Origin of the sequence: Nocardioides cremeus, assembly GCF_030518195.1 — a bacterium.
In the GTDB taxonomy this organism is placed as follows: domain Bacteria; phylum Actinomycetota; class Actinomycetes; order Propionibacteriales; family Nocardioidaceae; genus Nocardioides; species Nocardioides cremeus.
Genome location: NZ_JAULSC010000002.1, coordinates 223,535 through 278,414, shown reverse-complemented (window position 1 = coordinate 278,414; position 54,880 = coordinate 223,535). Strand labels below are relative to the sequence as shown.

At 70.9% G+C, this 54,880-nt stretch carries 57 protein-coding genes, 2 tRNA genes and 1 pseudogene (1 of these 60 only partly in view); 21 read left to right on the top strand and 39 right to left on the bottom strand.

Annotated features, from left to right (window positions below; genetic code table 11):
- On the bottom strand, positions 1-210 hold the beginning of the coding sequence (leuD, locus tag QWJ41_RS04275) for a 3-isopropylmalate dehydratase small subunit (RefSeq protein WP_302705920.1). It extends 396 nt beyond the left edge of the window; only the first 210 of its 606 coding nucleotides appear in the window; its start codon is at positions 208-210; the stop codon falls past the left edge of the window.
- Between the two features lie 11 nt (positions 211-221).
- Positions 222-1,622 carry a 3-isopropylmalate dehydratase large subunit gene (gene leuC, locus QWJ41_RS04270; RefSeq protein WP_302705919.1) on the bottom strand — a complete coding sequence of 467 codons (1,401 nt, stop codon included), beginning with the start codon at positions 1,620-1,622 and terminating at the stop codon, positions 222-224.
- A 188-nt stretch (positions 1,623-1,810) separates the two neighbouring features.
- Here leuC and QWJ41_RS04265 point away from each other — a divergent pair, with 188 nt between their 5' ends.
- Positions 1,811-2,536, top strand: a complete 726-nt coding sequence (locus tag QWJ41_RS04265; protein WP_193667925.1) for an IclR family transcriptional regulator — start codon at positions 1,811-1,813, stop codon at positions 2,534-2,536.
- A 37-nt stretch (positions 2,537-2,573) separates the two neighbouring features.
- On the opposite strand, the gene QWJ41_RS04260 is transcribed toward QWJ41_RS04265, so the two are convergent.
- Both QWJ41_RS04260 and QWJ41_RS04255 read right to left on the bottom strand, forming a co-directional pair.
- A complete protein-coding gene (locus QWJ41_RS04260) occupies positions 2,574-3,053 on the bottom strand; it encodes a methylated-DNA--[protein]-cysteine S-methyltransferase (protein ID WP_302705918.1) in 480 nt (159 codons plus the stop codon).
- Between the two features lies 1 nt (position 3,054).
- Positions 3,055-4,563, bottom strand: a complete 1,509-nt coding sequence (locus QWJ41_RS04255; protein ID WP_302705917.1) for an AlkA N-terminal domain-containing protein — start codon at positions 4,561-4,563, stop codon at positions 3,055-3,057.
- 114 nt (positions 4,564-4,677) lie between these two features.
- Here QWJ41_RS04255 and QWJ41_RS04250 point away from each other — a divergent pair, with 114 nt between their 5' ends.
- On the top strand, positions 4,678-5,928 hold the full coding sequence (locus tag QWJ41_RS04250; RefSeq protein WP_302705916.1) for an LCP family protein: 1,251 nt from the start codon (positions 4,678-4,680) through the stop codon (positions 5,926-5,928).
- A gap of 146 nt (positions 5,929-6,074) precedes the next feature.
- Here the strand turns inward: QWJ41_RS04250 and QWJ41_RS04245 are convergent.
- From QWJ41_RS04245 to QWJ41_RS04225, 5 genes are all read right to left on the bottom strand, one after another.
- Positions 6,075-6,150, bottom strand: a tRNA-Glu gene (locus tag QWJ41_RS04245).
- A gap of 126 nt (positions 6,151-6,276) precedes the next feature.
- Positions 6,277-6,348: transfer RNA gene (locus QWJ41_RS04240), tRNA-Gln, on the bottom strand.
- Positions 6,349-6,400: 52 nt separating this feature from the next.
- On the bottom strand, positions 6,401-7,360 hold the full coding sequence (locus tag QWJ41_RS04235; RefSeq protein WP_302705915.1) for a CPBP family intramembrane glutamic endopeptidase: 960 nt from the start codon (positions 7,358-7,360) through the stop codon (positions 6,401-6,403).
- A 5-nt stretch (positions 7,361-7,365) separates the two neighbouring features.
- On the bottom strand, positions 7,366-8,847 hold the full coding sequence (gltX, locus tag QWJ41_RS04230) for a glutamate--tRNA ligase (RefSeq protein WP_302705914.1): 1,482 nt from the start codon (positions 8,845-8,847) through the stop codon (positions 7,366-7,368).
- Entirely contained in the window at positions 8,844-9,653 is an 810-nt protein-coding gene (locus QWJ41_RS04225; protein ID WP_302705913.1) for a fumarylacetoacetate hydrolase family protein, read from the bottom strand. Before QWJ41_RS04225 ends, gltX begins: the two co-directional genes overlap by 4 nt.
- A gap of 32 nt (positions 9,654-9,685) precedes the next feature.
- Here QWJ41_RS04225 and QWJ41_RS04220 point away from each other — a divergent pair, with 32 nt between their 5' ends.
- From QWJ41_RS04220 to QWJ41_RS04210, 3 genes are all read left to right on the top strand, one after another.
- Positions 9,686-10,567, top strand: a complete 882-nt coding sequence (locus QWJ41_RS04220; RefSeq protein WP_302705912.1) for a 3-methyladenine DNA glycosylase — start codon at positions 9,686-9,688, stop codon at positions 10,565-10,567.
- 132 nt (positions 10,568-10,699) lie between these two features.
- Complete coding sequence (locus tag QWJ41_RS04215; RefSeq protein WP_302705911.1) at positions 10,700-12,760, top strand: site-specific DNA-methyltransferase; 2,061 nt, start codon at positions 10,700-10,702, stop codon at positions 12,758-12,760.
- On the top strand, positions 12,757-15,255 hold the full coding sequence (locus QWJ41_RS04210; RefSeq protein WP_302705910.1) for a DEAD/DEAH box helicase: 2,499 nt from the start codon (positions 12,757-12,759) through the stop codon (positions 15,253-15,255). The genes QWJ41_RS04215 and QWJ41_RS04210 overlap by 4 nt, the downstream gene beginning before the upstream one ends.
- 366 nt (positions 15,256-15,621) lie before the next feature.
- Here the strand turns inward: QWJ41_RS04210 and QWJ41_RS04205 are convergent, their stop codons facing one another.
- The 12 genes from QWJ41_RS04205 to QWJ41_RS04150 all read right to left on the bottom strand — a co-directional run bounded on the left by QWJ41_RS04205 (position 15,622) and on the right by QWJ41_RS04150 (position 23,711).
- The gene (locus tag QWJ41_RS04205; RefSeq protein WP_302705909.1) at positions 15,622-16,101 is read right to left on the bottom strand and encodes a phage terminase small subunit; all 480 of its coding nucleotides are present in this window, start codon (positions 16,099-16,101) and stop codon (positions 15,622-15,624) included.
- A complete protein-coding gene (locus tag QWJ41_RS04200) occupies positions 16,094-16,423 on the bottom strand; it encodes a hypothetical protein (protein ID WP_302705908.1) in 330 nt (109 codons plus the stop codon). Before QWJ41_RS04200 ends, QWJ41_RS04205 begins: the two co-directional genes overlap by 8 nt.
- Positions 16,424-16,552, bottom strand: coding sequence for a hypothetical protein (locus QWJ41_RS04195; RefSeq protein WP_302705907.1), 129 nt, complete (start codon positions 16,550-16,552; stop codon positions 16,424-16,426).
- A 44-nt stretch (positions 16,553-16,596) separates the two neighbouring features.
- Positions 16,597-17,136, bottom strand: a complete 540-nt coding sequence (locus QWJ41_RS04190) for a hypothetical protein (protein ID WP_302705906.1) — start codon at positions 17,134-17,136, stop codon at positions 16,597-16,599.
- A 304-nt stretch (positions 17,137-17,440) separates the two neighbouring features.
- Positions 17,441-17,653, bottom strand: a complete 213-nt coding sequence (locus QWJ41_RS04185) for a hypothetical protein (protein ID WP_302705905.1) — start codon at positions 17,651-17,653, stop codon at positions 17,441-17,443.
- Between the two features lie 3 nt (positions 17,654-17,656).
- Positions 17,657-18,814 carry a hypothetical protein gene (locus QWJ41_RS04180; protein WP_302705904.1) on the bottom strand — a complete coding sequence of 386 codons (1,158 nt, stop codon included), beginning with the start codon at positions 18,812-18,814 and terminating at the stop codon, positions 17,657-17,659.
- A 50-nt stretch (positions 18,815-18,864) separates the two neighbouring features.
- Entirely contained in the window at positions 18,865-19,095 is a 231-nt protein-coding gene (locus tag QWJ41_RS04175) for a hypothetical protein (protein WP_302705903.1), read from the bottom strand.
- A gap of 450 nt (positions 19,096-19,545) precedes the next feature.
- Positions 19,546-21,042 (bottom strand): ATP-dependent DNA helicase, encoded by a 1,497-nt coding sequence (locus tag QWJ41_RS04170; RefSeq protein WP_302705902.1) that lies wholly within the window; start codon positions 21,040-21,042, stop codon positions 19,546-19,548.
- Complete coding sequence (locus tag QWJ41_RS04165) at positions 21,039-21,224, bottom strand: hypothetical protein (protein ID WP_302705901.1); 186 nt, start codon at positions 21,222-21,224, stop codon at positions 21,039-21,041. Before QWJ41_RS04165 ends, QWJ41_RS04170 begins: the two co-directional genes overlap by 4 nt.
- On the bottom strand, positions 21,221-21,550 hold the full coding sequence (locus QWJ41_RS04160; protein WP_302705900.1) for a hypothetical protein: 330 nt from the start codon (positions 21,548-21,550) through the stop codon (positions 21,221-21,223). Before QWJ41_RS04160 ends, QWJ41_RS04165 begins: the two co-directional genes overlap by 4 nt.
- Positions 21,547-21,729: a hypothetical protein gene (locus QWJ41_RS04155; RefSeq protein WP_302705899.1), complete on the bottom strand. Its 183-nt coding sequence runs from the start codon at positions 21,727-21,729 to the stop codon at positions 21,547-21,549. Before QWJ41_RS04155 ends, QWJ41_RS04160 begins: the two co-directional genes overlap by 4 nt.
- Before the next feature lie 587 nt (positions 21,730-22,316).
- Positions 22,317-23,711: a recombinase family protein gene (locus QWJ41_RS04150; protein WP_302705898.1), complete on the bottom strand. Its 1,395-nt coding sequence runs from the start codon at positions 23,709-23,711 to the stop codon at positions 22,317-22,319.
- On the opposite strand from QWJ41_RS04150, the gene QWJ41_RS04145 reads away from it, so the two are divergent.
- The 6 genes and pseudogenes from QWJ41_RS04145 (at position 23,710) to QWJ41_RS04125 (ending at position 26,916) form a co-directional block, all read left to right on the top strand.
- On the top strand, positions 23,710-24,069 hold the full coding sequence (locus tag QWJ41_RS04145) for a hypothetical protein (RefSeq protein ID WP_302705897.1): 360 nt from the start codon (positions 23,710-23,712) through the stop codon (positions 24,067-24,069). The genes QWJ41_RS04150 and QWJ41_RS04145 overlap by 2 nt on opposite strands.
- Entirely contained in the window at positions 24,066-24,881 is an 816-nt protein-coding gene (locus tag QWJ41_RS04140) for an alpha/beta fold hydrolase (protein WP_302705896.1), read from the top strand. The genes QWJ41_RS04145 and QWJ41_RS04140 overlap by 4 nt, the downstream gene beginning before the upstream one ends.
- Before the next feature lie 4 nt (positions 24,882-24,885).
- Entirely contained in the window at positions 24,886-26,067 is a 1,182-nt protein-coding gene (locus QWJ41_RS04135) for a PP2C family protein-serine/threonine phosphatase (protein WP_302705895.1), read from the top strand.
- Positions 26,068-26,077: 10 nt separating this feature from the next.
- A complete protein-coding gene (locus QWJ41_RS04130) occupies positions 26,078-26,305 on the top strand; it encodes a hypothetical protein (RefSeq protein ID WP_302705894.1) in 228 nt (75 codons plus the stop codon).
- Positions 26,302-26,472, top strand: a pseudogene (locus QWJ41_RS22390) (pentapeptide repeat-containing protein); the annotation flags it as partial. The gene QWJ41_RS04130 and the pseudogene QWJ41_RS22390, both read left to right, overlap by 4 nt.
- 39 nt (positions 26,473-26,511) lie before the next feature.
- The gene (locus tag QWJ41_RS04125; protein WP_336623273.1) at positions 26,512-26,916 is read left to right on the top strand and encodes a pentapeptide repeat-containing protein; all 405 of its coding nucleotides are present in this window, start codon (positions 26,512-26,514) and stop codon (positions 26,914-26,916) included.
- On the opposite strand, the gene QWJ41_RS04120 is transcribed toward QWJ41_RS04125, so the two are convergent.
- Positions 26,890-27,474 (bottom strand): TetR/AcrR family transcriptional regulator C-terminal domain-containing protein, encoded by a 585-nt coding sequence (locus QWJ41_RS04120; RefSeq protein WP_302705893.1) that lies wholly within the window; start codon positions 27,472-27,474, stop codon positions 26,890-26,892. The two genes, QWJ41_RS04125 and QWJ41_RS04120, sit on opposite strands and share 27 nt — an antisense overlap.
- Positions 27,475-27,584: 110 nt before the next feature.
- Between QWJ41_RS04120 and QWJ41_RS04115 the strand changes: the two genes are divergently transcribed.
- From QWJ41_RS04115 to QWJ41_RS04105, 3 genes are read left to right on the top strand one after another with little or no spacing between them, the layout of a single operon-like run.
- A complete protein-coding gene (locus tag QWJ41_RS04115) occupies positions 27,585-28,205 on the top strand; it encodes a biotin transporter BioY (protein ID WP_302705892.1) in 621 nt (206 codons plus the stop codon).
- Between the two features lie 9 nt (positions 28,206-28,214).
- Positions 28,215-28,904, top strand: coding sequence for an energy-coupling factor ABC transporter ATP-binding protein (locus QWJ41_RS04110; protein WP_439117304.1), 690 nt, complete (start codon positions 28,215-28,217; stop codon positions 28,902-28,904).
- 18 nt (positions 28,905-28,922) lie between these two features.
- Positions 28,923-29,537 (top strand): energy-coupling factor transporter transmembrane component T family protein, encoded by a 615-nt coding sequence (locus QWJ41_RS04105; protein WP_302705890.1) that lies wholly within the window; start codon positions 28,923-28,925, stop codon positions 29,535-29,537.
- A gap of 11 nt (positions 29,538-29,548) precedes the next feature.
- On the opposite strand, the gene QWJ41_RS04100 is transcribed toward QWJ41_RS04105, so the two are convergent.
- Together QWJ41_RS04100 and QWJ41_RS04095 are read right to left on the bottom strand one after the other, a co-directional pair.
- Positions 29,549-30,073 (bottom strand): GNAT family N-acetyltransferase, encoded by a 525-nt coding sequence (locus QWJ41_RS04100; RefSeq protein WP_302705889.1) that lies wholly within the window; start codon positions 30,071-30,073, stop codon positions 29,549-29,551.
- A 3-nt stretch (positions 30,074-30,076) separates the two neighbouring features.
- Positions 30,077-31,480: an amidase gene (locus QWJ41_RS04095; protein ID WP_302705888.1), complete on the bottom strand. Its 1,404-nt coding sequence runs from the start codon at positions 31,478-31,480 to the stop codon at positions 30,077-30,079.
- Between the two features lie 182 nt (positions 31,481-31,662).
- Between QWJ41_RS04095 and QWJ41_RS04090 the strand changes: the two genes are divergently transcribed.
- Entirely contained in the window at positions 31,663-32,385 is a 723-nt protein-coding gene (locus QWJ41_RS04090; RefSeq protein WP_302705887.1) for a class I SAM-dependent methyltransferase, read from the top strand.
- Positions 32,386-32,401: 16 nt separating this feature from the next.
- Here the strand turns inward: QWJ41_RS04090 and QWJ41_RS04085 are convergent, their stop codons facing one another.
- From QWJ41_RS04085 to QWJ41_RS04040, 10 genes are all read right to left on the bottom strand, one after another.
- On the bottom strand, positions 32,402-32,947 hold the full coding sequence (locus QWJ41_RS04085; RefSeq protein ID WP_302705886.1) for an NADPH-dependent FMN reductase: 546 nt from the start codon (positions 32,945-32,947) through the stop codon (positions 32,402-32,404).
- Between the two features lie 257 nt (positions 32,948-33,204).
- Positions 33,205-34,803, bottom strand: a complete 1,599-nt coding sequence (gene cimA, locus QWJ41_RS04080) for a citramalate synthase (protein WP_302705885.1) — start codon at positions 34,801-34,803, stop codon at positions 33,205-33,207.
- 102 nt (positions 34,804-34,905) lie between these two features.
- Entirely contained in the window at positions 34,906-36,576 is a 1,671-nt protein-coding gene (locus QWJ41_RS04075; protein ID WP_302705884.1) for a serine/threonine-protein kinase, read from the bottom strand.
- Between the two features lie 26 nt (positions 36,577-36,602).
- The gene (locus QWJ41_RS04070) at positions 36,603-37,652 is read right to left on the bottom strand and encodes an iron-siderophore ABC transporter substrate-binding protein (RefSeq protein ID WP_302705883.1); all 1,050 of its coding nucleotides are present in this window, start codon (positions 37,650-37,652) and stop codon (positions 36,603-36,605) included.
- 42 nt (positions 37,653-37,694) lie between these two features.
- Complete coding sequence (locus QWJ41_RS04065) at positions 37,695-38,525, bottom strand: ABC transporter ATP-binding protein (RefSeq protein WP_302705882.1); 831 nt, start codon at positions 38,523-38,525, stop codon at positions 37,695-37,697.
- The gene (locus QWJ41_RS04060; protein ID WP_302705881.1) at positions 38,522-39,592 is read right to left on the bottom strand and encodes a FecCD family ABC transporter permease; all 1,071 of its coding nucleotides are present in this window, start codon (positions 39,590-39,592) and stop codon (positions 38,522-38,524) included. The genes QWJ41_RS04065 and QWJ41_RS04060 overlap by 4 nt, the downstream gene beginning before the upstream one ends.
- Positions 39,589-40,623, bottom strand: coding sequence for a FecCD family ABC transporter permease (locus tag QWJ41_RS04055; protein ID WP_302705880.1), 1,035 nt, complete (start codon positions 40,621-40,623; stop codon positions 39,589-39,591). The genes QWJ41_RS04060 and QWJ41_RS04055 overlap by 4 nt, the downstream gene beginning before the upstream one ends.
- A gap of 50 nt (positions 40,624-40,673) precedes the next feature.
- Positions 40,674-41,762: a branched-chain amino acid aminotransferase gene (locus tag QWJ41_RS04050; RefSeq protein WP_302705879.1), complete on the bottom strand. Its 1,089-nt coding sequence runs from the start codon at positions 41,760-41,762 to the stop codon at positions 40,674-40,676.
- 33 nt (positions 41,763-41,795) lie between these two features.
- Positions 41,796-42,878: a 3-isopropylmalate dehydrogenase gene (locus QWJ41_RS04045; protein WP_302705878.1), complete on the bottom strand. Its 1,083-nt coding sequence runs from the start codon at positions 42,876-42,878 to the stop codon at positions 41,796-41,798.
- A gap of 10 nt (positions 42,879-42,888) precedes the next feature.
- Entirely contained in the window at positions 42,889-43,014 is a 126-nt protein-coding gene (locus QWJ41_RS04040) for a hypothetical protein (RefSeq protein WP_302705877.1), read from the bottom strand.
- Between the two features lie 402 nt (positions 43,015-43,416).
- Here QWJ41_RS04040 and QWJ41_RS04035 point away from each other — a divergent pair, with 402 nt between their 5' ends.
- A complete protein-coding gene (locus QWJ41_RS04035; RefSeq protein ID WP_302705876.1) occupies positions 43,417-43,986 on the top strand; it encodes an O-methyltransferase in 570 nt (189 codons plus the stop codon).
- On the opposite strand, the gene yczE is transcribed toward QWJ41_RS04035, so the two are convergent.
- The gene (yczE, locus tag QWJ41_RS04030) at positions 43,967-44,683 is read right to left on the bottom strand and encodes a membrane protein YczE (protein ID WP_302705875.1); all 717 of its coding nucleotides are present in this window, start codon (positions 44,681-44,683) and stop codon (positions 43,967-43,969) included. The two genes, QWJ41_RS04035 and yczE, sit on opposite strands and share 20 nt — an antisense overlap.
- Positions 44,684-44,745: 62 nt before the next feature.
- Here yczE and yczR point away from each other — a divergent pair, with 62 nt between their 5' ends.
- The 3 genes from yczR to QWJ41_RS04015 all read left to right on the top strand — a co-directional run bounded on the left by yczR (position 44,746) and on the right by QWJ41_RS04015 (position 48,531).
- Positions 44,746-46,179: a MocR-like transcription factor YczR gene (yczR, locus tag QWJ41_RS04025; protein WP_302705874.1), complete on the top strand. Its 1,434-nt coding sequence runs from the start codon at positions 44,746-44,748 to the stop codon at positions 46,177-46,179.
- Positions 46,180-46,528: 349 nt separating this feature from the next.
- Positions 46,529-48,127 carry an ABC-F family ATP-binding cassette domain-containing protein gene (locus tag QWJ41_RS04020; protein ID WP_302705873.1) on the top strand — a complete coding sequence of 533 codons (1,599 nt, stop codon included), beginning with the start codon at positions 46,529-46,531 and terminating at the stop codon, positions 48,125-48,127.
- Complete coding sequence (locus tag QWJ41_RS04015) at positions 48,124-48,531, top strand: PPOX class F420-dependent oxidoreductase (RefSeq protein ID WP_302705872.1); 408 nt, start codon at positions 48,124-48,126, stop codon at positions 48,529-48,531. Before QWJ41_RS04020 ends, QWJ41_RS04015 begins: the two co-directional genes overlap by 4 nt.
- Before the next feature lie 6 nt (positions 48,532-48,537).
- On the opposite strand, the gene QWJ41_RS04010 is transcribed toward QWJ41_RS04015, so the two are convergent.
- Positions 48,538-49,245 carry a DsbA family oxidoreductase gene (locus QWJ41_RS04010; RefSeq protein ID WP_302705871.1) on the bottom strand — a complete coding sequence of 236 codons (708 nt, stop codon included), beginning with the start codon at positions 49,243-49,245 and terminating at the stop codon, positions 48,538-48,540.
- 130 nt (positions 49,246-49,375) lie between these two features.
- Here QWJ41_RS04010 and QWJ41_RS04005 point away from each other — a divergent pair, with 130 nt between their 5' ends.
- The gene (locus tag QWJ41_RS04005; protein WP_302705870.1) at positions 49,376-50,299 is read left to right on the top strand and encodes an ABC transporter ATP-binding protein; all 924 of its coding nucleotides are present in this window, start codon (positions 49,376-49,378) and stop codon (positions 50,297-50,299) included.
- Positions 50,296-51,117: an ABC-2 transporter permease gene (locus QWJ41_RS04000; RefSeq protein ID WP_302705869.1), complete on the top strand. Its 822-nt coding sequence runs from the start codon at positions 50,296-50,298 to the stop codon at positions 51,115-51,117. The genes QWJ41_RS04005 and QWJ41_RS04000 overlap by 4 nt, the downstream gene beginning before the upstream one ends.
- Before the next feature lie 86 nt (positions 51,118-51,203).
- Here the strand turns inward: QWJ41_RS04000 and ilvC are convergent, their stop codons facing one another.
- From ilvC to QWJ41_RS03985, 3 genes are read right to left on the bottom strand one after another with little or no spacing between them, the layout of a single operon-like run.
- Entirely contained in the window at positions 51,204-52,232 is a 1,029-nt protein-coding gene (gene ilvC / locus QWJ41_RS03995) for a ketol-acid reductoisomerase (RefSeq protein ID WP_302705868.1), read from the bottom strand.
- A gap of 51 nt (positions 52,233-52,283) precedes the next feature.
- Entirely contained in the window at positions 52,284-52,823 is a 540-nt protein-coding gene (gene ilvN / locus QWJ41_RS03990) for an acetolactate synthase small subunit (RefSeq protein WP_193667874.1), read from the bottom strand.
- A 13-nt stretch (positions 52,824-52,836) separates the two neighbouring features.
- Positions 52,837-54,621, bottom strand: coding sequence for an acetolactate synthase large subunit (locus tag QWJ41_RS03985; RefSeq protein ID WP_439117300.1), 1,785 nt, complete (start codon positions 54,619-54,621; stop codon positions 52,837-52,839).
- Positions 54,622-54,880: the final 259 nt, after the last annotated feature.

Here is a 54,880-nt window from a genome sequence, read left to right as displayed (position 1 = left end):
GTCGGGGCCGGCGACCAGCACCGAGCCCTGCGAGTAGACGGGGTGGTTGAGCACGAACTCGGGGTCGTTGCGCCAGGCGGCGAAGAGACCGTCCTCGAAGCCGGTGCGCGTGACGCGCTTGAGGTAGACGGCGGGGATGATCTGGTCGGTGTCGACGTTGCTGCGCCGCAGCGGGACGCCGATGCCGGTGTGGGTGGTGACCTTCTCCATGGTGGTGCCTCTCAGTCCAGGTCCGCGGGCGAGGACAGGGTGCCGCGCACCGCCGTGGCGGCGGCGACGGGGATCGAGACCAGGTGGGTGCGCCCGCCCTTGCCCTGGCGGCCCTCGAAGTTGCGGTTGGAGGTCGACGCGCTGCGCTCCCCCGGGGCGAGCGTGTCGGGGTTCATGCCCAGGCACATCGAGCAGCCCGCGCCACGCCACTCGGCGCCGGCCTCCTTGAAGACGACGTCGAGGCCCTCGTCCTCGGCCTGCAGGCGCACCCGCACCGAGCCGGGCACCACGAGCAGCCGGGTGTCGGGCGCGACGGTGCGGCCCTCGATGATCTCGGCGGCCAGGCGCAGGTCCTCGATGCGGCCGTTGGTGCAGGAGCCGATGAAGACCGTGTCGACGCTGACCTCGCGCATCGGGGTGCCGGCCACCAGGGCCATGTAGTCCAGCGCCTTCTGCGCCGCGACCCGGTCGGAGGCCTCCTCGAAGTCGTCGGGGTGCGGCACCGAGGCGCCCAGCGGGACGCCCTGGCCGGGGTTGGTGCCCCAGGTGACGAAGGGGGTCATCGTGGAGGCGTCCAGCACGATCTCGGCGTCGTACGTCGCGTCGTCGTCGGTGCGCAGGCTCGTCCAGTGCTCGACGGCGGCGTCCCAGTCGGCGCCGGTCGGCGCCTCGGGGCGGCCCTCGATGTAGTCGAAGGTGGTCTGGTCGGGCGCGATCAGCCCGGCCTTGGCGCCCCACTCGATGCTCATGTTGCACACCGTCATCCGCGACTCCATCGAGAGCTCCTCGATGGCCTGGCCGCGGTACTCCACGATGTAGCCCTGGCCGCCACCGGTGCCGGTGTGGGCGATCAGGTTCAGCACCATGTCCTTGGCGGTCACGCCGTCGGGCAGGCTGCCGTTGATGGTCACCGCCATCGTCTTGGGGCGGGCCTGCATCAGCGTCTGGGTGGCCAGCACGTGCTCGACCTCGGAGGTGCCGATGCCGAAGGCGATCGCACCGAAGGCGCCGTGGGTGCTGGTGTGGCTGTCGCCGCAGACGATGGTCATGCCGGGCTGGGTCAGGCCCAGCTGCGGGCCGACCACGTGCACGATGCCCTGGTCGAGGTCGCCGAGGGGGTGCAGCCGCACCCCGAACTCCTCGGCGTTGCGACGCAGCGTCTCGACCTGGGTCCGCGAGACCGGGTCGGCGATCGGCTTGTCCCAGTCGAGGGTCGGGACGTTGTGGTCCTCGGTGGCCAGGGTCAGGTCCGGACGGCGCACCCGGCGCCCGGCCAGGCGCAGGCCGTCGAAGGCCTGCGGCGAGGTCACCTCGTGCAGGAGGTGGAGGTCGATGTAGAGCAGGTCGGGCTCTCCCGCGGTCGAGCGGACGACGTGCTCGTCCCAGACCTTCTCCGACAGGGTCCTGCCCATGACGCGCTCCTTCTTACGGTTCGTGGACGACGTTGAACAGGGACCGAGCCTATGTCGCCGATCCCAGTTCGTGAGACACGGGTCCCGGAATGCGAGACCGAGGATCCTGAGCGCGCTCCATGCCGAGCGTGGATGAGAGCCCGGTCACAGGACTTGCATCCCATGATTTGAGACGCGAGTATTGGCATATGGACAGCAGTGGAGTGGGAGTGCTCGACAAGGCCGCGATCGTGCTGACCGCGCTCGAGGCCGGCCCGGCGACCCTGGCCGGGCTCGTGACCGCGACCGGGCTGGCGCGCCCCACGGCGCACCGCCTGGCGGTCGCGCTGGAGCACCACCGCCTGGTGGCCCGCGACATGCAGGGTCGCTTCGTGCTCGGCCCCCGGCTCTCCGAGCTCTCCGCGGCCGCCGGCGAGGACCGCCTGCTGGCCACCGCCGGCCCGGTGCTGGCGCGCCTGCGCGACATCACCGGCGAGTCCGCCCAGCTGTGGCGCCGCCAGGGCGAGCACCGGGTGTGCGTCGCCGCCGCCGAGCGTCCCTCGGGCCTGCGCGACACCATCCCCGTCGGCTCGCAGCTGACCATGCGTGCCGGCTCGGCCGCCCAGGTCCTGCTGGCCTGGGACGACCCCGAGCGGATGCACCGCGGCCTGCAAAACGCCGCCTTCTCGGCCGCCGCCCTCTCCGGCATCCGGCGCCGTGGCTGGGCCCAGTCGGTCGGCGAGCGCGAGCAGGGCGTGGCCTCGGTCTCGGCCCCCGTCCGCTCCCCCAGCGGCAAGATCATCGCCGCAGTCTCGGTCTCCGGTCCCCTCGAGCGGCTCTCGCGCCAGCCCGGGCGGATGCACGCCCCGGCGGTGCTGGCCGCCGCGGAGCGGCTCTCGGAGTCGCTGCGCCGCGCCGCCGCCGAGAGCGCCTAGACCCGAGCGCCGGGCCCAGGACAGGCCCAGGACCGACCTAGAACAACCCGTCCTGCTCGATGCCGAGCAGCACCTGCTTGCGCTCCAGCCCGCCGGCATACCCGGTGAGCGTGCCGTTGGCCCCGATCACCCGGTGGCACGGGATCACCACCGGGATCGGGTTGCGCCCGTTGGCCAGGCCGACCGCCCGCGAGGCGGCGTGGGTCATGCCCAGCGCCCGCGCCACCTCGCCGTACGACGCGGTCTCGCCGTAGCCGATGGTGCGCAGCTGGGCCCAGACCCGCTGCTGGAAGTCGCTGCCCACCGGCGCCAGCGGCAGGTCGAAGTCGCGCAGCTCGCCGTTGAAGTACGCCGCCAGCTGGCGCGCGGCCTCGACCAGCACCGGGTGGTCGTCGCCCCGCTCGCCCGGGTCGGGTGCACCGGCCTCGGGGTAGGGCGAGAACTCCACCGCCGACAGCGCGCCGTCGCGCTCGACGAGGCGCAGCGGCCCGATCGGGCTCTCGGTCTCGGTCCACATCTCAGTCGTCCTCCGGGTCTGCTCGGGGCGGGGCGGGCATCAGGGTCTGCCACAGGTGCATCAGTGCGTAGGAGCGCCACGGGCTCCACTCCGGCGCGCGGGCGATCTCGGTCACGGGGTCGTGGCCCAGCCGGGTCAGCGCGGTCCGCACCCCCAGGTCGGTGGGCAGGAACACGTCGGGGTGGCCCAGGGCGCGCATCGCGACGTAGTCGGCGGTCCACGGCCCGATGCCGGGCAGCGCCACCATCGCGGCCCGTACGTCGTCGCGCTCGGGGCCCCGGTCGAGCGCGAGGTCGCCGGCGGCGAGCGCGGCGCTCAGCGCGACCAGCGCGCGGCCGCGTGCCCGCGGCATCGGGAGCGTCTCGGGATCGACCTCGGCGAGCGTCGCGGCATCGGGGAAGAGGTGCGTCAGGCCCGGCTGCCCCGTCTCGACCCGGCGGCCGTGGGCCGCCACGATCCGTCCGCCCACGGTGCGGGCGCCGGTGACGGAGACCTGCTGCCCGATCACGGTGCGCACGGCCGTCTCGTCGCCGTCGACCTGGCCGGGCAGCCGCAGCCCCGGCACGCGGTGCACCAGTGCCCCGAGCACCGGGTCGGCGCCCAGGTGCTCGGCGACCGGCAACGGGTCGCAGTCGGCGTCGACCAGGCGGCGTACGCGCTCGACGGCCGCGGTGGTGTCGCGCAGGTCGGTGAGCTGGAAGTGCGCCGCCACCATCGCGACCCCGCCGGCCGGAACCTCGTCGAGCGCCGGGTCGAGGTCGACGCGCACGGTGCCCGGCCCGTGCGGCAGGTCGAGGGTGCGGGCGTACCAGCCCGGTCCGGCCGTCTCGACGCCCGGGACGAGGTGGTAGGCCAGGAAGCCGAGCAGCGCCTGGCCGGCGAACGGCGTGCGCACCGCGAGCCGCAGCGAGATGCCACCGGCGCTCGGCGCTCCCCCGCTGCCGCGCCCGCGCAGCTGTCCGGGGGTCTGGGCGTAGACCTCGCGGATCGTGTCGTTGAACTGCCGCACGCTGGCGAAGCCGGCTGCGAAGGCCACGTCGGCCAGCGGCAGGTCGGTGGTCTCGATCAGCACCCGGGCGGTCTGGGCGCGCCGCGCGCGGGCCAGGGCCAGCGGCCCCGCCCCCAGCTCGGCCGTCAGCAGCCGGGTCAGGTGCCGCGGGCTGTAGCCCAACCGGCGCGCCAGCCCGTCGACGCCCTCGCGGTCGACGACCCCGTCGGCGACCAGGCGCATGGCCCGGCCCGCGGCACCGGCCGCGACGTCCCAGTCGGGGCTGCCGGGGGTCGCGTCGGGCAGGCAGCGCTTGCAGGCCCGGAAGCCGGCCCCCTGGGCCGCGGCGGCGCTGGGGTGGAAGGTGACGTTGCGCGCCGCCGGCGTGCGCGCGGGGCAGGAGGGCCGGCAGTAGATGCCGGTCGTGCGGACCGCGGTCCAGAAGACCCCGTCGAAGCGGCGGTCGCGGGCCTTGACCGCGGCGTAGCACGAGTCCGCGTCGAGTCCCTCCAGGCCGGCCATGGGCCCATCCTCCCCCACGGCACCCACCACGCACTGGCGGGAATCGGACGGCACCTGGAACCGGTCACGGCCAGGGTGTCGCGCAGATCACCACGGGTCGGGGAGAATCACCGGGTGGACGACGACCAGGACCTCAGCACCGACCGGCCTGCGCCGCGTCCCGGGCGCCGCCGGCGGGAGAGCGCGGAGCGTCGCCACCGCCGCACCGTGTGGCGGGTGGTCCTGATCAGCCAGCTGTGCCTGGCGCTGCTCACCGCCGGCACCGTGGCCGTGGCCTACGACCGGCTCGACTCCGGCCTCGAGGTCCAGGACATCGAGGACCAGCTGATGAACCGTCCCGAGAAGAAGGAGGTCGAGGGGCCGGAGGAGCCGCTCAACATCCTGGTGCTCGGCACCGACGACCGGGGCTGCGAGGGCTGCGCCATCGACGGCGAGTCGGGCGGCGGCGGCTCCGACACGACGCTGCTCATCCACGTCTCGGCCGACCGCAAGGACGCGTACGGCGTCTCGCTGCCGCGCGACGCGCTGGTCGACCGTCCCGACTGCATGGCCGAGGACGGCACCGTGATCCCGGGCGAGGACCTGGCGATGTTCAACACCGCCTTCGCCGAGGGCGGCGCGGCCTGCACCGTGCAGACCCTGGAGCAGCTGACCGGGGTGCTGATCGACCACTACGTGACCGTCGACTTCAACGGCTTCGTCGACATGGTCGACGCCGTGGGCGGCGTGGAGGTCTGCCTGCCCAAGGAGGTCGCCGACCCCAAGACCAAGATCTACCTCGACGCGGGCACCCAGGTGCTCGACGGCGAGGACGCGCTGAAGTACGTGCGCGAGCGCTCGGTGCTCTCGGCGAACTCCGACATCGGCCGGATGAAGCGCCAGCAGGCGTTCATCGCCTCGATGGTCAACAAGGTCGTCTCGGCGGGCACCCTGACCCGTCCCGACCGCGTCTACGGCTTCCTCAAGGCCGCCACTGGGTCGCTGACCCTCGACGCCGACCTCGACAGCCTCAGCCGGCTGGCCGACCTCGCGCTGCAGTTCCGCGAGACGGGGCTCAGCGACATCAAGTTCATCAGCGTGCCGTTCGAGGCCTACGAGCCCGACCCCAACCGGCTGGTGTGGACCGACGAGGCCGACAAGCTCTGGACCCGCATCAAGCGCGACAAGCCGCTCAGCCCGACGCTGAGGGAGGGCGCGATCAACGCCGCCGACCCGGTGGGCGGCGACGACAAGGACCCCTCGGCCTCGCCCGGCGACGCCTCCGGCGGGCCCGACGACGAGCCCAGCGCGAGCGCGGAGCCCGACGACGACGCCCCGACCGAGGAGGAGCGGGCGGAGGCGCTCGCCAACGGCCTCTGCGCCTGACCCGGCCCAGATATCGCTCCGACCCGGCGCGAACTTCTCGAGTCCGAGAAGTTCGGGCCGGGTCGTTGCGATATTAGGGCCGGGTCGGCGAAACGCAGCAGGCCCCAGCCCGAGGGGCTGGGGCCTGCTGGGTGGTGCTTCCTGCGTGGTACCCCCGACCGGATTCGAACCGGCGCTACCGCCTTGAGAGGGCGGCGTGCTAGGCCGCTACACAACGGGGGCGTGGCAGTCGGATCGGCCTCGCGACCTCTCCGGAGCAACCTGCGGAACACTAGCCGGAGCTGGCTTTCCGCACAAAATCGCGGGGCTCCGAAGGTTCTCGGGGCTCCGCGACAGAGTCGCTGCTCGCTGGGATACTAGGACTCGAACCTAGAATAACTGGACCAGAACCAGTCGTGTTGCCAATTACACCATATCCCACTGGGGGGTTCTCAGGGCCGCCTCTCGGCGCCCCTCAGGACCGGTGGAAACCTTACACGCGGCTCTGCCGAGCAGCCAAAACGGCCACCTCACCGGCCCTCGCCGAGGTCGCGATCCCCCGCTTCCGCGCCCACCACATGACCACGCCGAGGTAGACCAGGCTCTGGGTCAGCGTGACCGGAAGGCTCCACCAAGTGCCGCCGGTGGGGTTCAGGGCCGTGGTCATGTCGCTGAAGGCCAGGGCGATGCTGAAGGCCAGGAAGTTGTTGAGCACGTGCATCGCGATGGCGGCCTCGAGGCCGCCCGTCAGCACCACCAGGATGCCGGCGACCAGGCCGAAGGCCAGGCGGTCCACGAAGATCGGCGGGTCCTGCGGGCCGTGCAGCAGCGCGAAGAGCACGGCGGGCACGACCACGGCGACCACGATCGCCACCCGGGCGTTCGCGAACAGCCCACCGAAGGCCTGGGTCAGGTAGCCGCGGAAGGCGTACTCCTCCCCCGCCGCCTGCAGGGGCGTGAGCAGCAGCACCACGAGCAGGAAGTCGCGGGTGGTGCTGGTGAACTCGTTGAGGCTGCCGTCGACCGCGACGCTGTCCTGGGCGGGCACCACCGCGGAGACGACCAGGGTCGCCACCAGGGCCAGGAACGACAGCCCGAAGCAGGTCAGCATCCAGCGCCAGCGCAGCCGCCGGGCCACCGACGACAGCCACCCCGGCCGTACGCCGTGGACCAGCCACACGATGCCCAGCGCGACCGGGATGGTCACCGCCCAGCCGAGGTTGACCAGCGCCAGGAACGACGGCGCCACCTCCCCCACGCCGCTGACCCGGTCGAAGGCGGCGCCGGGGGTGAGCCCGCCCAGCACCAGCGACAGGGTCAGGACCAGCGCGATCAGCGTCTGCAGGACGAGGAAGAGCACGCCCAGGGCGGCGACGCCCAGGGGGATCCACCACCCTCGGCGCGGCGCCGCCCGCAGCAGCCGGTGGTAGGCCAGCCGTTCCTCGACGTGCACGGCCCTCAGCCCAGCGCGCCGCGCAGCCGCGACAGCGACCGGTCGCGCCCGAGCAGCTCCATCGACTCGAAGAGCGGCGGGCTGACCCGGCGACCCGAGATCGCCACCCGCACCGGCCCGAAGGCGTTGCGCGGCTTGAGCCCCATCTCCTCGACCAGCTTCGCCTGCAGGGCGTCCTGGATGGCCGCGGTCGACCACTGCTCGAGCCCCTCGACGGCCTCGAGGGCCGCGCGCACGACGCCCAGCCCGTCCGCGGTCAGCAGCTTGGCGGCGTCGTCGGGGTCGATGGTGAAGTCGGCCTCGTCGACGAAGAGGAAGCCCAGCATCGCCGGGGCCTCGGTGAGCTTGTTGATGCGCTCGGCGACCAGCGGCATCGCCAGCTCCAGCAGCTGCGCGTCGGCGTCGCCGACCGGGTCGCCGACCACGCCTGCGTCCTTGAGGAACGGCAGCACCCGGTGGGTGATCTCCTCGACCGACAGCCGCCGCATCTGCGAGGTGTTGATGGCGTCGGCCTTCTTGAGGTCGAAGCGCGCGGGGTTGGGGTTGACGTCCTTGATGTCGAACGCCTCGACCATCTCCTCGAGGCTGAAGACGTCGCGGTCGGCGGCGATCGCCCAGCCCAGCAGGGCCAGGTAGTTCATCAGCCCCTCGGGGATGAATCCCTGGTCGCGATAGGCCAGCGCGTGCGCCTGCGGGTCGCGCTTGGAGAGCTTCTTGTTGCCCTCGCCCATCACGTAGGGCAGGTGCCCGTAGGCCGGGGTCTCCTCGGCGACACCGATCGCCTTGAGCGCCTCGAAGAGCGCGATCTGGCGCGGGGTGGAGGAGAGCAGGTCCTCGCCGCGCAGCACGTGGGTGATGTGCATCGTGGCGTCGTCGACCGGCGCGGTGAGCGTGTAGAGCGGGTCGCCGTTGGCGCGGCACAGCGCGAAGTCGGGCACGTGGGTGGTGTCGAACGTGACGTCGCCGCGCACCAGGTCGTCCCAGGTGATCGAGCCCTCGGGCATCCGGAAGCGCACCAGCGGGGCGCGGCCCTCGGCCTCGAAGGCGGCGCGCTGCTCGGCGGAGAGGTCGCGGCAGAAGCCGTCGTAGCCCATCACCTTCGAGCCCGAGGCCTTGCGGCGCGCGTCGACCTCCTCGTTGGTGCAGAAGCACTCGTAGGTGTGCGAGGAGGCGGCCAGCTTGGCGAGCACGTCGCGGTAGAGGTCGCCGCGCTCGGACTGGCGGTAGGGGCCGTAGGGCCCGCCCTTCTCGACGCCCTCGTCCCAGTCGAGCCCGATCCAGCGGAACAGGTCGAGGATGGCCTGGTAGGACTCCTCGGTCGAGCGCTCCTTGTCGGTGTCCTCGATGCGCAGCACGAAGGTGGCGTCCTGGCCCTGCAGCGCCGCGTGGCGGGCGAAGGCGAAGTTGAACAGCGCGGTGCGGACCAGCCCGACGTGCGGGGAGCCGGTCGGGGAGGGGGCCATGCGGACGCGGACGGGGGTGCTCATCGGGTTGCCACCTTGTTCGTGAGGGTGCCGAGGCCGTCGATCGAGACCTCGACCTCGTCACCGACCTCCATCGGACCGACACCCTCGGGGGTGCCGGTGAGGATGACGTCGCCCGGGAGCAGCGTCATGGTGCTGGAGACGTGCGCGACCAGCGCGGGGATGTCGAAGACCATGTCGGCGGTCGAGCCGTCCTGGACGACCTCGCCGTTGAGGAAGGTCTGCACGCGCACGCCGTCCTTGAAGGTCTGCGGGTCGAGGTCGGTCTCGATCCACGGCCCGAGCGGGCAGAAGGAGTCGAAGCCCTTGGCGCGGGTGAAGTGGCCGTCGCGGCGCTGGAGGTCGCGGGCGGTCACGTCGTTGGCGATCGTGTAGCCGTGGATGACGTCGGTGGCCTTCTCGGCCGGCACGTCGCGGCAGATCCGCCCGATGACCACCGCGAGCTCGCCCTCGTAGTGCAGGTCCTGGGTCTGCGGCGGGTAGAAGACCGGGTCGCCGGGCCCGACCACGCTGGTGTTGGGCTTGAGGAACATCAGCGGCTCGGTGGGCACGTCGTTGCCCATCTCGGCGGCGTGGGCGGCGTAGTTGCGCCCGATGCCGACCACCTTGCTGCGCGGCAGCACCGGGGCCAGCAGCCGCGCGTCGGGCAGCCGGAACTGCTGGTCGAGCAGCTTGACGCCGACGTACAACGGGTCGCCGGCCAGGGCCACGACCACGCTGTCCTCGCTCGGTTGCCCGAGCTCGTCGATCTCGCCTGTGACCACGCCGTAGAGCGGGTCCTCGCCGGTGGTGAATCTCGCGATGCGCACGCCCCGACCCTAGCGACCTACGGTTGGTGCCCGTGGAGGTGCTCGAGCGCGAGGAGTGGCAGGCGCGGGCCGCGTCACACGCGGCCCGGGTCGACGCCTACGTGACCCCGCACCTGGAGCGTCGCGAGGCCCGGGTCAAGCACCCGGTGCACGACTTCCTCTTCACCTACTACTCCCAGCGCCCGGCCCAGCTGCGCCGCTGGCACCCGGGCATCGGCACCGCGCTCGCCGACGCGCCGGAGCACGCGGGCCTCAGGGGCTACGCCGAGCGCGACGGGCTCGTGTCGGTCACCGCCGAGCACGTCGAGCGGCAGCGCCCGCTGCTGGAGGCCACCCGCCGCCTGCTGCGCGCCACGGCCGCGCGCCCGGCCCAGCTGGGCTGCTTCGGCCTGCACGAGTGGGCGATGGTCTACCGGCTCGCCGACGACGAGACGCGGCACGCCGACTGGCCGCTGCGCCTGGGCAACGAGGGCACCGACGCCGTGGTCGAGTCGCACCGCATCGCCTGCAGCCACTTCGACGCCTTCCGGTTCTTCACCGAGCCGGCCCGCCCGCTCAACACCCTCTCCCCCGCCGTCGACGACCGCGCCGACTTCGAGCAGCCGGGCTGCCTGCACGCGGGCATGGACCTCTACAAGACATCATACAGGCTCCTCCCGATGGTCTCGTCAGATCTCGTGGCTGACGCCTTCGCACTCGCATGGGACATCCGCATCCTCGATATGCGCGCTGCTCCCTACGACTTCACCGGCATCCACATGGACCAGACAGGCGAGGAGTGGACGCCTGTCAGGATCGAGACCGCCGAGGGCAAGCGCGAGTACGCGGAGGCTCAGCAGGCGTTCGCAGCGCGAGGAGCGCCGATCCGTCAGCGACTGATCGAATGGTGCGACCACTTGCTCGCAGGCGACTAGGCACCGCAGCAGGCAACCGGGGGGATCTCGCCATCCACTCACGAGGACGGCGGACGGCCCGAGGTAGCCTCTCGACTTCACTGAAGAGGGTGTCGGTTCGACACCTCTACTCGCGGGGAGGACGGTCGGGCGTTGGCGCTCATCGACGCATTGATCGACAAGGTCGCGGACCGCGAACTGCGACAAGCACTTCGCGACCAGGTCGACTCGATCCTGAACAAGCAGTCATTCGGCCTGGTGTACCAGCAGCACAAGCCAGAAACCGTCGAGTTGCCGCGCTTTCAGGTGCGGAAGGGCTGCAAGGTTCGCGCCCCTTCCAAGGGTGAAGACCTCTATCTCGTTGAACGGGTCAACGGCGAGACAGTCACGATCGCCACCATGACCGATGAGCCCAAGAGATTGGACATCTCCAGGGAACAGTTGGTGGTTGTGCGCGAGTTTGGGGAGCCGATCTATCCCGGCCTCCACCCAGTTGGCCAGGTGAGCGAAGGTGGAGAGAAGCGTCCCCACGTTGTCATCAACGCAGAGAACTTCCACGCGCTGGAGACTCTGCTCTACACGCACGAGGGCCAGATCGACTGCATCTACATCGATCCTCCCTACAACACGGGAAGCCGCGACTGGAAATACAACAATGACTACGTGGATGGAGTCGATCAGTTCCGCCACAGCAAGTGGTTGGCGTTCATGGAACGCCGTCTCCTGCTCGCGCGCAGACTGCTCAAGGAGTCGGGCGTTCTGGTGGTGACGATCGACGAACACGAGGTCGACAACCTTGGGCTACTTCTCCGCCAGACACTGCCCGAGGCGGAGATCCAGCGCGTCACGATCGTGATCAACCCGAAGGGCAACAACCAAACGCAGTTCTCGCGCGTGGACGAGTACGCGTTCTTTTGCTTCCACGGCGACGCCAACGTGGTTGACGGTCCCGACAGTGGTCTCGGCGACGTTGCCAACAGTGAGCCGGTTTGGGGAATGCTCATGCGGCGCGGGAGCAACTCTCTCCGTAAAGACCGCCCGACGATGTTCTATCCGATCATCGTAGAAGACGACACTGGCCGGATCGTTGGAGCTGGGGATCCACTCGACCCCGGCACTCCGCGAGCGAGCGTCAAAGCACAGAGGGGAACGCGGCTCGTGTGGCCGATCCGCACCGACGGTTCGGAAGGTCGTTGGCAGATCGGCAGGGATCGCCTACTTGAGCAAGTGTCCGAGGGCACGGCCAAGGTGGGCGCACGTGGGGGCATCCAGTACGTCTCGGAGAAGGGACGGAAGGGGATCAAGAGTGGTGCGGTCGAAGTTACTGGAACTGCCCATGACGGGTCTCTACTCCTGCGTTGGAACGATCGGACCACAAAGCCGAAAACGGTCTGGTTCCGTCCCGCGCACAACGCCGCGACATATGGAACGGACCTGTTGACCAACCTTCTGGGCGAGCGCGACCAGTTCCCGTTTCCGAAGTCGGTCTATGCAACCAAGGACGCCATTCGTGCAGCGGTCGGTGATCGACCCGATGCTGTGGTCCTCGACTTCTTCGCTGGCTCGGGGACCACCATGCACGCGGTCGCACTACTGAACGCTGAGGATGGTGGCGAGCGTCAAAGCATCCTCGTCACCAACAACGAGGTCTCATCCAGCGAGGCTGCTGATCTGGGCGCGCGCGGCGTCAAGGCTGGCGATCCCGAGTGGGAGCAACTCGGCATCTTCCACCACGTCACGAAGCCCCGCGTCACTGCTGCTATCACCGGCAAGACCCCGTCGGGCAGTCCGGTAGGGGGCGACTACCTTGGCACAGTTACTCCAATGGCAGACGGGTTGCCCGAGAATGCTGCCTTCTTTGAACTCACCTACGAAGACCCTGACCTCATCGGACTCGGTAGGAAGTTCCAGGCCGTAGCCCCCCTTTTGTGGATGAAGGCGGGAGGTCGCGGGCGAATTATCGACAAGCCCGTGAAGGACTGGACGGTTCCAGTGGATGCCTTCTATGGAGTGCTCTTCAACTGTGACAAGTGGCGGGACTTCGTGGACGAAATCTCGTTCCGGGCCGACGAGATTGCACACGCGTTCGTTGTGACCGACTCGACTGCCACATTTCAGCAGATCCTGCTCGAAGTTCCCAGCCAAGTCGAATGCACTCAACTCTACGCCGACTACCTACGCACGTTCGAGATCAACACGGAGGGACGCGCGTGAGGTACACACTCAAGGACTACCAAGCATCGAAGACTGCCGAACTCATCAGGAGCTTGCGTCGCGCCACGCGGGATTTGGAGGGTGACGCATCCGACTATTGGTCGGTCGCGCTCAGCGCACCAACAGGTGCAGGCAAGACTGTGATCGCGTCTGCCGTGATAGAGACTCTCTTCGATGGTGGCGGCGAGTTCGCAGAAGACCCTCTTGCGACAGTTCTATGGGTCACCGACGACCCTGCACTCAATGAACAGACCAAGCGAAACATGAACCAAGCCTCGTCAACTCTTGGTCCGAGCAGACTCAAAACCATCGATGCGTCGTTTGATCAGGAGATCTTCGAGCCACGTCGCGTCTACTTCCTTAATATCCAGAAACTGGCACGCAGCAACCCGTTGTCACGCAGCAACACCAACGCCCGCGAGTACTCCCTTTGGCAGACGATCGCAAACACGATCAAAGCCAACGGCGCGCATTTCTACGTGGTCATCGACGAAGCGCACCGAGGAATGAAGTCAGAGAGCGACCGTGCGACCATCGTGTCGCGCATTATCAACGGCCAAGACGGACTCAACCCGCCTGCGCCGATCGTGTGGGGCATCAGCGCCACACCCGAGCGTTTCAACCAGGCGATCGCGCGCTGGACTGTCCAGCGAACCAACAAGATGATCACCGTACCTCTGGAGGCAGTGCGTGGATCGGGCCTACTGAAAGACAAGATCGTCCTCGACAACCCAGCAGCCGGACAGGTGGAGGGCGATACGTCCTTCATTCGTGCTGGCGTAGAGCAGACACTGCAGTTTGAAGACGATTGGCGGACCTACGCAGGCGAGCAAAACGAACCTCCGGTGGTCCCAGCAATGGTTGTTCAGGTGCCGAATAAGCCGAGCGAAGCCGAGATGTCGGAGATCTTGGGCACGATTTTTGGAGCATGGGACGATCTGCACGATTACAACGTCGTTAACACCTTCGGCGAACACACGGCCATCAGCGTTAACGGCTGGACCATCGCCTACATGGCTCCGCAGGATATCCAAGACGACCCGCAAGTCCGAGTGGTCTTGTGTAAAGATGCGATCTCGACAGGCTGGGACTGCCCCCGCGCAGAAGTTCTGGTGTCACTCCGCCCAGCAGTCGAATACACCTACATCGCTCAAATGATCGGACGGATGGTCCGAACTCCACTGGCTCGAAAGATCGCAACGAACCAGACCCTCAACGATGTGCATTGCTATCTGCCGCGCTTCAACAAGTCTCAGGTCCAGGGAATTGTTGATCGGTTCTCTGAGGGGAGGAGCGACGAACCGCCTGTTGAAATCGTCGTTGACCCGGTCACTATCGAGCGCAACACGGACGTAGATCCGGCGGTCTTTGATCTGCTTGAAGCTCTCCCTACTTATGTCGTGCCAGGCAAGTTGTACCGAACACAGGTATCGCGTCTTCACAGCCTCGCCACTTTGCTTACGGGCGACAACATCGTTGAGGGCGCCATCGCTCAAGTGAAGGCGCAGTTGACCGCCGTCCTGCAAGCGCAGAGGGAACGGCTCGAGTCCGACGGCACCTTCCAGCGCGACCTCGAACGAGTCCGCCATCTTCGGATCGAGCGGTCCTACGCACTGCTTGCGGCCGAAACACTTGAGGACCTGCCCGGCGAGGCATCGTATGAAGTGGACCGCGACGACAACAACATCGAGGACCTGTACCGAGTCGCAAAGCGCAAGTTACCCGAAGGCGTTGCGACGAACTATTGGGACTCGGTGATCTCAGCGCAAGGAGAAGACGACTACGACCCCATCGAGGCGAAGGCGATCACAGCCGTACTCGCGTTGCACTCGGAGGTTGTGGAGGCCGTCGAGAGCGCAGCGGAGCAGGCTGTTCGCAGTTGGCTTCGGGAGCACCAGCGCTCAATCTCGAAGCTCTCGGACGCCAAGAAGGCTCTCTATGAACCAATCAAGCGCGAGACTCGCTCCGCCGAGCAGACCGAACTGATCCTTCCCACATCTCGCACAGTTTCTGACAGCCCGCAGAAGTGGGGGAAGCACGTGCTTGCGACCGAGGACGGGCAATACCCGCTTCCCATTAAGGGTTGGGAGCTTCAGGTGCTGGAGTGCGAGCTGAAGGACACTGATCTCGTGGCCTGGTATCGGAACCCGGTAGGCGGAACCTCAGCGCTTCGCATTGCTTATCGAGGGTCGCAGTTCGATAAGTCGATGTACCCGGACTTCGTGATGTTTCACAACACCGACGCCGGCATCAGACCGTCGATCATAGATCCTCACGGCTTCTTCCTCGCCGATGCCACTGTCAAACTCAAGGGTCTCGCGCAGTACGCAGAGAAGCACGGTGACGCATACGCGCGGATCGACGCCGTCGCTGAGGTCAAGGGCAAGCTCTTGGCCCTGGATCTCAAGTCAGAAGCCGTGCGGGCCGAACTCGCCGATGTTGATGACAATGAGGTTGAGGCATTCTTCCAAAAGCACGCCGGCGACTACGCCTGAACCTGCACCCACGAGCCATTCAGGTCGAGGACTCTTTGGGGGTGGGGTATGACCCCCGCTGCGGAGGAGCCCTCACCGCCATGTCACAGCAGTAAGACATCTGAACCACTTCTCAGGGTTTCTGTGCCCTTGTGAAAAGCACCCCTGGGAGGGGTCTCGTGGAGGCGCTGAGAGCCGTTCTGAGGCGTTTTCGGCCTGCCAATGGCACATTCCCCCACCGAAGGGCTCTCAGGCGCTCCTACACCGCTTCTCGTGGCTTCCAGAGCGCGCTCGCGTTACCACAGATCCCCCAGGAACGCAAGAAAGACCCCCCACCGGGCACCGGAGTGATGCCAGCAGGGGGTCCAGGTCTTGCTGTGAGGCCGATCAGGCCACTTCGTCGTCCTCGTCCTCGAACAGCGCAGCCACGTCGGCACGGATCTGCTCAGCAGGATCGGGCTCGGGCTCACTTCGGTCGATGAGGTAGCCGTCAGCCTGCTTCGAGCGAGCCGAGAGTCGAAGCTCGGTCAGTTGGTTGAAGATGACTTCCATCGACATCGCCTTCGGGGTGCGAGGAGTGCCGTCAGCGTAGGTGGAACTCATCTCAGCCGAGTAGTAGTTGCAGAGCATGAACAACCTCAGCCAGTCTCCACTCGACCAGAGGTCGGCAGCCTCGTCCATGCTCGCGAGCGTCCACATGGTCTTCGCGGCGTGGTGCCACTCGGGGTCGGGCTCGGGCTTGACGACCTCCTTCGGCTCCAGGTAGGTCAGGTGTCCAGCCTTCTCCAGGGCACGCCTCTCGCCACGCTTCTCAGCGCTCTTGGTGGCGTAGTCACCTTCGAGGTAGCCGGCTCGGGGGTCAGCCATGTGTCATCCACTCCTTCGTGTCGGCATGCGACCGGAGGTAGTCCCTGGCGCGCTGCTCGTAGGCCGCTCGCTGGTTCTCGGAGGGGGTGCAGAGCATCGCCAGCGCACCCTCCTGCCATCCACGAGCAACGCAGGACTGGGCGGTCGTCTGCATCCACTCGTTGAGCTCGGTGCCGGCGAGCCTGCCCAGGGCCTTCGCGTAGCCGCGAGAGATCTTCACAGCGAGCCGCATCGGAGCGCCATCAGTCGCCAGTGCCCCGAGGAAAAAGCGCGGCGAGCAGTACCGCTCGATCTCGGGCTCAGACTTCTCCTCGTCGGTCATTCACTCCTCCTCGATCTTCGGGTTGTCGCTGCGGGCCTCCTCCATCGCTGCGAGGAAGGCAGCGGCAGCAGGAGAGGTCTCCCCGGTCTGGTTGCGGTCGTCACGGATGCCGTTGGTGTTCTCGTTCATCTGGTTCTCCTTCAGGTCTGTCTCGGGGTTGGACGGCGAGCCGGTCACGCCACGGTCGTCTCGCGCATGTGCCCGAACGCCACGTGGATCAGCGAGGGCACGCCCTTCGGGGCGATCTCGGCTCGCTCGTTGTCGAAGGGGATGTGATGCCGCCGGCACAGCGCGACGAAGTGCTTGGCGTCGTCGCAGGTGCAGTACCGACGCCCCTTGTCATCGACAGCCTCAGCGGGGCAGTCGTGGGTGTAGGCCCACTCGCGGGCAGGTCGGTCGCAGGCGCGATGAGAGCACTGGCGCTCGCTCGCGGGACTACGGACGGCCCTGGCTCGCATGTGAGCGCCCTTGTAGCCGATCACGTCACCCTTCCAATGGGATCGCCCAGCGGCCTTCTTGCCACAGGCGCAGCAGCGGGTGGTTCGACCGGCTCGAAGGTCGGACTGTCGGACGATGGTGATGCTGTCGGCACAGTCCAGGCAGGACACCAGCCACCGGGAGACTCGACTCCCATCAGCGTTGTAGACGGGCTCAGCTTCAGAGAGGACGTAGAGGTCTCCGAAGATCTGGCCGGCGAGGTTCAGGCGGCTCATCGACCCACCTCCTTCTGCCGGCGAATGATGTCGGTGGTGACGTACTGGGTGCCGATGGCGGTTGCCCAGATGACCACGTAGGTCAGCAGGGCAATCAGCAGGATGCTCATGTGTTGGTGGAGTCCTTTCGGGTTGGTTCAGGGTTGACGAGCGCGCTACAATTGCGAGGACAAGACGTACGCGCTCAGAGCGCCCGTGAGGGCTCAGGAGAGTGCGGATCGAAGGAACATGCCCTCGATGGCTCCCAAGCCCTCACAGGCGGGTTCTCGTGGCTCTCAGACCCCTTCTGCGGGGCTGGGGTGTCTCAGTCGTCCGGTTCGAGCCTTCGCATGGCCTCACGGGCCTCGGCTTCGCGTCGAAGCATCCACGCGGGCTTGGTCGGCTCGTTGCCGCCCGTCTTCAGCATCTCGCTCGCCACGGGGTCATCGCTGAACTGCTGGCGCTCAGCGTTGCGACCCCTGCGGGACTGCGAGGACATCTCGTCGTCAGGGACGTGAGGGTTGGTGTAGCGGGTCATGGCTCAGACCTCCTCTGTCGGGGAGTAGGCGAACTCGACGGTGACGGTGGCCTCAGCGGTAGTCGGCTGGATCGCTCCACCCATGCGGTGAGCGACAGAGTTCGAGGGCCAGTTGTGGTTGACCCCAGTCACGTCGCTCATCTCCACGCTGACGACCTCGCCGGCCTCGGTGATCGCGCCGATGGTCTCGCGCTGGAAGATCCCGAAGACCTCTCGGAGCTCGGTCTTCAGGTCGGGGATCTCCATGCTCGGGCCACGCTCCTGCTGGGCAGCCACTCGGAAGGTGGCCGTGCCGGTGGCCTTGCCGCCCTCGTAGTCCAGGTTGGTGGTCATCCGGTCGAACAGGCCCTCCCAGAGCGTCTTGACGCGAGCACCGAAACCACGGGCTCGCAGGGTCTCTGCCTCCCGAGCACCGGAGATCTGGAGACCCCACGCCTGCTCGAAGTCGCTCATCCACGAAGCGATGCCGTGGATGGACGGCTCAGCCAGTCGGGGCAGCGGCCACATCGCTCGGTCGAAGGTGATGCCGGTCTGGGTGACCTGACCCTCGCAGCCAGCGTCCTCGAAGGCGTCTCGCAGAGCCTTGACGGGAACCTCGGTGCCCTTGGCAGTGAGGCGAACTGAACCGGCAGCCGAGAGGGTGCCGTAGTCCTCGGTGGGGGTCGTCTGGGACACCACGATCAGCGGCTCGATGTCGGGAGCCTCGGCAGGGACCTTGCGAACGACCACGGGCACGTCAGTGACGCTCTCGATCAGGTCAGCGGCAAGGTGGGCAAGGTGCTCGTCGGCAGCGAGCGGCCGCAGGGTTCGCTCCGCCTGCTGGAGCGTCTTCTGGTCGTGACCGAGGTAGTTGGTCAGCGTCTCGATCTCATCCTTGGTCGCCCGGACGCTCGCAGCGGTCACCGAGCGGTCGCCGGCCTTCTGCTGGGCCTGCTGGCGCTCCAGGAGGGCCTTCTGCTCGGCCAGTGCCGCCTTGGTCTCCTGCACCGTGGCAGCGGCCTCGTCGTACGCCTGCTGGGCCGTACTGCGAGCCTCAGCGTCAGCATCGCTGGTACTGGCCCGCAGGGACTTCCGCAGGTCGTTGATCTGCCGCAGAGCATCGGCTCGCGTGCGCTGGAGCTCGAGGATCTGCTCGATGGTCTGGGTCTCGGTCTTGCTCATGTGGTTCTCCTTGTTGGTGTGTTGGGTGCTGCGGTGGAGGCGAGCGGTGCTTACCGCTTCGGCTCCTTGTTGTCGGGCAGTCGCTTCGGGTCCAGCCCCATGCGTTCTGCGTCGTAACTGGTCACCCGGTCGCTGCGACGGCGACGAGTGGCCTTGATGCCCTTGGGCATGGCATCCAGGTAGAGCCCGCTCTCGGTGATGTGGGGCTCGTGGACATCGGCCACAAGACCTTCCTCACGGAGAGCCTTCTGCTGGGCAGGGGTGAGGTGATGCTTGGTCAACTGGTCTTCCTTCCTTACTTGCTTGTGGGTTGACTGGTCACCGGCAGAGAGGGGTCTGTGTCTCGATGAGACAGAGACCCCAGTCCCCTCCGATGGGGTTGCCGGTTGCCTCGCTTGGCCCCGGAGGGGCCTGAAGGTGTTGCCTCGATCCCTGTCCCCGGTAGAAAGGGGTCGGCTATCCCCCTCCCCTTGGTAGAGGGGTGACATGGCCGACCCCTTTTCGGCTCCGGTGCCAACGTGCTTGCGGGCAACAACTACTCAGGGATGGGAGGAGGTGGAGACCCGAGGGAGCGAAGCGACCGAGAGGTCTCGGTGCTCACAGGTCTGGAGCCTTGCGTGCCCTCTGGTCTCGGGGTGTCCCCGTTTTTGACTCACCCTCGCTATAGAGAAGTGGGGGTGAGTCATTTTTGAGCCACTGTGAGATCTGGTCACTCTCAGTGTGGGATCTGGTCACTCGGGCAGGGTCAGCATGTCGCCGTCGATCAGCCTTGCTTCGGCCAGAGCAGCCTTGTGGCGCAGGAAGGTTCGCTGGTTCATGCCGATCTGCACAGCGGTCTGCCGATCACTCAGGAGACGGCGTTGACCGATCTCAGCCAGCCGTTCGCCGGTGCCCTTGACCTTCGGCTTCAGGTCGGACGCCTTCAGAGCATCGAGCCACTGGGCGAGGAAACCACTGTGGTCCTCGGTGTCTGCCGTCACGTCCCACACGAGCTCGACGTTCACCCTCGCTCGCGTGATCGCCGTGTAGAGCCAGCGCCAGTAGTACGACCCCTTGGGTTCCATGACGATCACGTCATCCCACTCGGACCCCTGAGCGGAGTGAGCGGTCATCACGTGGGCGAACTGAACCGGGGCGACGACCTCACTCTCTCCGAGGGCTTCCAGTGCCGGCATCAGAGCCTCGTACGGCTTGCTCTCCTCGAAGATCCACACCGGAGTCAGCACCTTCAGGTCGCCATCTCGCAGGGTGAGTTCGTAGAAGTCATGCCCCTCGCGGCAGACGCGCCGGGAGTCCACTACGCGGTCGAACACTGTGTGGCCGGCGATGGTGTCGGCATGGGTCTGGTGGTCACCCACGAGCGCCACCATCCCGTTCACGATGTTGGCCGAGAGTTGGTTGGCACGGAACATGATGGTGTCGCCAGCCACGGGCTTGAACGCTGGCTTGCCGACGTGCTCTCGCATCCGCTGACTCAGGTTCAGCCGCTCCTCGTTCGAGTGGACGATGACCGCATCTGCCTCGATCAACCGAGCCAGCGGAGCAGAGTGCCGCATGATCGCCTGCAACTCAGGAGCCGAGCGACTGAACTGCTCGTTGTCCCGAAGCCACGTGGCAGCCGTCAGGACGGGGCCGGGGTTCTGTCGGAGCACGTCTCGCAGCACGATGTCCCCCGGCACGTCGGTGTACCCCGGCGTCTGCATGACGGGATCGAGTTGCGCCGGCTCACCGACCGCAAGCACGCGGATGTCTCGCTTCTGCCCCGAGGGGACCATCCCTCGCATCGCCAGAAGGTCTGAGGCGACCTCTGCCCCAACCATGCTCGCCTCGTCCACCACGAGCAGGTCGATGTCGTTGAGCTTGCTGTCGAACGCTGGCACGACAACGAAGCGGTCGGATCGAACCCACCCGCTGTGTCGGGGGTCCTGCGCGGCTTCCTTGGACACGGGCGCGTAGATGTACCCCGGAGCGTGCAGCGTGGTCGTCGGGTAGCCCGTCTTCCGGTGGACCACGTGAGCCGCCTTGCCGGTGGGCGCAGCCAGCCAGTAGTTGATGTCCGGTCGAGCGCCCTCGATGGCGTCCAGCACGCCCTTCAGGGTCGTGGTCTTCCCGGTCCCGGCATACCCGAACAGCCGGAACACTTGATCGTCGTCGGGGTCTGCCAGCCACTCCAGGACGGCCTCGATGGCCTCCTGTTGGTCTTCGGTGTAGGTGATGTCTCCTGTCATCGGGCGCTCACAGCCTTGTGGATCTCGATGTACTGCTCGGGAGGAAGCCAGAACTGCATCATCTTCAGGAAGTCATCCACCCCATGTTCGCGGCTACTGAAGGTCACGACGACCTCGCCGTCCCCTCCCATGTAGGCGCGTTCGAGGGTGACCCTCGACCCTCCGCGCTGCTTGATACTCACGCCAGTCCTCCGTTCTTCGCCTCCTGCATCAGCGCGTTGAGTCGGTAGCCACGCAGGCCCTTCACCCGGCCACCGCGGTGCTTGACGATGTAGACCGCCCGCTTGCCGCTCGGGGTCTCGTGGCGGGCCTTCTTGCCGATGACGGTCCAGCAACCGATCTGCCTGCCGATCAAGTCATCAGCCCTCGCGTCATCTCGTGCTCGCGCCATGTCTGCGGCATCCCTCTGCATGTCGCGGTTGTCCTGCTTGTCCTGCTCCTCCTTCTCCTCGGCCTGGGCAGCCTCGATCTCTGCCTGAAGGGCCTCCAGCGGGTTGTGGGTCGTCACGCAGCCTCCTTGCGGTTCGCCTTGATCCACGCCTCTGCCTCGTCGCCGTCGAAGACGTGCGTGGGTCCGACGAGGCCCACGGGGTTGATGCCGAGCGTTCCCCGGCTCCTGCGCTGTCGCAGAGCGTCGAGACTGTGGCCGGTGGCGTCAGCCAGTTGGTGCAGAGTCATCAGGTTCATGTGATCGGTTCCTTTCGGGTTGTGGGATGCAAGAAGCCCCCACGGTGACCCGTGAGGGCTTGACCTGCTGTGTGTTGTCGTGGTATCAGCCCATGTCGTCCATCCTGGCATAAGCACCTCTCTGCGTTGCCAGAGCGCACCGACACCCCTCTCTGACCTGAGACAGATGGGTCGAAGAGGAGCGCCCCCCGGCTGTCGGGGAGCAGAAGTGACAGCCGAGGGGCAGTGAGGAGAGAAGGACTCCACATGAGCGGCAACACCCACCCGAGCCGTCCAGCACGAGGGCGAGCGGGTGCGCCAACCTCAACGCCCCCCTGAGATACAAGGGCGATGAGGAGCTTGGGGAGGGGTGTCAGTGACAACCCTTCATAGTTACAGTCCGACAGGATGGTCTGCTTGGGTACATCGACCCTCTGTGACCTACGTCACGGGTCGCTGACAAACCCTTCACCATTACAATCGGACGGAATGGTCTGCGGTACACCGTCAGGTCCGTGTGACCTGTGTCACGGGTCGCTGACAACCCTTCACCATTACAATCCGACAGGATGGTCTGCTTGGGGCCATCGACCCTCGTGTGACCTACGTCACGGTCGCGTCGGCTCGTTAAACTCGATGGTCAGGTGCGTCCCGTAGAGCAGGTCCCTGCGGCCCTTGCCGGGTCCGGTCAGGTCGATCCGCTTGCACACCCGCTTGACCACCGGAGTGAACCGCTCCACGTCCACGTTGCCTTCACCGTCGTCGGTCCAGGCCCACAACGTCTCGGTGTCCCAGACGAAGAGACCCGTGGATCGCACTGCGTGATCCGCCAGCACGTCAGCCAGCTCCGCGAGCCTCGTGTCAGCGCGAGAGACGCCACCAGCGAGCGCCTGCCGGTCGATCAGGCCCTCGGCGAACATCTCCCCCAGTTCGGCCTTGCGAGCCGCCAGAGCGGCCTCCTCGACGCGCAGAGCGGCGATGTCGATGCCGTCATCATCTGGCCCCTCGGGGAGCAGGTCCCTCCACTCCCCCACGCGCTTGATGACCTCCCGCGTCACTACGGAGTCGCACCAGTCAGCCGGGAGCGTCACGCAGTGCTTGCCCGAGCATTGGTAGACCTTGTACGTCCGCTCTCCGTCGCTCCCTCGCCGCCACGCAGCCCTCACGGTCGAACTGCACCGGGAGCACGTGGCGATGCCGGTCAGCAGGTTCTCTCGCCGGTTGTAGCCACCTCTCCCGAAGTTGGCACGACGCTCAGGGGTGCTCAGCGTCCGCACGGTGGCCCGGTACACGTCCTCGGCCACGATGGGCTCCCACGACGCCTGGCCGACCTCCTCGCCGTTGTAGACGTACAGGCCGGCGTTGCGGGCGTTCATCAGCACGGGCTTCAGGCTCGCCCCTCGCCACTGGTTGCCCTTGGGAGTCAGCATCTCGGCCTCGTTGAGCATCTTCGCCATGCGAGTCAGCGCCTTGCCTTCGAGGATGCCCGCGTAGACCGCTCGCAGCATCTCTGCCTCGTCCTCACGGTGCGAGCCATCCATCTCGAAGCCGAAGGGCCTCGTCGGCCACCACGGCTTGCCAGACCTCACGCGCTGCCGGTGGGACGCCTTCTGGCGCTCCGCCTTCTGCTCTCCCTCGTAGGTAGTCCATGCCGTCACCGTGCGAGCCACGGCACGACCAGCCGGGGTGCTCAGGTCCAGGTAGCCAGCGTGGACGGCGTAGACGTTGACCCCGAGCTCGATGACCCTTTCGAGGTCACGAGTCAGCCGCAGCAGCCGGTCGATGTGCCAGCACACGATGGCTTCCGGCTTGCGCGTCAGCAGTTGCTCGAAGGCGGGCCTGCGGACACCTGTCGTGGCGCTCAGGTCGTTGTCGATCAAGACCTCGCGCACGGTCCAGCCTCGCTCCTTCGCGAGAGCCCTGCACTCTTCTTCCTGCCGCTGGACACCGAGGGTGGTGCCATGCTTGTCCTCGGACAGACGGCAGTAGATCGTCACGTCCATGCCCTTGATCCTCTCATGCCTGCGTGATGTCACCTGGAGTGACCTCTACAAGCACGCCTTCCGGCTGAGCCCGATGGTGCCCTCCGAGCTGGTGGCCGACTGCTTCGAGCTGGCGCGCGAGATCCGGGTGCTCGACATGCGCGCGGCGCCGTACGACCTGAGCGGGCTCGAGGTCGACGGCCGGCCCTTCACGCCGGTGCGCATCGAGACCGTCGAGGGCAAGCGCGAGTACGCCGCCGCGCAGGCCTCCTTCGCCGAGCGGGCGGCGCCGCTGCGCGCCCGGCTGCTCACCCATTGTGACCATCTGGTCCAGACGATGACCGGCGGGGTCCAAACCCGCGTAGGCTCGGCCCCATGAGTGCCGTCAGCCGCCACGCCGTGTCCGTGTCGGGCCGACCCGAGGCACCGCCCATGCTCTTCGTGCACGGCTTCGGCTGCGACCAACACATGTGGCGCTACGTGGCGCCGGCCTTCGAGGCCAGCCACCGCGTCGTCCTGATGGACCTGATGGGCGCCGGCGGGTCCGACCTCTCGGGCTACGACGAGCAGCGCTACTCCACCCTCGAGGGCTACGCCGACGACATCACCCAGGTGGTGCGCGACCTCGACCTGCGCGACGCGGTGCTCGTGGGCCACTCGGTCTCGGCGATGCTGGTGGCGATGACCCAGCTGGCCGAGCCGGAGCGGGTCTCCGCCCTGGTGATGGTGGCCCCGTCGCCCCGCTACGTCGACGAGCCGGGCTACACCGGCGGCTTCGCCGAGGACGACATCGACGAGCTCCTCGACTCGCTGGCCAGCAACTACCTGGGCTGGTCCTCGGCGATGGCCCCGGCCATCATGGGCAACGCCGACTGGCCCGAGCTCGGCGCCGAGCTGACCGAGAGCTTCTGCCGGATGGACCCCGAGGTCGCGCGCCGCTTCGCCAACGCCACCTTCCGCTCCGACCACCGCGAGATGCTCCCCCGGGTCGAGGCGCCCACGCTGGTGCTCCAGTGCAGCAACGACGTGATCGCACCGGTGGCGGTCGGCGAGTACGTCGCCGAGCAGCTGCCCGCCGGCTCGCTGGTCATGCTCGAGGCGACCGGCCACTGCCCCAACCTGAGTGCCCCCGACGCCACCACGCAGGCCATCACCACCTTCGTGAGCTCCCTCGACACCGTGACGACGTGATGACATGACGGGCGAGTCGCCCCGCCACCCCCCGGGCCTCACTCCACGCGACGAGGCCGACGACCTCTACCAGCACGCCCCGTGCGGCTACCTGACCACCGACGCCGACGGCCGCATCCTGAGCGCCAACGCGACGCTGGCGCGGTGGTTGGGCCGCACCACCGACGAGCTGGCCTCGATGACGTTCGTCGAGCTGCTCACCCCCGGCGGCCGGATCTACCACGAGACGCACTTCGCGCCCTCGCTGCGGATGCACGGCGAGGTCCGTGAGATCGCCGTCGAGCTGCGCCGCAGCGACGCCGGCCGGCTGCCGGCGCTGGTCAACGCCACCCTCGACCGTCACGCCGACGGGTCGGTGCGCGCGGTGCGCATCGCGGTCTTCGACGCCACCGAGCGGCGCAGCTACGAGCGCGAGCTGCTGCTGGCCAAGGAGCGTGCCGAGGCCTCCGAGGAGCGGGCGCAGACCCTGGCCCGCACGCTGCAGGAGACCCTCATCCCGCCCATCCCGCCGCACGTCCCCGGGCTGGAGGTGGCGGCGGTCTACCGGCCGGCCGGCGACGGCACCGAGGTGGGCGGCGACTTCTACGACGTCTTCAGCCTGGGCCAGGACGACTGGATGGTGGTGCTGGGCGACGTGCGCGGCAAGGGCCCCGAGGCGGCCGTCGTCACCGCCCTGGTCCGCTACACCCTGCGCGCGCTGGCGGTGACCACCCGGCGGCCGTGCCTGCTGCTCGAGCAGGTCAACGAGACCCTGCTGCAGCACAGCAGCGATCGGTTCTGCACCGCTGTGCTGGTGCGGCTGCGCCGCCGCGAGGACGGCTGGCGCGCCGAGATCGGGGTCGCGGGGCACCCCGCGCCGCTGCTGCTGCGCGTCGACGACCGCACCCGCCAGCTCGACCTGCTGGGCCCCCTGCTCGGGGTCCTCGACGACGTGGCCTACACCGACCGCGAGATCTTCCTGGGCGCCGGCGACACCCTGGTGCTCTACACCGACGGCATCACCGAGGCCTCGGGCCCGCTGGGCTTCTTCGGCGACGAGCGCCTGCTCCGGGTCGTCGACGCCGGCAGGTCGAGCAGCCCGCGCGAGGTCGTCGACAACCTGCTGGGCGAGGTGCTCGACTTCCAGCGCGGCGTCGCCCGCGACGACATCGCCGTCCTCGCCCTGGGGGTCCCCGGAGGACACTAGGGTGGGCGCCATGGGGACCTTCGCCGTGGTGAGCACCGTCGTCGTGATCACCGTCGCGGTGGTCGTCCTCGGCATCGACCTCCTGCTCACCCGCCGGGAGAGGCGTGGCCTGGGCGCCCCCGACCGACCGGGCACCGACTCCGACCTGCTCGGGCACTCCTCCGCGGGCCGGGGCGCGGCCTACCAGTTCTCGCGCGGCCACGGGCTGCTCAACAAGCGCGAGCGGCGGTCGCGCTGAACGGCTCGGGCACCGCGCGCGTCGAGGACGGGCGCGAGTTCGTCGCGGAGGACTGGTACGCCGCCGACCTCGCCGACGCGCAGTTCACCGACTGCACCTTCCGCGACGTCGACCTGACCGAGGCGACCACTCGAGGCGCGGTCTTCACCGGCTGCACCTTCGAGTCCTGCCGGTTCAACGCCTCCACCCACGTCGAGACGGCGTTCGTGGCGTGCACCCTGCGCGGCTGCACGTTCTTCGGCGCCACCCTCGAGGGGTGCAAGCTCACCGGCTCGGTGCTCGAGCGCTGCACGCTGCGCCCGATGACGGTGCGTGGCGGGCAGTGGCGGGGCGTCGGGCTCGTGGGCGCCGGCCTCGGCGGGCTCGACCTCACCGGGCTGGACCTGCGCGACGCCGACCTCTCCGACGCCGACCTGAGCCGCACCGGCCTGCGGGAGGCCGACCTGCGCGGCGCGGTCGTGCGTGGCGCCCGGCTGGGCGACGCCGACCTGCGTGGGGCCAGGCTGGAGGGCAGCGACCTGGGGCGCGCGGTGCTGCGCGGCACCCGCCTCGACCTCGCCGGCGCGGTGGTGCTCGCCGAGCAGTCAGGCGCCCTGGTCGAGCCCCACTGAGCCGGGCACCGAGGCCCGCAGCCGGATCCCGTCGACGACGAGTCCCAGCCCGGCGGCGAAGTCGGAGCGGGGCCGCGGGTCGTCGCCTATGGCGCCGGCGCTGCCGGCCTGCAGGTGGGTCTGCTCGTCGAGGGTGTGGCCCAGCACGAGGTGCAGGAGCGTGCGGGCGGCGGTCGGCGCGAGGTCGGCGCCCAGCCGGGCCGGCGCGAGGGCCGCGACCAGGTCGTCGTACGGCCGGGAGGCGCCGAGCCCGAAGGCGATGACGGTCGAGACGAGCTCGGCGCCGTCACGGTAGGCCAGCAGCGCGTCGCGCAGGCCCGAGCAGATCTCGACGACCTGCTCGTCCCACGCGGTGCTGACGAGCGGGCGGGCGCCGCGGCGCAGCACCTCGTCGGCGACGGCGGCCAGCAGCGACTGCTTGTCACGGAAGTGGTGGTAGAGCGCGCTGGGTCGCACGTCGAGCTCACCGGCCAGCCGGCGCATCGTCAGGTCGGCGAGACCGTAGGCGTCGAGGACGTCGATCGCGTGGCGCACGACGTCGTCGCGGTGGTGGCGCACGTCACTTCCTCCTGTCGGTGCCCCCGCATTGACCGGGCAGCGGGCGCCACCCTAACCTGAACGCCGTTCAGGAGGCGACCCTCTCCTCCCCCGTACCCGAAGGCACCACGATGGCGACCGACCAGACCTCCCTGCCCGGCCAGGCGCACGCCGACGAGCGCCGCCGCCGGATGACGCCGACCGACCTGGCTCTCATCGCCTCCTTCGCGGCGCTGATCTCGGCCTTCGCCTACGTCGGCGCGATCCCGGTGGGCGGCGCGGGCGTGCCGATCACGCTGCAGACCGCCGGCGTGATGCTGGCCGGGTGCCTGCTCGGCCCCACCCGCGGCTTCCTGGCCGTGGCCCTCTACCTCGCGCTGGGCGCCATCGGCCTGCCGGTCTTCGCCGAGCACTCCTCGGGGCTGGGCGTGCTGACCGGCGCCAGCGCCGGGTACCTGTGGTCCTTCCCGCTCGCCGCCCTGGTCGGCGGGCTGCTGGTCAAGTACGCCGCCGGCGAGCGCGGCAAGACCCGGGCCGCGATCGTTTTCGGCTGCTCGCTGGCGGCCTCGGTGCTGGTCATCCACCCGATGGGCATCGCCGGCCTCTCGCTCTACCTCGACATCTCGCTGGCCGAGGCGCTCAGGATCGACGTCCTCTACTGGGCCGGCGACGTCCTCAAGACCACGCTGGTGGCGCTGGTCGCCGCCGAGGTGCACCGCGCCTTCCCGCAGCTGCTGCGGGCGCGTCGCTGACCCGTGCCGCTGATCGAGCTCGACGCCGCCGGGGTCGCCGTCGCGACCCCGGACGGTGACCGGGTGCTGCTCGAGCCCACCACTCTCACCCTCACCGAGCACCGCGTCGCCGTCGTCGGCGCCAACGGGTCGGGCAAGTCGACGCTCGCGCGGATGCTCAACGGCCTCGTCGCCCCGACCACCGGTGCGGTGCGCGTCGACGGGCTCGACGTCGCCAAGCAGGGCTCGGCGGTGCGCCGCAAGGTCGCCTTCAGCTTCACCGACCCCGCGGCGCAGCTGGTGATGCCGACCTGTGTCGAGGACATCGAGCTGTCCCTGCGCCGACGCGAGCGGCGGGCCGGCCGGCGCCGCGAGCTCGCGCTGGCGGTGCTGGAGCGCTACGGGCTGGTCGACAAGGCCGACGTCTCGGTGCACAGCCTCTCGGGCGGGCAGCGCCAGCTCCTGGCCCTGGCCGGGGTGCTGGCCACCGACCCCGACGTGCTGGTCGCCGACGAGCCGACCACCCTGCTCGACCTGGCCAACACGCGGCGCGTCGGCGACCTGCTGCTGGGCCTGGAGCAGCAGCTGGTGCTCGTCACCCACGACCTCGACCTGGCCCGGCGCTGCGACCGGGTGCTGGTGGTCGAGGACGCCCGGGTCGTGCACGACGGGGCGGCCGACGCCGCGGTGGCGGCGTACGAGGCGAGCGTGCTGGGGTGACCCGCCGATGAGCAGCCGATGAGCGGCGCCGTGACCGTCGGCGTCTACCGGCCCGGCGAGACGCTCCTGCACCGGCTGCCGGTGGGCGTGAAGCTGGCCGCGCTGGCGCTCTTCAGCCTCTCGGTGGTGCTGGTGCGCTCGATGCCCGCCTCGTGGGTGTGGCTGGGGCTGGCCCTGCTGGCCGCGCTGGTGGCCCGCACCGACCTGGCCACCCTGCTGCGCGCGGCGCGGATGATCCTGGTGCTGGCGCTGGTGGTCTCGGCGTTCCAGTGGTGGATCGACGGGCCGGCGAAGGCGGTGGAGACGCTGGTCGACCTGCTGGCGCTGGCCCTGGCCGCGATCGTGCTCAGCTCGACGACCTCGGTCAACGCGATGCTCGACGCGATCGTGCGGTGGGTCGGCCCGCTGCGGCGGGTCGGGGTCGACCCCGAGCGGGTGGCGCTGACCTTCTCGATGGCGATCGGCGCCCTGCCCGGCACCGTCACCCTGGCGCTGGAGACCCGGGACGCGGCCCGGGCGCGGGGGCTGGGCGGGCACCCGCGGGCCTACGTGACCCCGTTCGTGGTGCGCGTGGTGGCGCGCGCGCACGAGACCGGCGACGCGCTGCACGCCCGCGGTCTCGGCGACGACTGAGGTCGCCGCGGCTACCAGACGTCGCCCTCGCGCCAGTCGCAGGTGAGCCCGCCGTCGAGGTCGAGGCCGTCGGCGCCGAGCACCAGGACAGCGCCGTCCTCGTCGGGCGTGCGCCGGATCCCGTCGGGCGACAGCACCGAGGTCGGCCCGCGCCAGGGCACCCACCCGCGGGCGGCGTAGAGGGCCAGCCCCTCGTCGGAGGCTCCCAGGGCCATCAGGTCGTAGCCGGGGCCGAGCGCCTCGAGCGCGTCCATCACCCGGGCGGCCAGGCCGCGGCGCCGGTGGTCGGGGTGGGTGGCCACCGCCTCGACGTACCCGCAGCGCAGCGCTCGTCCGGCGTGCAGCAGCCTCCGCAGCACCACCGAGCCGTGGGCGAGCACCCGGTCGTCGTCGACGACCAGCGCGTGCACGCCACCCAGCGCGTGCTCCCAGTCGTCGTCCTCGAGGTCGTCGAAGGCCAGGTCCATCAGGGCACGCGCACCGGCGAGCAGGTCGTCACCGACGTGGGCCGTGGGAGCGAGCACCAGGCGGGACACGGCTCACCACCCCGGCGGGCGGCGGTCGTGCCAGGGGGCGGCCTGCTCGACCTGGGCGGCCAGCGCCAGCAGCGCGGCCTCGTCGGCGGGCCGCCCGGCGAGCATCACGCCCACGGGCAGCCCGTCGGGGGTCCAGTGCAGGGGCAGGCTGATCGCGGGCATGCCGGTGACGTTCCAGGCCGAGGTCCACGGCGTGAACCGCTTCTGCGCCTCGAAGTCGGCGGCCGGGTCGGCGTCGTCGCGCAGCGCCCCGACCGGCAGCGGCGGCGCCGCCAGCGTCGGCGTCAGCACGGCGTCGTACGCCGCGAGGGCCCGGACCGCCTCAGCGGCGTGGCGGCGCATGGCCCCGATGGCCAGGCCGAGCTCGGGGCCGGAGACGGCGCGGCCGCGCTCGCTGAGCCAGCGGGTCAGCGGGCGCAGGAGGTGCTCACGGCCGGCGGGAGCGGTCGACATGGCGGTCAGCACCGCCCAGCAGGTGTGGAAGACCGGGACGGCCTCGCGACTCATCGGCACCGGCACGTCGACGACCTCGTGGCCGAGGCCCTCGAGCAGCCGGGAGGCGTCGTCCCAGGCGGTCAGGCACTCGACGTCGACGGGGGTGTCGGCGATGACGGGCTGGGCGAATCGGGCGATCCGCAGCCGGCCGGGGTCGCGGTCGCAGGCGTCGAGGAAGGTGCCGTCGGGCTCGGGTGCCCAGCTGGGGTCGCCGGTGCGGGGCCCGGCCAGCACGTCGAGGAGGGCTGCGGCGTCGCGGACTGTGCGAGCGATCGGGCCGGCGGTGGCGAGACCGATCGGGTCGCCGTACATCGGGAAGCCGCTGATGCGGCCGCGCGAGGGCTTGAGGCCGACCAGGCCGCAGCAGGAGGCGGGGATGCGGATCGAGCCGCCGCCGTCGGAGCCCTGGGCCAGCGGCACCAGGCCGGCGGCCACCGCGGCCGCCGCGCCCCCGGAGGAGCCGCCGGCCATCCGGGTGCGGTCCCAGGGGGTGACGGCGGGTGGGTGCCCCTCGGGCTCGGTGTAGCAGGGCGAGCCGAACTCGGGCGTCGCGGTCTTGCCGAGGCTCACCAGCCCGGCCGCTTCCATGGCGAGCACCACGCCGTCGGAGACCTCGGGCACGAAGTCGTCGTAGGCGGCGGAGCCGAAGGCGGTGCGGACGCCGGCGGTGAGGTTGAGGTCCTTGACCGCGGTGGGCAGACCCCAGAGCGGGCCGGCGCCGTCGGGCGGCACGTCGCCCAGGGCGGCGGCTCTCTCGCGGGCCTGCTCGGCGGTGTGGTGCACGAAGGCGCCGACGTCGTCGAGCCGCTCGACGCGGTCGAGGTAGTGCTCGGCCAGCTCGAGCGGGGACGTCTCGCCGCGGAGGACGAGCGCCCCCTGCTCGAGGGCGGTCAGGTCGTGGAGCTCGGCCATGCCCCGAACCTATCCCCGGGACCGACAGGACACCGCGGTACCCGATATTGAGCAGACCACCAGTCTCGCGGGCCCTCCTCCGTGACAACGTGGCGCCAGGGGGGGCAGACATGCGAAGCACGGGACCAGGCGCCAGCACGATCCGATCAGGGGTGGGGCGCGTCCGCGCGGCAGCAGCACGGTTGGGACCCCCGCAGTCGCCACGACGCCTGGCTGAGCAGGCGGCGGCGTACTGGTCCGACACCGCTGCACCGCGCTGGGCGGCCGACTCCCACTGGGAGTCGGGACTGGGCGAGAAGTGGGCCTCGGTGGGGCCTGCCCAGGTGGCCATCACCCGCACCCTCCTGGCCGCGCTCGGCCGGGACGTCCCCGAGGGCCGGGTCCTCGAGTGGGGCTGCGGCGGAGGAGCGAACGCGGTCGTCCTCGCCCCGTTGTGCCAGGAGCTCATCGGGTTGGACATCTCACGGGACAGCCTCGAGGAGTGCCGCCGCCAGGTCCTCGACCGCACCGGCCGCACCGTGCGGACGGTGCTCACCGGCGTGGACTCCCCCGAGCAGGCGCTCGGGGAGGTCGACGAGGGGACTGTCGATCTCGTCGTGTCCTACTACGTCTTCGAGCTGCTGGCGTCCCGGGAGGCGGCCGTGCGGGTGCTGCGCACGATCCGCCGGCTCCTCGTCGACGACGGGGCAGCTGTCATCCAGTTCAAGTACGACGACGGCACGCGCTCGGGAGCCACGCGTCGCCGCGACTACCGGCGACGGGTGGCCGGGACGACCTTCGCGATCCACGACTTCTGGACACTCTGTGACCAGCAGGGGCTGTTGCCGCACGCGCTCGTGCTGGTGCCGCGGGACGAGCTCGACACGCACTACGGGTACGTGCTGCTGACCCGCCCGCCGGGCTGACGGGCGGGACCCAGACTCAGGCCGCGGCGGCGTCGCTGTGCGCGACGAGGCGACGCACGGCGTCGGCCAGCTTGGCCTGCACCTCGGGGTCGGTCAGCGGGTCGACCTCGAGGGCCGACTGCGACACGGTGATGTCCTCGACGACGGTCGCGCCGGCCACACCGGCGGAACGCACGACGTCGGCGTGCGCCCAGCGGCCGCCGTACGGCGTCGGGGTGGCGCCGATGACACCGAGCGGGGTGCCCACCAGGGCACCGGCGCCGTAGGGCCGCGAGAGCCAGTCGATGGCGTTGTTGAGCACGGCCGGCATGGTGCCGTTGTACTCGGGGGTGACGACCAGGACGCGGTCGGCGGCACCGACGGTCTCGCGCAGGCGCACGGCCGCGGCCGGCGGGGTCTCGCCGTCGAGGTCCTCGTTGTAGAAGGGCAGCTCGCCCAGGCCGTCGACGATCTCGAGCTCGACACCTGCGGGCGCGAAGGCCACCAGGCCCTCGGCGAGACGGCGGTTCAGGGAGTCGGCACGGAGGCTGCCGACGAGGACGGCGATACGAGTTGAGGTCATGCAACCTTCAACCAACGATGTCTCGGCGGCATTCCCGGGGTGAGCGCGCCAGAGCGTGAAGCCGGTCACCGAGCGTCGAGCTCGAGGGTGTCGCACTCCTCGAGGTGCACCATCCTGACGACCCTCACGCCGCCGCCGGCGTGTCGCGTGAGGGTCGTCAGGACCGTGGTGGGGCGGTCGGCGAACCGAGGGTGGCATGCGCAGTGGCGCCGCGAGCCGGCTCGTTCGAACCAGCCGGGTCGGCGCTCCGCCCGCCGTCAGCGGTGGTGGCGGCGCAGCCCGAAGGTGACGGCGTCGAGCAGCGCCTCCCACGAGGCCTGCACGACGTTGTGCCCCACCCCGACGGTGACCCACGAGCCCTCGCCGTCGGCGGTCTCGATGAGCACCCGGGTGATGGCGTCGGTGCCGTGGCCCTGGTCGAGGATGCGCACCTTGTAGTCGACCAGCTCGAGCCGGGCGACCTCGGGGTAGGCCTGGCCGATCGCGGAGCGCAGGGCGTGGTCGAGCGCGTTGACCGGACCGTTGCCCTCGCCCGCCACGACGTAGCGCACTCCCCCGGCCCGCAGCTTCACGGTCGCCTCCGAGAGCGCCTCCTCCCCCGGGCCGGGCTGGGTCTCGGTGATGACGCGCCACGACTCCACGTCGACGTACGACGGCCGCTCGCCCTCGACCTCCTCGACCAGCAGCAGCTCGAAGGAGGCGTCGGCGGCCTCGAAGGTGTAGCCGCGTCCCTCGAGCACCTTGACGCGCTCGGTGATGCGGGTGAGCAGCGCCTTGGCCTCGGGGGTCTCGCCCGACAGGTCGAAGCCGAGCTCCTTGCCCTTGAGCTCGATGGAGGCGCGCCCGGCCATGTCGGAGACCAGCAGCCTCATGTCGTTGCCGACGCCGAGGGGGTCCATGTGCTGGTAGAGGTCGGGGTCGACCTTGATCGCGCTGGCGTGCAGCCCGGCCTTGTGGGCGAAGGCGGAGGTGCCGACGTAGGGCTGGCGGGCGGCCGGCGCGATGTTGGTGACCTCGGCGACGGCGTGCGCGATGCGGGTCGCGTCGCGCAGCAGCCCCGGCGGCAGCACCTGCCGGTCCAGCTTGAGCTGGAGGTTGGCCACGACGGTGACGAGGTCGGCGTTGCCGGTGCGCTCGCCGTAGCCGTTGACGGTGCCCTGCACGTGCGTCGCGCCCGCGTCGACGGCCGCCAGCGAGTTGGCCACCGCGCAGCCGGTGTCGTTGTGGCAGTGGATGCCGATGCGCCCGCCGGTCGTCTCGACGACGTCGTGCACCACGTCGGAGACCCACGGCGGCAGCATCCCGCCGTTGGTGTCGCACAGCGCGGCCACCTCGGCGCCGGCCTCGAAGGCGGTGCGCAGCACCTCGAGCGCGTAGTCGCGGTTGGCGCGGTAGCCGTCGAAGAAGTGCTCGGCGTCGAGGAAGACCTGCTGGCCCTCGGCGCGCAGGTGGGCAACGGTGTCGCGCACCATGGCGAGGTTCTCCTCGAGCGTGGTGCGCAGCGCCAGCTCGACGTGGCGGTCGTGCGACTTGGCCACCAGGGTCACCACCCCGGCGCCGCTGTCGCGCAGCGCGGCCACCTGCGGGTCGTCGGCCGCCCGGGCTCCGGCACGCCGGGTGGCGCCGAACGCGGCCAGGCGGGCATGGCGCAGGTCGAGCTCGCCGGCGGCGCGGCGGAAGAACTCGGTGTCCTTGGGGTTCGCCCCCGGCCACCCGCCCTCGATGTAGCCCACGCCCAGGCCGTCGAGCTGGCGCGCAATCGCGAGCTTGTCGGCGACCGACAGGTTCAGCCCCTCCTGCTGCGCGCCGTCGCGCAGGGTCGTGTCGTAGACGTGGAAGGCGCCGTGGAGGTCCATCGCTGCTGCTCCGCTGCTGGGTGGGGGTCGTGGTGGGGTGCTGGTCCAACAAAAAAACCTCTCGCGGACGAGAGGTTGGCGCGCCGGGGAGGTCCCGGCGCGCTAGCGAATGATGGAGACGTGCTGCACACCGTCGAGTGTGCCACCGACCACACCCTCACGGGCGGCGTCTCGCGATCCGACCGGCTGGTCCTGCGCCGGCACCCACCACGGACCCCGCTGGTCGAGCACGTACGCCGCCGCCCCGGCGGCCACCGTGACCAGCAGCAGCCCCGCGACCCAGCGGCCCGGGGCGGCCGAGAGCGGGCGCACCACGCGTCCCAGGGGCGAGCGGACCCGCGAGCCACCCGGGCCCCACCACAGCCCGACCACCAGGGCGCCGGCCCCGGCGAGCAGCGTCGCGGTCGTGCCCGCGGCCACGGCGTAGGCCAGCAGGCCCGCGGCGGCGGCCAGCCCGAGGGCCCACAGCTGCAGCACCAGCGTGGAGGGGATGGAGCGCAGCAGGTCCCACGGCGCGCGCACCAGCACCACGGGCGCGTCGTACCAGCGCCGCCCGCGCAGCCGCCGGCGATCGCCCACGCGGCTGGCGGCCAGCGAGCCGCTGCGCAGCAGCCAGACGGCCACCAGCACCAGCGCGAGCCCGGCGTACGGCACCGCGGCAACGCCGACCGCGACGGCGACCCCGCCGGCCAGGGTGAGCAGGCCGCGGCGCACCCGCTCGACCGCCGGCACCCGAGGTGCCGGCTCGGCCCACTGCTGGTCTGCCCACTGCTCGTCGGACCACTGCTCGGTGGGCAGCACGGCGGTGCGCGGACCCTCCTCGGGCCAGTCCTCGGGCCCGTCCTCGGACCAGTCGACCGGCTGGGCCTCGACGCGGGTCTCGTCCTCGGGCCAGGCGGCGGCGCGCATCGGCGCGGTCTCGACCACCTCGGGCAGCGGCCCGGCGACCGGGCGACGGTGGACCTGCGTCGACTGGGGGCGCAGCCAGACCAGGATCTCCTCGAGCGTGGGGCGCCGCTCGGGGTCGGGGTCGAGCGCGGCCTCGACGACGTCGTGCAGGTCGCCGCGCAGCCCGTCGAGGTCGTGCTCGCCGCGGCGCACCCGGTCCATCACCGCCATCGAGGGGCCGCGCCCGAAGGGGGCCCGGCCGGTGCCGGCGTAGGCGACGGTGGCCGCCCACGAGTGCACGTCGGAGGCGGTGCTGGCGTCGTCACCGTAGAGGATCTCGGGGGCCAGGTAGCCGGGGGTGCCGATCAGCCACCCGGTGTGGGTCAGGCGGGGGTCGTCGGCGACCCGGGCCAGCCCGAAGTCGATGAGGATCGGGGTGCGGCCCTCCATCAGCACGTTGGAGGGCTTGACGTCGCGGTGCAGCACCCCGACCTCGTGCACCGAGGCCAGGCCCTCGGCCAGGCAGCCGGCGAACCAGACGAGGTCGCGCCCGACGATCGGGCCCTCCTCCACGACGTGGTCGTGCAGCGAGAGCCCGGGCACGTAGCGGGTGGCGACGTAGGGCACCTCGGCCCACGGGTCGGCGTCGATGACCTCGGCGACCCACCGGCTGCGCACCCGTGACAGCGAGGAGACCTCGCGCTCGAGGCGCTGGCGGGCCTCCTCGCCACCCACGACGTGGGGGCGCAGCACCTTGAGCGCCACCCGGTCGCCGCCGGGGCGCCGGGCCAGGTGCACCACGCCCATGCCGCCCTCGCCGATCTGGGTCAGCAGCGTATAGCCACCGACGGTGGCGAGGGCGGCGCTGCGCGGCGTGGTGCTCACGTCACGAGGCTACCGACACCGGGGCCTCACTCGTCGGAGACGGCACCGGCCAGCGCCTCGACGAAGGTGTCGAGGCTGTAGGTCAGCGACAGCGCGGTCGGCGGGGAGACCGAGGAGACGACGGCCTCGCCGGTGACCGTGGCGACGCGGTCCTCCCGGAGCTGCTCCATGGCCTGGTACGTCGGGTCCGCGGCGATCTCGTCGGCGCGCTCCTGGGTCGGCGCGTAGGAGAGCAGCACGTCGGAGTCGAGCTGGTCGACGTTCTCGGTGCTGAGCGTGTAGTAGAAGGTGCTCTCGCCGGTGTCGAGCTCCTCGACGCTGGGGGCGACGGTGAAGCCGAGGTCCTCGAGGAACTGCACGCGCGGGTCGGCCCCGCTGTAGACGTAGAAGGCGCTGGGGTCGATGGCCACCGCGGCGATCGTGGTGCCCTCGAACTCGGGGTGCGCCTCGGCGGCGGCGCCCACCTCGGCGTCGATGTCGTCGAGCACCTCCTCGGCCTCCTCGGGCTGGCCCAGCACGTCGCCGACGGTGGTGATGACCTCGCGCCACGGGGTCGACCACGGCTCGTCGGGGTAGGCCACGGTCGGGGCGATCCGGCTGAGCTTGTCGTAGTCGGCCTCGGTGATGCCCGAGTAGCCGGCCAAGATCACGTCGGGGGCCGCCGCGGCGATCTCCTCGAACGGCGGTGCCTCGCCGGGGGTCAGCGCGGTGGGCTGCTCGGCGTCGAGCTCCTCGAAGGCCTCCTCCTGCCAGGGCATGAAGCCCTCCTCGGAGGCGCCGTAGGTGAGCTTCTCCATGGCCACCGGCACCACCCCGAGGGCCAGCACGGCGTCGGGCGTGCCCCAGCCCCAGGTGACGACGCGCTCGGGCTGCTCGGTGACCTCGGTGGCGCCGAAGGCGTGCTCGACCGTGACCGGCTCGAACTCCCCAGCGCTCGCGGTCTCGTCCGTCCGGGGCTCCCCGGCGCCGTCGTCGGCGCCGCAGGCGGCCAGGGGCAGGACCAGCAGTCCCGCGACCAGGGGCAGGGCGAGACCGGACAGGCGGGACCGGGAGGTCGGTCGGTGAAGGGACGTCACGTCCACTCCTCACTGTGAGGGACCGGCCGAGTCCGGTCTTTATTAGGTGAGGCTAACCTTACTGTACGTCGCTCCCCGGCGCTCCCGGGCTCCCTCCGGCACTACCATCGGGCAGCCGGTCACGGGGTCGGCCACGACGCGGGCCAGCAGCCCGAAGGCCTCGCGCACGCACTCGGCGTCGAGCACGTCGGCCGGGGCGCCCTCGCGCACGAGCCGACCGGCGGCCATCACGACGAGGTGGTCGGCGTAGCGGGCGGCGAGGTTGAGGTCGTGCAGCACCATGACCACGGTGGTGCCACGTTGCTGGTTGAGGTCGGCGAGCAGGTCGAGCACGTCGACCTGGTGGGCGATGTCGAGGTAGGTGGTCGGCTCGTCGAGCAGCAGGATGCGCGGGTCCTGGGCGAGCATCATCGCCACCCAGACCCGTTGGCGCTGGCCGCCGGAGAGCTCCTCGACGCGGCGCCCCACCAGGTCCTGGGTGTCGGTGAGGGCCAGCGCCCTCGCGACGGCGTCGGCGTCGGCGGCGCTCCAGCGGCGGAAGGCGCCCTGGTGCGGGTGCCGGCCCCGCCCGACCAGGTCGCCGACGCTGATCCCCTCAGGCGCCACCGGCTGCTGGGGCAGCAGGCCCAGCACCGAGGCGACCTCGCGGGGGCGCATCCGGTGCAGGTCGCGCCCGTCGAGCTCGACGCGCCCCTCGACCGGTCGCAGGATCCGGCCCAGCGCGCGCAGCAGCGTCGACTTGCCGCAGCCGTTGGCACCCACGATCACGGTGACCTGCCCGGCGGGCACCGCGAGGTCGACGCCGTGCACCACCCGGCGCTGGTCGTAGGCCAGGTGCACGCCGTGCGCCACCAGGCGGGTCTCGTCGGTCATCGTGCTGCCGTCCTTCCGGTGGCCATCAGCCAGATCAGGTAGGGCCCGCCGACCGCGCCGGTGACGACCCCCGCGGGCACCGACAGGTCGCCGGGCAGGAGGTGCTGGGCGACCAGGTCGGCGCCCACCACGAGCACCACGCCCACCAGCGCCGACTCGGCCAGCGCCAGGCCGCCGTCGGAGAGCAGGCGGCGCGCGACCGGGGCGGCCACGAACGCCACGAAGGCCACCGGCCCCGCCGCCGCGGTCGCCGCGCAGGCCAGCGCGACGCCCAGCGCGACCACCCCGGCGCGCACCACCTCGGGGCGCAGCCCCAGGCTGCCGGCCTGGTCGTCGCCGAGCAGGAGCAGGTCGAGGCGGCGCGCGACCAGGGCCACCAGCGGCACCAGCAGCGCCAGCGCCAGCGCGAGCACCTGCACCAGCCCCCACTCGGCCTGGGCCAGGCCGCCGGCCATCCAGCGCAGCGCCACCTGGGCCTGGTCGACCTCGCTGCGGGTCAGCAGGTAGCCGACCACCGCCGCGCAGACGTAGGCCACGCCGATGCCCGAGAGCACGAAGCGGTGACCGGTCATCCCGCCTCGCCACGCGACGGCGTACAGCAGGAGGCCGACGAACGCGCCTCCGGCCAGCGCCGACAGCGACACCGCCGCCCCGCTGAGCCCGCCGAGCAGCAGAGCGGCGACCGCGCCGGCGCTGGCGCCCTGCGAGATGCCGATGATGTCGGGGCTGGCCAGCGGGTTGCGCAGCACCGACTGGAACAGGGCGCCGGCGAGCCCGAAGGCGACGCCGACCAGGGCCCCGAGCAGCAGCCGAGGCGCGCGCAGCTCGACCACGACGAAGCGCGCCGACGGGTCGTCGGCACCCAGCAGCGCGCCCAGCACCTGGCCGGGCGAGAGCGGGAAATCACCTATCACCAGCGCGGCGCCCGACAGCGACAGTGCCAGCGCGACGAGCACCGCCAGCACGCCCGTACGCCTCGTGCGCCGGCGACGGCGCGCGCCGCGCAGCCCGGCGGCGGCGACCTCCCGGCGATCCGCGGCGCTGTGCTCCAGGGTGCCTGCGCTCATGCGGCCACCGCCTGCGAGCGGCGTACGACGAGGAGCAGCACCGGCGCCCCGACCAGGGCGACGACCAGCCCGGCCTCGAGCTCGCCGGGGCGCACCACCAGGCGGCCCGCGACGTCGGCTCCGAGCAGCAGCACCGGGCCGAGCAGCGCCGAGACCGCCACGATGCGGCGGTGGTCGAGCCCGACGACCGCCCGGGCCAGGTGCGGGACGGCCAGGCCGACGAAGGCGATCGGCCCGACCATCGAGACCGCCGAGCCGCAGAGCAGCACCACGGCGAGCACGACGAGCAGGCGGCCGCGCACGACGTCCTGGCCCAGCCCGCGGGCCACGTCGTCGCCGAGCGCCAGCGCGTCGAGCACCCGCCCGGCCGCGAGCGCCAGCACCAGGCCGACCACCACGAAGGGCGCCACGGCGGTGAGCACGTCGAGGGGACGGTTGGCCAGGGAGCCGACCTGCCAGAACCGGTAGTCGTCGAGCGCCTGGGTGTCGGCGAGCAGCACCACGGTGATGACCGAGGTCGAGGTGGCGGTGACGGCGGCGCCGACCAGGGCGAGCTTGACCGGGGTCACACCCTCGAGGCCCAGGGAGGCCGCGCCGTAGACCACGACGGCGGCCAGCGCGGCGCCGGCGAAGGCGAACCAGAGGTAGCCCACGACCGAGGTGACCCCGAGCAGCGAGATGGCGCCGAGCACCGCCAGCGAGGCGCCCGAGTTGATGCCGAGCAGGCCGGGGTCGGCGATGGGGTTGCGGGTGACGCCCTGCATGAGGGCTCCGGCCACGCCCAGCGCGGCACCGCCGACCAGCCCCACCAGGGTGCGCGGCACCCGCAGGTCGCGCACCACCAGGTGGTCGTTGTCGCCGGCGACCGGGTCGACCAGCGCGGCCCACACCTGGCCGAGGGCGATCTCGCGGGCGCCCAGCGCCAGGCTGGCGACGACGGCGAGCAGCAGCAGCGCGAGCAGGGCCGACGCCCAGCCCACCATGCCGACCGGTCGGTGACCGGCTGGAACACGGGTCAGGGTCGAGGGCACGAGGTTAGGTTAGCCTCACCTTCCCCGGGCGTGGTCGACAGGGCCCACCGCTACACGATGCGGTGCATCCACCCGAAGGAGTCCTCGGCCCGGCCGAACTGGATGTCGACGAGCGCCTGGCGGATGCTGCGGGTCAGGTCGCCGCCGCCCTCGCCGGTGTCGGCGGGGGCGGGCACCTCTCCCCCGGCGTGCTTGAGCGCGCCGACGGGCGTCACGACCGCGGCGGTGCCGCAGGCGAAGATCTCGCGGATCCGGCCCGAGCCGACGCCGTCGCGCCACTCGTCGACGGAGAACCGGCGCTCGTCGACGCGGTGCCCCAGCTTGCCCGCCAGCTCGATGATCGAGGCGCGGGTGATGCCCTCGAGGATCGTGCCGGTGGCCGGGGTGACGATCGTGCCGTCGTCGTGCACGAAGTACATGTTCATCCCGCCGAGCTCCTCGACGTAGCGCATCTCCTGCGCGTCGAGGAAGACCACCTGGTCGCAGCCGTGCGCGGTGGCCTCCTGCTGGGCCACCAGCGACGAGGCGTAGTTGCCGCCGGTCTTGGCCGCTCCCATGCCGCCGCGCCCGGCCCGGGTGTACTCCTCGGTCAGCCACAGGCTCACCGGCTTGAGCCCGCCCTTGAAGTAGGCGCCGGCGGGGCTGGCGATGACCATGAAGGTCACGTGCTGGGCCGGGCGCACCCCCAGGAACTTCTCGGAGGCGAACATGAAGGGCCGCAGGTAGAGGCTCTTCTCGCCGTCGTTGTCGGGCACCCAGCGCTGGTCGACCTCGACGAGCGCGCGGACCGCGGCCAGGAAGTCCTCGGTCTCGAGCACCGGCAGCGCGAGGCGGTGGCTCGAGCGCGCCATCCGCTCGGCGTTCTGCTCGGGACGGAAGGCCCACACCGAGCCGTCCTCGTGGCGGTAGGCCTTCATCCCCTCGAAGGTCTCCTGCGCGTAGTGCAGCACCGCGGTCGCGGGGTCGAGGGTCAGCGGCCCGTACGGCGTGATGCGCGCGTCGTGCCAGCCCTTCTCGGGCGTCCACTCCACCGTGAACATGTGGTCGGTGAAGTGGGTGCCGAACCCGGGGGCGGCCAGGATCTCGGCCAGCCGGTCGTCGGGGACGGGCGCGGGGTTGCGGGTGACGCTGATCTCCATGGGCACCAAACTACCGCTCTCCTCGGGTGGGGCTCAGCCTGCTACCCGCTTGGCGACCGAGTCGCCGACCTCGGGGGTGCTGCGCCGCGCCGTGCCGCGATCGGCGAGGTCGGCCAGCACCGCGCGCTCGACCCGGGCGGCCGCCTCGGGATGGCCGAGGTGGTCGAGCAGCAGGGCGGTCGAGAGGATCGCCGCGGTGGGGTCGGCCACCTGCTGACCGGCGATGTCGGGGGCCGAGCCGTGCACCGGCTCGAACATCGAGGGCGTGGTGCGGTCGGGGTTGATGTTGCCCGAGGCCGCGAGCCCGATGCCGCCGCTGATGGCGCCGGCCAGGTCGGTGATGATGTCGCCGAAGAGGTTGTCGGTGACGATCACGTCGAAGCGCTGCGGGTTGGTGGTCATGTGGATCATCGCCGCGTCGATGTGCATGTAGTCGACGGTGACGTCGGGGTGCTCGGCGGCCACGGCCTGGGTCAGGCGCCACCACACCGAGCCCGCGTGCACCAGCACGTTGGTCTTGTGGACCAGGGTCAGCTTCTTGCGCGGTCGGCGCTCGGCGCGCGCGAACGCGTCGCGCACGACCCGCTCCACGCCGTACGCCGTGTTGACCGAGACCTCGGTGGCCACCTCGGCCGGCGTGCCGACGCGCAGCGCGCCGCCGTTGCCGGTGTAGGGGCCCTCGGTGCCCTCGCGCACCACGACGAAGTCGACCTCGTCGTCGCCGAGGACCTCGCGGCTCAACGGCGAGGTGACGCCGGGGAAGATCCGCGAGGGACGCAGGTTGACGTAGTGGTCGAGCTCGAAGCGCAGCCGCAGCAGCAGCCCGCGCTCGAGGAGGCCGGGAGGCAGGTTCGGGTCGTTCGGCTTGCCGCCCACGGCCCCGAGCAGGATGGCGTCGTGCTCGCGGATCTCGCCGAGCACGGTGTCGGGCAGCACCTCGCCGGTCGCGAGGTAACGCTGGGCGCCCAGGTCGTAGCGGGTCTGCTCGAAGGTGACCCCCGCCGGTGAGGCGACCTCGAGGACCTTGAGGGCCTCGGCCGTCACCTCCTGCCCGATGCCGTCGCCGGGGATGACGGCGAGCTTGACGGGACCGGTAGCGGCAGGAGTGGAGGTCATGGGGCGAACGCTAGTTGTCGTCGGGGCGCTGGCCGCCGTTATCCCGCAGGTCGAGCGAGGCCTGGACCGCCTCGACGCTGCGCGGGTTCTCGGGGCTGTGCGCTGCCGGGCCCCACTCGGGGTACATGTCGTACATGGTGCGTCTCCTTCTCGGTGGTGATCTGGTGTCGGTCCTGCGGTGGTTCTCCTGCAATGGCTCACGCCACGGCCGGAGATGACCCCGCGGTGGGGACGGACGACCCATGGATCGCATGGGAGGTGGAGACCTCGAGAGGAGCGGATCACGCGTGTTCAGCGAAGTGGACCCGCCGCGGAGACATCTTCAGATGTGCCGTGAGACCAAGAGCAACGCCGAACACCGCGGCGAGGTGGCCTCACTGGCAGCTATCGCTGCTGGGCCTCGCCGCGGCACTCGATAAGTACGTAGATGCTCCGCATGGTGGACACAGCGTAGGCACCTAGTGCGGACGGCGGCTACCGCTTTCCGGAATGTGTCCATCATGCGGGACGAGCGTCTCGAGATGACAGACTCCCGGCCATGAGTGCCCCTCCCGAGCTGCCGGACGTCGTACGCCGTGCCTTCGAGGTCTCGCGCCGCGCCGGCTACGTCTCGTTCTGCCGCAACGAGACCGGTCGCCTGCTGGCCACGCTGGCCGCGACCCGCGAGGGCACGATGGCCGAGTTCGGCACCGGCTGCGGGGTCGGCACCGCCTGGCTGCGCAGCGGGGTGCGCGATGAGGACGCCCGCATCGTGACCGCCGAGCTCGACCCCCGGCTGGCCCGGGCGGCCGCGGAGATCTTCGTCGACGACCCGCTCGTGGAGGTGCTGGCCGCCGACTGGTCGACCCTGCTCGACAAGGGCCCCTTCTCGCTGCTCTTCCTCGACTCGGGGCAGCCGGGCGAGGTGGGCGTCGACGCGATCGCCGACCTGGTCGCCGACGGCGGGATCGTGGTCCTCGACGACTTCGCGCCGTGCGAGCAGTGGCCGCCGGTGACCTACGGCCGCGTCGACGTGCTGCGCGAGCAGTGGCTGACCGACCCGCGCTTCACGGCCGTCGAGGTGATGGTCGCCTCCGACGCCTCCACGATCATCGCGACGAAGCGGTAGCGCTCGCGGGGTCGACGCCGGGCTCGTCGAGCGGCTCGTCGAGGGGCTCGTCGAGGGACGGCGCGGCCGGCGGGGCGAGGCGCACCGTCAGCGCCGGCAGCAGCGCCTGGGTGACCGGGCCGATGCTCAGCGCGTAGAGCACCGTGCCGATGCCGGCGACGCCGCCGAGCAGCAGGCCGATGGCCACGACGGTGACCTCGAGGCCGGTGCGCACCACGCGCAGCGAGATGCCGGTGCGCCGGTGCAGGCCGGTCATCAGCCCGTCGCGCGGGCCGCGGCCGAGCTGGGCGCCGATGTAGAAGGCGGTCGCAGCGCCGTTGCCCAGCACGCCGACGACCATCAGCGTGATCCGCAGCCACAGCTCGTCGGGGCGCTCGAGCACCGACAGGGTGGCGTCGGTGGCGATGCCGATGACCAGGGCGTTGGAGATGGTGCCCAGGCCGGGCACCTCGCGCAGCGGGATCCACAGCAGCAGCACCAGCAGGCTGACCACGATCAGCACCTCGCCCAGGCTCAGCGGCACGTAGCGGGCGATGCCCAGGTGCAGCACGTCCCAGGGGGCGGCGCCGAGGTCGGCGCGCACCATCATGGCCAGCGAGACGCCGTACAGCCACAGGCCGACGTAGAGCTGGGGCAGGCGGCGGCCCAGGCGCCCGGCACGCAGCTGGGCGAGGGGTCCGAGGTCGGCGAGGATCATGCGTCCAGGGTGCAGGCCGATTGGCCTGTTGTGAAATAGCCAATCGTGCGACAGTGGTCTGCATGGCCACCGCCGTCTCAGCCGCCCGGGTCGCCGCTCTCGTCGGCTCCTTCGACCGCTCCCCCGCCTACGTCGGCCTCGCCGACACGCTCACGCTCCTCATCGGCGACGGACGCATCGGCTTCGACGTACGGCTGCCCAGCGAGCGCGAGCTGACCGAGGCGCTCGCGGTGTCGCGCACCACCGTCACGCGGGCCTACGCACTGCTGCGCGAGAGCGGGTACGCCGTGTCGCGGCAGGGCTCGGGCACCTTCACCCGGGTGCCGGGCGGGCGGGCCCGCTCGCACGACCGGGCGCTGCTGCCGGGCGTCGACGACGGCGACGCCATCGACCTCAACTGCGCCGCGGCCCCGGCCCCGGCGGGGTTGATGCAGGCCTTCACCGACGCGATCGGCGACCTGCCGGCCCACCTCGGCGGGCACGGCTACTTCCCGGCCGGGCTGCCGCTGCTGCAGCAGCGCATCGCGGCGTCGTACGCCGCCCGCGGCCTGCCCACCGACCCCGACCAGGTGCTGGTGACGCCGGGGGCGCTGGCCGCGGCGGCCGTCGTGGCGCAGGCGTTCGCGGGCCGCGGCGACCGGGTGCTGGTCGAGTCGCCGGTCTACCCCAACGCCACCCAGGCGCTGCGCAACGCCGGCGCGCGGCTGGTGCCGTCGGCGGTCGACCCGGAGGGCTGGGACCTCGACGCCGTCGGCGCGGCGCTGCGCGGCTCGCGACCGCGGCTGGCCTACCTGGTGCCGGACTTCCAGAACCCGACCGGGCACGTCATGAGCGACGAGCAGCGCGCGGCGTACGCCGGGCACCTGCGCGCCGCCGGCACCCGCGCGGTCGTCGACGAGGCGCACCAGGCGCTGGCGCTCGACGCGCAGCAGATGCCCGCGCCGTTCGCCGCCCACGCGCCCGGCACGATCACGATCGGCAGCGCGAGCAAGAGCTTCTGGGGCGGCCTGCGCCTGGGCTGGATCCGGGCGCCGCACGAGTGCGTCGAGACCCTGCAGGAGGCCAGGCTCGCGCTCGACCTCGGGGCGCCGGTGCTCGAGCAGCTGACCCTGGCGCGGCTGCTGGAGCACGGGCCGGTGCTGCCCGGGCATCGCGAGCGGCTGCGCGAGCAGCGTGACCGCCTGGTCCGCGAGGTCGCCGCCCGGCTGCCCGAGTGGCGCTTCCAGGTGCCGGGCGGCGGGCTGGCCCTGTGGGTCGAGCTGCCGACGGCGCGCGGCAGCGCGCTGGCCGCCGCCGCCGAGCAGCACGGCGTCATCGTCGCCCCCGGCCCGGTCTTCGCCGCCGAGGGCGGCCTCGACCGCTACGTCCGCATCCCCTGGACCCGCCGCCCCGACGAGCTCGCCCTCGCCGTCGAGCGCCTCGCCCTCGCCTGGGCCGAGGTCCGCGACGCCCCCGCCGCCCGCGTCCGCCGCGGCACCCGCGTCATGGTCGCCTGAGCCCCGCGCCGAGCCGGCTGGTTCGAACGAGCCGACTCGCGGAGTGGTCGTCGGTCGAGCAGTGACGAGCGCCAGCGAGGAGCGCCCGTCGAGACCCGGGGAGCAACCCACCCTCCGACGCCGACCGCTCCACCACGGTCCTGACGACCCTCACGCGACACGCCGACGGCGGCGTACGGGCCGTCAGGATGGTGCGCTGGGCTGCTCTGCGAAAACCAGGTGCCGCTCCCCCACCCGCCGTCCTAGCCTGAGCTGGTCCCACTCCCCACCCCAGGCAAGGTCCCGTTGCTCCTCTGAGGCCCGTCCCCGCGTCCGCCGTGACGCACCCGACCCCTCACCTGGAGCACCCATGCCCTCGACGCATCCCGTCATCTCCGTCTCCGGCCTCACCGTCACCTGGCCCGACGGCTCCCCCACGCTGCGCGACCTCGACCTGGCCCTCTCGCGGGGCCGCGCCGGGCTGGTCGGGGCCAACGGCTCCGGCAAGTCGACCCTGCTGCGGGTGCTGGCCGGGCGGCAGCGCCCCAGCGCCGGCCACGTCTCGGTCCACGGCGAGGTCGGCTACCTGCCGCAGGACCTCGACGCCGACCCGTCCCGGCCCGTCGCCGACTTCCTCGGTGTGGGCGCGACCCTCGCGGCCCTGCGCGCCATCGAGGCCGGGCGGAGCGACGAGCACCTCTTCGAGGCTGTCGGCGACGACTGGGACGTCGAGGAGCGCACCCGCGCCGAGCTCGAGCGGCAGGGCCTGCCGTCGGGCGCGCTGCACCGCCGCCTGGGCGAGCTCTCGGGCGGTGAGCTCACCGGCCTGGCCATCGCCCGCCTGCTCCTGGCCCGCCCCGACGTCCTGCTGCTCGACGAGCCCACCAACAACCTCGACCGAGCCGGGCGCGAGCGCGTCCACGACCTCGTCGTCACCTGGCCGCGCACCCTGCTCGTCGTCAGCCACGACCGCGAGCTCCTCGAGCGCGTCGACCGGATCGCCGACCTGCGCGGCGGCTCGCTGCGCTGGTACGGCGGCGGCTGGTCGTCGTACGCCGCCCAGGTCGCGGCCGAGCAGGAGGCCGCGCAGCAGGCGGTGACGACCGCTCGCAACGAGGTGCGTCGCCAGCGGCGCGACGCCGTCGAGGCCGAGCGCACCCTCGCCCAGCGGCGCCGGGTCGCTGCCACGGCGGAGCGCACCACCGGCATCGGCAAGGCTGCGCGCGACTACCTGGTGGGTCGGGCCGAGCGCTCGGCCGCCTCGTACCGCCACGTGCACGCCGACCGCCTCGACACCGCCCGCGGCGATCTCGAGCGGGCCGAGCAGGCCGTGCGCGACGACCTCACGATCCGTGTCGACCTGCCGCAGACAGCGGTGCCGCGGGGCACTCGCGTGCTCACCCACACCGAGGCCGGCCTCGACATCGTCGGGCCCGAGCGGATCGCGCTCGTCGGTCCCAACGGCAGCGGCAAGACCACGCTGCTGCGCAGCTGGGCCGGCCTGGCCGCCCCGACGAGAGGCGAGGTGCACGTCCACGTCCCGGTGGCGTTCCTCCCGCAGCGCTTGGACGTCCTCGACGCCGACGCCCCGCTCGCCGTCGCCGTCGCTCGGCGCCACCCCGGAGCCGGCCCCGAGCAGGTGCGCGCCCGGCTGGCGCGCTTCGGGTTCCGCGGCGCCGTCGGTGACCGGCTCGTCGGCGACCTCTCCGGCGGCGAACGGCTCCGCGCCACCCTGGCCGCCCTGCTGCTGGCCGACCCCGCGCCCCGCCTGCTGCTCCTCGACGAGCCGACCAACAACCTCGACCTCGCGTCGTACGACGCCCTGGTCACGGCGCTCGCGGGCTACCGCGGGGCGCTCGTGGTCGCCAGCCACGACCAGGCCTTCCTCGGCGACCTCGGCCTGGACCGCACCATCGACCTCGGCGCCGACGGGGTCGACGGGGTCGGTCGTGGGAGCCTGGACGGGTGACCACCGCGGAGCAGCTGGCCGGCGAGAAGTACCTCGCGCTCACGACCTTCCGGCGCTCCGGCGAGCCGGTCACCACGCCGGTCCGGGTGGTGCCGGTCAGCGACGGACGCCTCGGCCTCTGGACCGCCGCGGGCACCGGCGAGACCGAGCGGCTGGCGCACGACCAACGCGTGCAGGTGGAGCCGTGCGACGTGCGCGGGCGCACCCAGGAAAAGACCTCACCCGTCGACGGGCGGGCCGTGATGGTGCGCTCGGGGGCGCTCTTCGACGAGGTGCACGGCCGGGTCCGTGAGAAGTACGGGTGGACGACGACGGCGACCCGCCTGCTCGCCCGGCTCGGGCCCCAGGGCCGCCGTGGCCCGGGCCACGCCGACACGGTCGTGCTGGTCAGCCTCGACGACTGACCGCGCTCAGCTGCAGCCGTCGGGGCCGCACACCGCGCCGTCGGCACCGGTCTGCGCCCCCACCATCTCGACGGCCGGGTGGGCGTCGTCCCAGGCCCGCTGCAGCACGTCGGTGAAGACATCGGCGGGCTGGGCGCCGGCGATGCCGTAGCGGCCGTCGACGACGAAGAACGGCACCCCGGTGGCGCCGTACGCGCCGGCCTGGCGGATGTCGGCCTCCACCTCGTCGGCGTACTCCGTGCCGGCCAGCACCTCACGCACCCGCGCCTCCTCGAGGCCGGCGGAGACGGCGATCTCGGTCAGCACGTCGTGGTCGGCCACGTTGCGCGCCTCGACCATGTACGCCGCCAGCAGCGCCTCCTTCAGCTCGGCGCGCTGGGCGTGGTCGCGGGCCGCGTGCAGCACCCGGTGGACGTCGGCGGTGCCGACCCGGTGTGCCTGGCCCAACCGGTAGACCAAGCCCTCCTCGGCGGCCACGGCCTCCATCTGGTCGATCATCCGCTGGCCCGCCTCGGGGCCGCCGCCGTACTTGCGGCCCAGGTGCTCGGCGATGCTCTCCTCGGCGACCGAGGGCGCGCCCGGGTCGAGCTGGAAGGAGCGCCAGACCACCTCGACCTCGTCGCGGTGCTCGAAGCCGGCCAGGGCGGTCTCGAGGCGGCGCTTGCCGATGTAGCACCAGGGGCAGACGACGTCGGACCAGATCTCGATACGCATGTGGGCCCCAACCCCGAAAGCCCCCTGGTTCTTCCCGGGGCACTGCGGGGCTCGGCCCAGGGTCCGACCAGGGTCGCGGCCCGCGTCATCCCCGATGTGCGCACGCCCCCGCGCGGCCGAGACTCCGGTCATGATCACGATCGAGAACCTCACCCGACGCTACGGTGCCCTCACGGCCGTCGACGACGTCACCTTCACCGCCCGTCCCGGTCGCGTGACCGGGTTCCTGGGCCCCAACGGCGCCGGCAAGTCCACGTGCATGCGCGTCCTGGTCGGGCTGACCCCGCCCTCCTCGGGCTCGGCCACCGTCCTGGGCCGGCGCTTCGCCGACCTGCCCGATCCCGGGCGCGAGGTGGGCGTGCTGCTCGACGCCTCGGCCCAGCACGCCGGTCGCACCGGCCGGGAGGTCCTGACCCTGGCCCAGCGCACCATGGGGCTCCCCCGCGCCCGGGTGCAGGAGATGCTCGAGCTGGTCAGCCTGAGCGACGAGGAGGCCGGGCGCCGGGTGCGGCACTACTCGCTGGGCATGCGCCAGCGGCTCGGCATCGCCACCGCGCTGCTCGGGGACCCGCAGGTGCTGGTGCTCGACGAGCCGGCCAACGGGCTCGACCCCGCCGGCATCCGCTGGATGCGCGACCTGCTGCGCACCTACGCCGACCGCGGCGGCACCGTGCTGCTCTCCAGCCACCTGCTGCACGAGATCGAGGTGGTCGCCGACGACCTGGTGGTCATCGGGCGCGGCCGGATCGTCGCGGGCGGCACCAAGGCCGAGCTGCTCGCCCGCGCCGGCACCCACGTCGGCGTCCGCGACCGCGAGCCGCTCGCGGCCGCTCTCACCGCAGCCGGGCACACCGCGCACCCCACCGGCGACGACGCACTGGCCACCGACGCCGACCCCGCCATCGTCGGCCGGCTCGCCCTGCACGCCGGCGTCGCGCTGCACGAGCTGCGCGCCGCCGACGGCGCGGGGCTGGAGGAGATGTTTCTCGAGCTGACCGCCGACACCCAGCGCGAGACCACCCCGACCCGAGCAGGAGCAGGAGCAGCAGCATGAGCACCACGACCCTCACCACAGCTCACCGCGAGGCCGTCCGGCCGGCGTACGACGCCCGCCCGGCGCCGACGCCGACCCCGTTCCACCGACTGCTGGGCGTGGAGCTGCGCAAGATGTTCGACACCCGCTCGGGCGCCTGGCTGATGGCCAGCATCGTGCTGACCGCGCTGGTGGCCACCGTGGCCGTCGTCGCCCTCGCGCCCGCGCAGGTGCTCACCTACGACACGTTCGTGGCGGCCGTCGGGCTGCCGATGGTGACCATCCTGCCGATCGTCGCGCTCCTGTCTGTCACCAGCGAGTGGAGCCAGCGCACCGGCCTGACGACCTTCACGCTCGTGCCCCACCGCGGTCGGGTCGTGGCCGCCAAGGCCGTCTGTGCGCTGGGCATCGGCGTCATCGCGGTGGTGCTGGCTGCCGCGATCGGCGCCGTCGGCAACGTCGTGGGGGTCTCGCTGGCCGGCGTCGACCTCGCCTGGGACCTCGGCGCAGCACGGCTCGCGGCGATCACCCTGGCCACCGTGCTCAACATGTTCATCGGCTTCATGCTCGGGCTGCTGCTGCGCAGCTCGGCAGCGGCGCTGGTGGGCTACTTCGTCTACCAGTTCGTGCTCACCGGTCTCACCGCGCTGCTGGCCGCGGCGCAGCCGTGGTTCGCCGACCTGCAGCCCTGGGTGGACTTCAACTTCAGCCAGGGCCAGCTCTTCGAGGTCGTCCCCAGCGCCGAGCAGTGGGCCCAGCTCGGGGTGTCCGGCTTCTTCTGGCTGGTGCTCCCGCTGGCCGTCGGCCTGCGGCTGGTGCTGCGCTCCGAGGTGAAGTGACAGCGACGCCGAGCCGGCGCGTTCAGACGCGCCGGCTCGGCGTCGGGGGTGCTCAGCGTGCGGAGGTGCTCAGCGCGCGGAGGTGCTCAGCGCGCGGAGGAGCCCTCGGTGTAGTCCGAGTCGTGGCTCTTGACCCAGGCCATCAGCTTGCGCAGCTCGCGACCGGTCTTCTCGATCGGGTGCGACTCGCCCTGCTCGCGGAACTTGGTGAACTCGGGCTGGCCGTTCTCCATGTCGTTCATGAAGCGCTCGGCGAACGAGCCGTTCTTGATGTCCTCGAGGACACCGACCATGTTCTGCTTCACGCGCTCGTCGATGACCCGCGGGCCGGAGACGTAGTCGCCGAACTCGGCGGTGTCGGAGACCGACCAGCGCTGCTTGGCGATGCCGCCCTCGTACATCAGGTCGACGATGAGCTTGAGCTCGTGCAGGCACTCGAAGTAGGCGACCTCGGGCTGGTAGCCGGCCTCGGTGAGCACCTCGAAGCCGTACATCACCAGCTGCGAGGCACCACCGCAGAGCACCGCCTGCTCACCGAACAGGTCGGTCTCGGTCTCCTCGGTGAAGGTGGTCCTGATGCCGCCGGCGCGCAGGCCGCCGATGCCCTTGGCGTAGGACAGCGCGAGGTCCCAGGCCGAGCCCGAGGCGTCCTTCTCGACCGCGACCAGCACGGGCACGCCGCGCCCGTCGACGTACTCGCGGCGCACCAGGTGGCCGGGGCCCTTGGGGGCGACCATGAAGACGTCGACGCCCTCGGGGGGCTCGATGAAGCCGAAGCGGATGTTGAAGCCGTGGCCGAAGACCAGGGTGTCGCCCTCGGCGAGCTGCGGGGCGATCTCCTCGGCGAAGAGCTTCTTCTGGTGCTGGTCGGGGGCCAGGATGACGATGACGTCGGCCTCCTCGGCCGCCTCGGCCGGGGTGACGACGCGCAGGCCCTCGGCCTCGGCCTTGGCGCGGCTCTTGGAGCCGGGCTGCAGGCCGATGCGCACGTCGACGCCCGAGTCGCGCAGCGACAGCGCGTGCGCGTGGCCCTGGCTGCCGTAGCCGATGACGGCCACGTTCTTGCCCTGGATCAGGGACAGGTCGGCGTCGTCGTCGTAGAACATCTCAGCCACGGGGGCTTCTCCTTCTGGTGGGTGGAACGGGTCGTCGAGCGGGTGGGGTGGTCAGACTGCTGCGGGCGGGGCGGGCACGGCCACCGGGCGCTGGTGGCGCTCGGAGATCGAGCGCGGACCGCGCCCGATCGCGACCATGCCCGACTGGACGAGCTCGCGGATGCCGAAGGGCTCGAGCATCCGCAGGAAGTCGGCGATCTTGCCCTGGTTGCCGGTGATCTGCATGGTGATCGCGTCGGGGGCGACGTCGATGACCTTGGCGCGGAAGAGCTGCACGGTGTCGAGCACCTGGCCGCGGGTCTCGGCGTTGGCGCCGACCTTGACCAGCACCAGCTCGCGGTTGACCGAGGCGTCGGGGTCGAGCTCGACGATCTTGATGACCTCGATCAGCTTGTTGAGCTGCTTGGTCACCTGCTCGAGCGGGGACTCCTCGACGTTGACCACGATCGTCATCCGCGAGATCTCGGGGTGCTCGGTCGGGCCGACCGCGAGGCTGTGGATGTTGAAGCCGCGGCGGCTGAAGAGGCCGGCGATCCGGGTCAGGACGCCGGGCTTGTCCTCCACCAGGACGGAGAGGGTGTGCTGGGTCATGGCTGGATCATCCTCACAGGTCGTCCTCGTCGAAGTCGGGGGCCAGGTCGCGGGCGTACTTGATGTCGTCGTTGCTGGTGCCGGCGGCGACCATCGGCCAGACCATCGCGTCGCGGTGCACGCGGAAGTCGACCACGACGGGCACGTCGTTGATCTCCATGGCCTTCTCGATGGTGGCGTCGACGTCGTCGGGGCCGTCGCACGCCAGGCCGACGCAGCCGTAGGCCTCGGCGAGCTTGACGAAGTCGGGGATCCGCACGACGCCGCCCTGGCGCTGCAGGTTGGTGTTGGAGTAGCGCTGGTTGTAGAAGAGCGTCTGCCACTGGCGCACCATGCCCAGCGACTCGTTGTTGATCACCGCGACCTTGATCGGGATGTTCTCGATCGCGCAGGTGGCCAGCTCCTGGTTGGTCATCTGGAAGCAGCCGTCGCCGTCGATGGACCACACCGTGGCGTCGGGGCGACCGACCTTGGCGCCCATCGCGGCCGGCACCGAGTAGCCCATGGTGCCCAGGCCGCCGGAGTTCAGCCAGGTGCGCGGGTGCTCGTACTGCACGAAGTGCGCCGCCCACATCTGGTGCTGGCCCACGCCGGAGGTGTAGATCGCCTCGGGACCCGCGATCGCGCTGAGCCGCTCGATGACGTGCTGGGGCGCCAGCGTGCCGGCCGGCGACTGCTCGTAGCCCAGCGGGTACTTCTTCTTGACCCCCGACAGGAACGCCACCCAGGCCTCGTAGTCGCCGCTGTGGCCGGCGTCGGCCTCGGCCTTGAGCGCCACGACGAGGTCGGAGATGACCTCGCGGCAGTCGCCCACGATCGGCACGTCGGTGTAGCGGTTCTTGCCGATCTCGGCGGGGTCGATGTCGGCGTGGATCACCTTGGCGCCGGGCGCGAAGGAGTCGAGGTTGCCGGTGACGCGGTCGTCGAAGCGCGCGCCGAGGCTGATGATCAGGTCGCTCTTCTGCAGCCCGGCGACCGCGGCGACGGTGCCGTGCATGCCGGGCATGCCCAGGTGCTGGGGGTGGCTGTCGGGGAAGGCGCCGAGCGCCATCAGCGTGGTCACCACCGGCATCCCGGTCATCTCCGCGAGCACCCGCAGCTCGCGCGACGCACCGGCGCGGATGGTGCCGCCGCCGACGTAGAGCACCGGGCGGCGGGCCTCGAGGATCAGCCGGGCGGCCTCGCGGATCTGCTTGCTGTGCGGCTTGGTCACCGGGCGGTAGCCCGGCAGGTGCAGCTCGGTGGGCCAGCGGAAGGTGGTCATCGACTGCAGCGCCGACTTGGCCACGTCGACCAGCACCGGGCCGGGGCGGCCGGTGGAGGCGATGTGGAAGGCCTCGGCGATCTTCTGCGGGATCTCGGCGGGATCGGTGACCAGGAAGTTGTGCTTGGTGATCGGCATCGTGATGCCGCGGATGTCGGCCTCCTGGAAGGCGTCGGTGCCGATCAGCGAGGCGCCGACCTGCCCGGTGACGGCGACCATCGGCACGGAGTCCATGTGCGCGTCGGCCAGCGCGGTGACCAGGTTGGTCGCGCCGGGGCCCGAGGTGGCCATGCAGACGCCGACCCGGCCGGTCGCGGCGGCGTAGCCCTGCGCGGCGTGGCCGGCGCCCTGCTCGTGGCGGACCAGGATGTGGCGGATGGAGGAGTCCATCAGCGGGTCGTAGGCCGGCAGGATCGCCCCGCCGGGGATGCCGAAGATGTCGGTGACGCCGGCCGCCTCGAGCGAGGTGACCAGGCTCTGCGCGCCCGTGACCTGGTCGCCGGTGGTCGGTGTCCCGGACGTTTCAGTGCTCATGCCCTGCCGCTCCCCTTGCTGGTGTGGTGCCTGTCGCCGTGCCCTGCTCATGGACCCTGATCATGAAAAAGCCCCTCGGCCCTGGGGGCAACGAGGGGTGACGCGCTGGCTGTGTGCCGGTGCCGGCTCAGCTCACGCGTCGCGTGGGTACGAGAAGGTCCTGGCGCATGGCTGCACGGTATCCCGGGCCCCGTCACCTCGTCACGCCAGTCTGCCAGGCGTCCCAACATCTGGGACGCGAGTCCCACATGCTGGCGCA

Excerpts from the sequence above, each read along its gene's own strand:
- leuC (WP_302705919.1), bottom strand. The coding sequence starts at position 1,622 with ATGGGCAGGACCCTGTCGGAGAAGGTCTGGGACGAGCACGTCGTCCGC.
- QWJ41_RS04265 (WP_193667925.1), top strand. The coding sequence starts at position 1,811 with ATGGACAGCAGTGGAGTGGGAGTGCTCGACAAGGCCGCGATCGTGCTG.
- QWJ41_RS04260 (WP_302705918.1), bottom strand. The coding sequence starts at position 3,053 with ATGTGGACCGAGACCGAGAGCCCGATCGGGCCGCTGCGCCTCGTCGAG.
- QWJ41_RS04255 (WP_302705917.1), bottom strand. The coding sequence starts at position 4,563 with ATGGCCGGCCTGGAGGGACTCGACGCGGACTCGTGCTACGCCGCGGTC.
- gltX (WP_302705914.1), bottom strand. The coding sequence starts at position 8,847 with ATGAGCACCCCCGTCCGCGTCCGCATGGCCCCCTCCCCGACCGGCTCC.
- QWJ41_RS04205 (WP_302705909.1), bottom strand. The coding sequence starts at position 16,101 with ATGGCTGACCCCCGAGCCGGCTACCTCGAAGGTGACTACGCCACCAAG.
- QWJ41_RS04200 (WP_302705908.1), bottom strand. The coding sequence starts at position 16,423 with ATGACCGACGAGGAGAAGTCTGAGCCCGAGATCGAGCGGTACTGCTCG.
- QWJ41_RS04195 (WP_302705907.1), bottom strand. The coding sequence starts at position 16,552 with ATGAACGAGAACACCAACGGCATCCGTGACGACCGCAACCAGACCGGG.
- QWJ41_RS04190 (WP_302705906.1), bottom strand. The coding sequence starts at position 17,136 with ATGAGCCGCCTGAACCTCGCCGGCCAGATCTTCGGAGACCTCTACGTC.
- QWJ41_RS04185 (WP_302705905.1), bottom strand. The coding sequence starts at position 17,653 with ATGACCCGCTACACCAACCCTCACGTCCCTGACGACGAGATGTCCTCG.
- QWJ41_RS04180 (WP_302705904.1), bottom strand. The coding sequence starts at position 18,814 with ATGAGCAAGACCGAGACCCAGACCATCGAGCAGATCCTCGAGCTCCAG.
- QWJ41_RS04170 (WP_302705902.1), bottom strand. The coding sequence starts at position 21,042 with ATGACAGGAGACATCACCTACACCGAAGACCAACAGGAGGCCATCGAG.
- QWJ41_RS04155 (WP_302705899.1), bottom strand. The coding sequence starts at position 21,729 with ATGAACCTGATGACTCTGCACCAACTGGCTGACGCCACCGGCCACAGT.
- QWJ41_RS04145 (WP_302705897.1), top strand. The coding sequence starts at position 23,710 with ATGCCCTTGATCCTCTCATGCCTGCGTGATGTCACCTGGAGTGACCTC.
- QWJ41_RS04150 (WP_302705898.1), bottom strand. The coding sequence starts at position 23,711 with ATGGACGTGACGATCTACTGCCGTCTGTCCGAGGACAAGCATGGCACC.
- QWJ41_RS04140 (WP_302705896.1), top strand. The coding sequence starts at position 24,066 with ATGAGTGCCGTCAGCCGCCACGCCGTGTCCGTGTCGGGCCGACCCGAG.
- QWJ41_RS04135 (WP_302705895.1), top strand. The coding sequence starts at position 24,886 with ATGACGGGCGAGTCGCCCCGCCACCCCCCGGGCCTCACTCCACGCGAC.
- QWJ41_RS04130 (WP_302705894.1), top strand. The coding sequence starts at position 26,078 with ATGGGGACCTTCGCCGTGGTGAGCACCGTCGTCGTGATCACCGTCGCG.
- QWJ41_RS04115 (WP_302705892.1), top strand. The coding sequence starts at position 27,585 with ATGGCGACCGACCAGACCTCCCTGCCCGGCCAGGCGCACGCCGACGAG.
- QWJ41_RS04105 (WP_302705890.1), top strand. The coding sequence starts at position 28,923 with ATGAGCGGCGCCGTGACCGTCGGCGTCTACCGGCCCGGCGAGACGCTC.
- QWJ41_RS04095 (WP_302705888.1), bottom strand. The coding sequence starts at position 31,480 with ATGGCCGAGCTCCACGACCTGACCGCCCTCGAGCAGGGGGCGCTCGTC.
- QWJ41_RS04085 (WP_302705886.1), bottom strand. The coding sequence starts at position 32,947 with ATGACCTCAACTCGTATCGCCGTCCTCGTCGGCAGCCTCCGTGCCGAC.
- cimA (WP_302705885.1), bottom strand. The coding sequence starts at position 34,803 with ATGGACCTCCACGGCGCCTTCCACGTCTACGACACGACCCTGCGCGAC.
- QWJ41_RS04065 (WP_302705882.1), bottom strand. The coding sequence starts at position 38,525 with ATGACCGACGAGACCCGCCTGGTGGCGCACGGCGTGCACCTGGCCTAC.
- QWJ41_RS04060 (WP_302705881.1), bottom strand. The coding sequence starts at position 39,592 with ATGAGCGCAGGCACCCTGGAGCACAGCGCCGCGGATCGCCGGGAGGTC.
- QWJ41_RS04050 (WP_302705879.1), bottom strand. The coding sequence starts at position 41,762 with ATGGAGATCAGCGTCACCCGCAACCCCGCGCCCGTCCCCGACGACCGG.
- QWJ41_RS04045 (WP_302705878.1), bottom strand. The coding sequence starts at position 42,878 with ATGACCTCCACTCCTGCCGCTACCGGTCCCGTCAAGCTCGCCGTCATC.
- QWJ41_RS04040 (WP_302705877.1), bottom strand. The coding sequence starts at position 43,014 with ATGTACGACATGTACCCCGAGTGGGGCCCGGCAGCGCACAGCCCCGAG.
- QWJ41_RS04035 (WP_302705876.1), top strand. The coding sequence starts at position 43,417 with ATGAGTGCCCCTCCCGAGCTGCCGGACGTCGTACGCCGTGCCTTCGAG.
- yczE (WP_302705875.1), bottom strand. The coding sequence starts at position 44,683 with ATGATCCTCGCCGACCTCGGACCCCTCGCCCAGCTGCGTGCCGGGCGC.
- yczR (WP_302705874.1), top strand. The coding sequence starts at position 44,746 with ATGGCCACCGCCGTCTCAGCCGCCCGGGTCGCCGCTCTCGTCGGCTCC.
- QWJ41_RS04020 (WP_302705873.1), top strand. The coding sequence starts at position 46,529 with ATGCCCTCGACGCATCCCGTCATCTCCGTCTCCGGCCTCACCGTCACC.
- QWJ41_RS04010 (WP_302705871.1), bottom strand. The coding sequence starts at position 49,245 with ATGCGTATCGAGATCTGGTCCGACGTCGTCTGCCCCTGGTGCTACATC.
- QWJ41_RS04005 (WP_302705870.1), top strand. The coding sequence starts at position 49,376 with ATGATCACGATCGAGAACCTCACCCGACGCTACGGTGCCCTCACGGCC.
- QWJ41_RS04000 (WP_302705869.1), top strand. The coding sequence starts at position 50,296 with ATGAGCACCACGACCCTCACCACAGCTCACCGCGAGGCCGTCCGGCCG.
- ilvN (WP_193667874.1), bottom strand. The coding sequence starts at position 52,823 with ATGACCCAGCACACCCTCTCCGTCCTGGTGGAGGACAAGCCCGGCGTC.
- QWJ41_RS03985 (WP_439117300.1), bottom strand. The coding sequence starts at position 54,621 with ATGAGCACTGAAACGTCCGGGACACCGACCACCGGCGACCAGGTCACG.